Genomic DNA, 57,671 nt, shown 5'->3' on the forward strand with positions numbered 1-57,671 from the left:
CAAGGCTAACGCACGGTCAGTGCAAAAGTCAGTAGCTAATTGTCAGTAGTCATTCATTTTACTACTCACTACTCACTACTCACTACTCACTACTCCCCAAAAACCAGCTTCTCTTTCATCGTTGCTCTTTGCTGACCTGGTGGTTACAGCGGAGCGGCTGCACCCGATCCCATTCCGAACTCGGCCGTGAAACGCTCCAGCGCCAATGGTACTTCGTCTCAAGACGCGGGAGAGTAGGTCGCTGCCAGGTCTGCCAAGCGCAACATGAAATCAGAACACCTCACAAATTCAATACCAAACAAGCAAAGGCCGCTCATCGCGGCCTTTTGCTTTTGCAAAACAAAACACACGATTTTGCATATCAGCTCACGATTTTGCAAAGCATCGGACAAAAGAGCATAATAACCAGCAGGCCGTAAGGCACATCTTACCGTTCAGCCACAGCGCAAAGCGCAGGGGCGAACAAAAGCGGCAAAAGCTGCTTGGTAGCGCGGGGTGGACCAGCCTCCCCGTCCGACCGCAGAAGCCTTCTTCAGCTTCGAGGACGGACAAACGGAAATATCCGGGCTGTGGCGGCATACATGCCGTAATTGGTGGCGCGGGGTGGAGCAGCCCGGTAGCTCGTCAGGCTCATAACCTGAAGGTCACAGGTTCAAATCCTGTCCCCGCAACCAACCATTCCCTATATAAGCTTCTCAAAATACCAATCTTCCCGGCAGGCTCAGAGCCTGAAGCGTGAGTGGTCGGCGGCAAAGCCGCGAAAACAGTCCAGTGGATTGAAAGACCCGAACGGACGCGTTGAACTCCGAGCAAACGAAAGCCCGCAAAAGCGGGCTTTCCGGGCCGTACGTCGTTACTTAAATACTATTTTGATCAAGCGCGGAAAAAGAGATTACGCCGTAATATCCACAACGCCGCAATCGCCGCTCTCGCTGCCAAATACGAGGCGGTGCCCGGTTCTGTCCCAATCCATCGACGAAATTGCGCCCTTGCCGGGGCGGCGCAGCAGCACTTCTTTCTGATCCCCAAAGCGCCCGACAAGGATCATGCCGTCGGAATAGCCAATCGCGACTATATCCTCGACGGGGTGACAGGCGACGGCGGTCACGGCACTGTCGCCGCGCGTGCCAAGTTCCAGTGGCGCCTTGCCCATCGGGCCGTCCTTGCCCGAAAATGGCCAGACAACGGACGCCGGCGCACCTGATGTCGCCAGCCATTTGCCCTTCGGGCTCCACGACCAGCTTTTCACCTTGTTGGGATAGCCAGTCATGCGCATGTGCCTGTTATCTTCCAGACGCCAGCCATGCAGCGCGTTTTCCTGCATGGACGTGACAAGGAATCGGTTGTCAGGCGAGAAAATGACCGAGACGTGCGCGCCTTTCCATTCCAGCTCTGTCGGTGTTCCATTGGTGGCAGGCCAGTGCAGCGTTACGCCATTATAACGGGCAACTGCCAACCGCAGGCCTTTCGGCGCAAAGGCGAGGCCTTCCACGCTGCGCTCATGAACCAGTTCCCGCACCGAACCATCAGGCGCGCGCACCCAGGCGATCTTTCCCGAGGCATAGGCAATGGCACCGTTCGGTGCCACCGCCAAGGCAGTCATCCATTTGCGTGGTATCTTGCTGAGTTCGGTGACTTCGCCATTCAATCCCGTCGAACAGACGCGGCCATCTTCTCCACTTGTAAGTAATGACTTACCATCTGAAGAAAGCACCGCACAAAGAAGACCGTCATGAGCCTCTGTAATCTTATGGCCATTGTCGAGCCGATGCACCGTGCCATCGGCGAGTGCAAAGAATGGAACGTCCTGGACAAAACGGGCGTCAATGCAGTGACCGGTCAGATCAAGCGGGGCAATAGTCGGCATAGATGGCAAGCTCATGAACTGGATTGAAATGACGCCCGGAATGGCAAAAAGAAACAAACAGGAATGTGAAAGGCAATGCCTTTCGTTCGTGCGAGGCTGCTCTTACAGCGGTATCGGCATTCGAACGAAAGACATCATGCCATTTCAATTTCATTCAATATGTTTGTAGCCTAGGCGAGACAGCTTTCAAGTCCGGATTTCAGCGCATCGTGGTCGAGTTCGCGACCGATGAAGACAAGGCGGCTTTCGCGCTTTTCATTGTCTTTCCATGCGCGCTGATGATCACCTTCAATAATCATGTGGACGCCCTGAATAACATAGCGCTCATGATCATTCTTGAATGCGAGAATGCCTTTCAGTCGCAGGATGTTCGGCCCCTGATCCTGAGTGATTTTCTGGACCCAAGGAAAAAACTTGTCGGAATTGAGTTCGCCCACGCGCAGGGAAACCGAGATCACAGTTGTATCGTGAATCGGCGACGCGTGATCATGGTGGTGATGATGTCCATGGTGGTCATGGTCATGATCGTGATGATGGTGCCCGTGATCATGGTCATGATCACAATCGGGGCCGCAGGCATGATCAGGATGATCATGATCAAGGAAATGCGGGTCGTTTTCCAAGGCGCGTGTCAGATCGAAGGCGCCGCGATCGAGCACGCGGGTCAGATCGATACTGGCGCGCTCGGTCTTATGGATGACCGCATAGGGGTTGATGGCACGAACGGTTGCCTCGACGCCAGCCAGTTCTTCCGGCGTTACCAGATCTGTTTTGTTGAGCAGGACAACATCAGCAAAGGCAATCTGGTCCTCGGCTTCGCGGCTGTCCTTCAGACGCAATGGCAGATGCTTGGCATCGACAAGGGCGACCACAGCATCGAGCATGGTTTTGCTGCGCACGTCATCATCCATGAAGAAGGTCTGGGCGACGGGAACAGGATCAGCCAGACCCGTTGTCTCGACGATGATCGCATCAAAGCGGCCGGGGCGGCGCATGAGGCCCTCGACCACGCGGATCAGGTCTCCGCGCACGGTGCAGCAGATACAGCCATTGTTCATTTCATAGATTTCTTCGTCGGATTCGACGATCAGGTCGTTATCAATGCCGATCTCGCCAAATTCGTTGACGATGACCGCATAACGTTTGCCATGGTCTTCGCTCAGAATACGATTGAGCAGCGTCGTCTTGCCGGAACCGAGATAACCGGTGAGAACGGTGACGGGGATCTGAGGAATGCGCGCGGTGTCAGGCGCAGCATTGGTGGTCGTTGGAGCTTCACTCATCGTGTGCCTCTTTGAAAGGATGAACACAGGATATAGGTGATCATGACGGGTTTTGCCACATCCGATGTGTTCAATTGCGTGAATGGTTTGTTCAAGCGGATTGAGCCTGTCACGCAAAAACCGAACAGTCGAAGCGGTCGACATCCTCGAGCAGTTCGATCATGCCCTTTAAACTGTGTGCAATGAACTTTTCTCCAGCCTCTGCCGTGGCGCGGGAGGCATCGCCGGCAACACCAAGCCTGTTCAGATCTGACATTTTCCAGCCAAAGGCATGCGGACCATAGGCACGCAAATGTTTGTAGGTCTCGATATATAGTCGTTGGTTCGAATCAAAGTTTTGTGCCTTCGCCATTTCGACCCTTTCCGGGTAGAGCGCCAGCATCACCGAGGTTTCGATAAAACCGCCATGGATATCGAGCGCTTTATCCTGCGGAGAAATAAGCCCATCCGGCAAACCAAATCGCGTCCAGCTTGTTGCGACAGCAAGCATATTGAAACGAACCCGCAGTTCCGTGGCGACAATTGTCATCAGCGGAGAATTGCCGCCATGGGCGTTGAGAATGACCAACTTGGACAGGCCGCGATCTGCGACGCCCTTGCCGATATCGATCCAGCGGCGGACAGCCTCGTCAAAAGCCAGGGTTTTCGTTCCTGCAACATCCATGTGTTCGATGGAGTAACCAACAGGCTCAACCGGTAGAAAATCGACTGAAAGCGTTGCGGGAAGAGCCGGTTTCAGATGGTTGACGAACCCTTGTGCGATCAATGTGTCGGTTTCATAGGGCAAATGCGGGCCATGCTGCTCATGGGCACCAAGAGGAAGAAGAGCAATTGTTTTGGTTGGTGGCGTGGGCATGGGTCACTCACGGGTTACATGGACCCTGTTAGCATAACTGCCTTGATGGAACGAGGGTAGGCATCCCCACCCCGATTTTTATCCGCTTATTTGGGCTCTGGCGGCAATTCGTCGGCAAATTTCATCAGAATGTCATATAAGAATTGTAACGCGGGTTCATCGGGGGATCGGCTTGATGGTGCAGAGCTGAAAATTGAGGCGCCAAAGGTTATTTTCGTTCAAAGTTGAGACTGCACAGCGCCGACATCCTTCGTCTGATAATTACCATTTACCAAAAAGAGCTAGCCGCCTTATCATTAACGGGACAATTGGTTCACAGCGAGCAGGAATTTGAATGGTCAAGGAACGCAAGCCTCTCATTCTTCACCGTCTGCAATCAACCGCTCGGCTGACGCGCACGGCATTGGCCACCCGGCTTTTGGCCCATGGTTTTTATGCGGGACAGGACGCCGTCATGTTGCAACTCGCGCACGAGGATGGTCTTTCGCCAAGTGTATTGGCAAAACGCCTCGGTGTTCGCCCGCCAACAATCACCAAAACAATTTCCCGGCTTCAGACGCAGGGTTTTGTCAAAAAAGAGGGATCTGCGACTGACCAGCGTCAGGCGCATATTTTCCTGACGGACACAGGCAATGAGGCGATCAAAGCCATTGAGAAATCCATTCGCAAGACTGAAAAGGATGCGATGAAGGGTTTTGACAAGAAGGAACGCAAGGCTTTGATCAAAATGCTGCAGCGCCTTGAGATCAATTTGTCGGCTGCTGAACTGTTGCGTCAGACGGGATCGGATGACGATCACGATGATGAGGACGGTGACGACGAGTAATTTTCTGCGCGTCGCGTGCGATTGACCGTTACAAACGGTGCGAAATTGCTAACATGGTGGCCAGTCCTGCCTGTCTGATTGGTTAGCATCTTGTCTGTATCTACTCCTTCCTCTCAGGAAGCCGTTCCTGCTGCTGCGATTCTTTATATTTTTGCAGCGGGCATCCTCTTCTCGTGTCTCGATACAAGCGCCAAATATCTGGTTCTTCAGGGTATACCACCGGCCTTTGTGTCGTGGATGCGGTTTGTCGAGCACGCGGTGCTGGTTCTCATTTTCTTTCGCGGCTGGACCAATCCTGCGCTTTTCAGGGTCAGGAGTTACCGTTTTCAATTGCTGCGCGGACTGTGCCTGTTTGGCTCTACCTATTTCAACTTTTACGCGCTGCAGACCATGCAGCTTGGCGAAACGATCACAATCACATTCGCTGCGCCCATGGTTATCGCGGCACTGGCGGGGCCATTGCTGGGGGAGTGGGCAGGCTGGCGCCGCTGGGCTGCGATTATCGTGGCATTTATAGGCGTGCTGATTATTGCGCGTCCCGGCTTCGGAACGCTCAATCCCGGCTTGCCCTATTCGATACTGGCGATGCTGAGCTACTCGCTCTACGTGCTTTTGACCCGCCGCATGGCTGCCACCGAATCACCTGAGAGCCTGATCTTTTTCTCGGCGTTAGCACCTGCCATTCTTATTTCACCTGCCATAACGGAAGCTGTCCTGCCGCAGACATGGTTTCAGATTGTGCTTCTGCTGATGCTTGGTTTCTTTGGCGGGTTGGGCCATTATCTGATCATTCTGGCCTATCGGCGTGCAACGACAGCTGCTCTTGCTCCTTATCCGTTCCTGCAGATCATCTGGATGCTCGCGTTCGGCTATCTCGTCTTTGACCAGTTCCCCGATGTTTATACGCTTCTGGGGGCTGTCATCGTTATTGCGAGCGGTCTTTACGTCGTGCATAGGGAACACCGGTTGCGGATGCGCTCCTGATTGTCATGTGCCCGGATCGCTATCCAAAGCCAATTGGGGCTTTGCATCGCCTAAGCGGCGAAAGGGCTTTGATTTATCGGGTGGCAATGGCATAACGCCAGAGAACGACAATGTATTTGTCTGACCAGACGGCGAGGAGGCGGTTTTTGGCGCAAAAGATCAAACTATCGACAATTGCCGACGCGCTGAAAGTGTCTACTGCAACCGTATCGCTGGCTTTGCGCGATAGTCCCCTTGTGGCGGACCAGACGCGCGAGAAGATCAAGGAACATGCCCGTGCCATCGGTTATATCTATAACCGTCGGGCGGCCAGTCTGCGTACATCACGCTCGGGCATTGTCGGTGTGGTCGTTCATGACATCATGAACCCGTTTTTCGCGGAAATTTTACGGGCAATTGAGGGCGAGCTTGATCGCTCCGGTCAGACCTTCATTCTGTCGAACCATTATGATCAGCTGGATAAACAGCGCACTTTCATCGAGACCGTTCTGCAACTGGGCGGTGATGGGGTCATCATGTCGCCGGCCATCGGCACGCCCGCCGAAGATATTCGCATGGCCGAGGATAATGGTCTGCCGGTTGTTCTGATCGCCCGTACGGTCAAAGACGCGAATGTGCCAGTGTTTCGCGGCGATGATTCCTACGGCATCAGTCTTGCGACAAACCATCTGATTTCCCTCGGACATACACGGATTGCCATGGTCGGTGGTACGGACCAGACATCGACAGGCCGCGATCGCTATGAAGGTTATCTTCTGGCCATGCAAAAGGCAGGTCTTGAGGTCAAGCCGGAATGGCGCATTCCGGGACCGCGCACCAAACAGGCTGGTTTTGACGCTGCGCCGCAGTTTCTGGCGCTGAAAGATCATCCCACCGCTGCGGTCTGCTGGAATGATCTTGCTGCCATCGGCATGATGAATGGTATTGCCCGCGCGGGCATGGTTCCCGGCGTCGATATTTCCGTGACCGGCTATGATGATCTGGAAGAAGCGGCGATTGCCACTCCTGCTTTGACGACGGTGTGGAATGGTCAGCGCGAAGTCGGCCAGCGTGCAGCACGGGCGCTGCTTGATCAGCTCAACGGCGCTGACACCCATGCACGGCAGGAACTTATCAAGCCGGAGCTGCGTATCCGGCAGTCAACCTCAAAACCCAAAGAGCGGTAGCATCATCAGGCGCGAGAGGCATTCATCGCGCTCTAACGGTTGATTAACGCTGATTGCTTAAGGTCTTTCCGTGCGCGTACGCCCCGGGGAGTTCATTGTGAAACTGAGTTTAACTGCCGGGATCGGCCTCTTCTCCTTTTTTGCTGCTGCTGCGCTGTTTGCGGATTTCGCATCATTCACAGCGTCTCAAAATGTTGATCCGACAACGACTGCCTCGACAGGTCTGACGGAATTCGATGCGCCGGCATTTGTGATCAGCAGTCCGGGCGGTAGTGCCAGATGCAAGGCATTTCCGCAGGAAAACGGCCTACCGGGTCATGATGCCCTGCATGTGAATAAGGATTGCGTGGCGCTTTACCCGCCTCTCGCCAACGCAACGGAATGGCGCAACAATCCGGATGGCACGATTGCATTTGCCGACCAGTCCGGAAAAACCATCGTCGAATTTAGCCCCGGTGACGGGCGCGCCTATGTTAGTGTCGCGCCGCGGTCGGTGCTTTTGTCATTGTCCGCAGCGGGTGTCGACTTGCTCTAAACCGAATTATTCGGCGGCCTGAAGCCTTTCGCGGCTTGCCTTGTGCGCACGCGCGGCATCGCCAAAGGCAGCGAAAATCTTGCGCGAAGGGCTGTCGGTTTTCACCCAGTATTCCGGGTGCCATTGCACGCCAACGGCAAATCCGCGGGCGTTCTTGACCGATACGGCCTCAATGGTTCCATCCTCAGCCACGGCTTCGATATCGAGCTGGGCGGCGGGCTGGTCGATGGCCTGTCTGTGTACGGAATTGACCTGAACCGTGTCCGACTGCATCACATTGGCAAGGCATGAGCCGGGCTTGATGCGCACGGGATGGCGGATGGCGAAGCGCTCAGCCTGTTCGGCGGACTGAGGCGCGCGGTGATCCATACGGCCGTCGAGTTCCTGTATTTCCGTGGCGAGTGTTCCGCCAAGGGCGACGTTCAGTTCCTGAATGCCACGGCAAATGGCAAGCAGCGGCACGCCGCGCTCAATTGCCCGGCGGATCAAGGGCAATGAAGTTGCATCGCGGGCGGGATCATAGGGTTCATGCGCCTCGGTCGGTTCCACGCCGTAGAGAGAAGGATGCACATTGGATTTGGAGCCTGTAACCAGAACACCATCCACACCGTCAAGAATAGCGTCTATGTCGAGGCCTTCGCCAAAGGAAGGGACGATCAGGGGAATGACACCGGCTGCGTCATAGGCCGCTTTCAGATACTGATCGGGTGCTGCGTGCCACGTATAATTTTCAAAGGCGCGAACGTCTGAGGTGATGGCGACGAGAGGCTGCCGCATGGCGATGCTCCAAATAATAATTCTCTCTGGAATGTAGTGTAATTCGGGTGCGTTTCCAATGGCTGCCGACGGCGGGAGGCATTCCGTCGCAAAAGGTGTTTTTTCTGCGGGGATTCACTCTGTTTTAATCAGCGCTTCGTTTGTGTTTTCAGCGGCTGGACTTGAATAGTCGAGCGTGTATGGTGATCTCCAGACCGGGAGCAATGGACAGAAACTGTCCGGGGGGTCTGAAGCGATAAATTCTGGAGGAGAGTATATGGATCGTCGTTCATTCATCAAGAATGCCGGGTTTGCCGGTGCGGGGGTTGCTGCGGCAACCACGCTGGCAGCGCCAGCCATTGCGCAGTCAATGCCGAAGATCACATGGCGCTGTGCGTCATCATTTCCAAAGTCACTGGACACGATCTATGGCGGTGCTGAGGTTCTGTCGAAATATCTGAAAGAGGCAACGGACGGCAATTTTGTCATCCAGCCGTTTGCGGCGGGTGAAGTTGTTCCGGGCCTTCAGGCAGCGGACGCTGCCGCAGCGGGTACAGTCGAACTGTGCCACACCGTTGCCTATTATTACTGGGGCAAGGACCCCACCTGGGCTCTGGGTGCAGCCGTGCCATTTGCGCTTAATGCACGCGGTATGAATGCCTGGCAGTACCATGGCGGCGGCATTGACCTGATGAACGAGTTCTTCAACAAGCAGGGATTGCAGGCCTATCCGGGTGGCAATACCGGCGTGCAGATGGGTGGCTGGTTCCGCAAGGAAATCAAGACTGTTGATGACCTCAAGGGTCTCAAAATGCGCGTCGGCGGTTTTGCTGGCAAGGTGCTCGAAAAGCTTGGTGTCGTACCGCAGCAGATCGCGGGTGGTGATATCTATCCATCCCTTGAAAAAGGTACGATTGATGCCGCCGAATGGGTTGGCCCTTATGATGATGAAAAGCTCGGCTTCCAGAAGGTTGCGCCGTTCTATTATTATCCCGGCTGGTGGGAAGGTGGCCCGACGGTTAGCTTCATGGTCAACAAGCAGAAGTGGGATTCACTGCCGCCAAGCTATCAGTCCCTGTTCCGTACGGCCGCGCAGGCAACTGATGCGAACATGTTGCAGAAGTATGATTATGTGAACCCGCCCGCGATCAAGCGGCTGGTTGCCGGTGGCGCGCAACTGCGTCCGTTCAGTCCGGAAATCCTGAATGCGTGTTTCGAGGCCGCTAATGGCGTCTATGCGGAAATCGAAGCCAGCAATCCGGGATTCAAAAAGATATGGGATTCCATCAAGGCGTTCCGCAACGAGCATTTCCTTTATGCTCAGGTGGCGGAATACACCTTCGATACGTTCATGATGGTGCAGCAGCGTAACGGCAAGCTCTAAGCTCTCTGTTTCCAGATATAAAAAGCCCGGCATCATTGCCGGGCTTTTTCTTTGTCTCAACGTCTACATTACATTTTCGGCGGCTGGCTCAAATCCGGTGCTGCCGGTTGTGCGGGCTGTGCCGGTGCAGGTGCAGGTGGTGGCCCGCCGAGAGGTGGTGCGCTGAGGTCTGTGCCCAATCCCCCGCCGAGGCCGCCTCCCAATCCGCCTCCAAGCCCACCACCGAGGTCTGAGTTCGGAATCTGGATGGTTGCCGGATTAACTGTGCTGGCCGGGCCGGTATAATGCATGACCATTTGCGGGAACATAATCGTCAGAGCCACCATGATGATCTGAATGCCAACGAATGGCACAGCACCCCAATAGATCTGCCCCGTCGTGATGGGCTGGATTTTCTTGCCGGTGATCTTGTCCATATAAGGCACCTTGGCCGCCACAGACCTGAGATAGAACAGGGCAAAGCCGAAGGGCGGATGCATGAAACTCGTCTGCATGTTGATGCCAAGAAGCACGCCGAACCAGATCAGATCGATGCCGAGCTTTTCCGCGACGGGAGCAAGCAGCGGTACGATGATAAAGGCAAGCTCGAAGAAGTCGAGAAAGAAGGCCAGAAAGAACACCAGAATATTGACGACGATCAGGAACCCGACCTGTCCGCCGGGCAGTGAAGCCAGCAGATGTTCTACCCATATCTGTCCGTTGACGCCGTAGAAGGTGAGCGAGAAGACGCGTGCGCCCAGCAGGATGAAAAGAACAAAGGACGAGAGCCGTGTGGTGGACGTCAAAGCGTGCCTGATAACGCCGAGGTTGAGACGCCCCTTGGATGCTGCCATGAGCAAAGCACCCACCGCACCCATGGCACCGCCTTCCGTCGGTGTGGCAATGCCGAGGAAGATCGTGCCAAGCACGAGGAAGATCAGGGCAAGCGGCGGGATGAGAACAATGATCACCTGTTGGGCGAGACGCGACATCAGGTTGAGGCTGAACGACCGGTCAGCCAGTGCGAATGCATAGATCACGATGATGCCGATTGTCGCGCCCCAGATATCGGCGTTGGTGCCAGCGGTAGGTCTAAGCCAGACAATGGCGCCATAGGCGATCATACCGCCAATCGCCAGAGCGATGATCAGGGAGGTAACACCCGAACCCAGCGTGCGTGCTTCAACGGGCAGCGCAGGCATGGATTTCTTGTTGAAGATCGACAGGGTCAGCACATATAGCATGTAAAGACCGGTGAGGATGAGCCCGGGGATCAGTGCGCCGTGATACATGTCACCGACCGAGCGTCCGAGCTGATCAGCCAGAACAATCAGCACGAGGGACGGCGGAATAATCTGCGCCAGCGTGCCGGATGCCGCGATGACGCCTGACGCTACACGCCGGTCATAGCCATAACGCAGCATGATCGGCAGCGAGATGAGGCCCATGGAAATGACCGATGCCGCGACGACGCCCGTCGTGGCTGCAAGCAGCGCACCAACGAAAATGACAGCATAGGCAAGGCCGCCGCGGATCGGACCGAACAACTGGCCGATTGTATCCAGAAGGTCTTCGGCCATGCCGGAGCGTTCAAGAATGATGCCCATGAAGGTAAAGAACGGAATGGCGAGCAAAGTGTCATTCGACATCACCCCCCAGAACCGTTCGGGCAGGGCGTAAAGAAATGGCCAGTCGAGGGTAATCGTCCCGTTGGAATAGGGGGCAAGTTCGACGCCAATAAAGAAAAACAGCAATCCGTTTGCAGCAAGAGCAAACGCGACGGGATAGCCGATCAACATGAAAATGATCAGCGAGGCGAACATGATTGGCGCCATGTTCTGCGCAATAAACTCAATCATTACGCGCCTCCGCCATGGCAACTTCCTGTTCCGCAATCTCTTCGAGACTTAAAGGCGGATTGGGATCGGGAATATCGCCGCGTATCACCGCAATCTTCTTGATGATTTCAGAAACGCCCTGAATGGCCAGCAGCAAAAAGCCCACAAGCAGGATCAGTTTTCCCGGCCATTGGATCAGACCACCCGCACTTGGGGAGCCTTCGCCGCTGCGATAGGACAGGCTGACATAGGGAACGAAGTAGAAGCACATGAGGAGAACGAAAGGCATCAGGAAGAAAAGGTGCCCGAGAAGATCGATCCAATGCTGCACACGGCGGGAAAACGCGCCGTAAACAATGTCGATGCGAATATGTTCGTTCTGTTGCAGCGTATAGGCCGCGGCAAGCATGAAAGCACCGCCAAACAGAAACCATTGCAGTTCCAGCCAGGCATTCGACGATTGGTTGAATACTTTGCGGACAATGGCGTTGCCGGCGCTGACCACAACGGCCAGGAAAATCAGCCAGGCAACATTTCGGCCAACGAATTCATTGAGACGGTCGATCGCTCTCGACACGGCAAGCAAAGCCGACATGCAGTTCCTCCCCATAAGTCCGGCAACTGTTGCAGTTCCCCGGATAATCACCCAGACAGCTCTTCATCCCATAGGCTGCGCCGCTCTTGGAAATGGCGGCAATAGGCCTAACCCGGCTGTCTCTCCCGAATAGTCTGTCTGAACTGTTAGCAGCCCCATACCGGTGCATCAACCCAATTGATTGTCGTTGCGGAACTCAAGCGCTCGGGTGGTTGTCATCGTTGCACGGGCAGTCTAACAGTGGAGAAACAGTTTGATGTTGGTATTGAGTGTAATGACAAGTGCCTCTTCTATTTCCGTTGCAGGAAAGACTATTGCGGTAACGGGTGGATCTTCAGGTTTGGGGCTGAGGATGGTTCAGGTGCTTGCAGCGCATGGTGCCAATGTTGTTTCCATTTCGCGCACGCCCGCACCGGATAATGAACAAAGCCCCAATATTCTGAATATTATTGCCGATGTTACTATAGCCGCTGATATTGAGCGCGCTTTCGATGAGGCGGAACAGAAGCTCGGGACAGTCACGGTTGTCTTTAACAATGCCGGGGTTGCCACGATTGAGCGCGCACTCACCACAACGCGTGAGCAGTTGCGGCATATTTTCGAAGTGAATGTGGAGGGTGCATTCTTTATTGCACAGGAAGCGGCCAAACGCATGATTGCGGCTGGTGTCGGCGGATCGATCGTCAACCTGTCGAGCATTCTTGCCGATGCGCCGATCAAAGGATCGGCTGGTTATGCCATGTCAAAGGCTGCGATAAGCCAGATGACCCGTTCGTTGGCGCTGGAACTGGCGTCCCATGCCATTCGCGTCAATGCCATTGCTCCCGGATGGTTTCCCACGCGCCTCAATGAGGCCATCATGAGTGGCCCCGCGCATGGGTTTCTGAAAGGCAAAAATCCGATGCGCAGGCTGGGCGAACCAGAGGATATTGATGGTGCAGTGTTGTTGCTTGCATCCGACGCCAGCAGCTATATCACCGGCACTGTTATTACGATTGATGGCGGCCATAGTTTGCAGGGCTAGATTCTTTCGGCCTCATCATTGTTCGTGCGCACAGCGAGAACAAAGACCAGCAAAGAGAATACTGCCGCATCGCGCCAGAGAACGGAAAAATATCCGCCCCATAGGGATTCAACCACCCCGACTGCCGCTGCACCCAGCGCAGCATAGAGCGGTCTTGAAAGTCCGCCTGCCGCGGTGATGAACAGGATTTTCAAACCGAAGATCATCCCGGTGGTGAAGCTGATATTGCCGTAGTAAAGCGCAGCCAGAAACCCCGCGATGGCGCAGACGCCGCAAGCTGCGAGGATCGCCTTTGTTCTGACGCGACGCGGATCAATGCCGCACATGGATGTTGCAAAAGGCTCGTCGCTGACCGCGCGCCATATCCGTCCGGCGGACGTGCGCTGCATAACCAGTTCGCCCGTTGTGATGACGGCGAGTGCCACGACAATATTGACGAGTTGCATCTGTGTCAGGCTGATATCAACGCCGGAGCCAAGCACATGAACCGGTTCGGCAAGCATGGGTGGCAGCCAATAATCCCGTGTGTCTGCAGCAAGGCGCGACAGTTCCATCAGAAATATGCTGAGGCCCAGTGTGGCGACGAGCACCGTATTGCGGCTGCCGGTCTCGAGCGGTGTGTAGATCAGTTTCGCGATGGCGTAACCGCCGAGGCCGACATAGATCGCCGCAACAATCAGCCCGAAGCCGAGAGCCAATGGCAGGGTCATCCAGAGTACCGTCCAGCCAAATGCCGTTACCAGAATAAAGGTCTGGCCGGAAAAGGCGAACAGGGCACCAAGTGAAAGGTCTGTGCGATGGGTGATGCCGTGAATCAGCACATAGCCATAGGCGAGCAACGCATAGAGCGCGGCATTGTGGATGCCATTGATCAGCAATTGCAGAAAATAGGCCATCGGCTACTCGCATATTCCTGATCATACTAACTTGCAAAATCAATTTTACCAGTTAGAATTTTTATATGACCTTCGATTGGAATGCGCATCGTTTCAGTGGTGGCGTGCTGGCCCTTGATCTGGCCAACACGGTCATTTTCCGGGAAACCCCCGATCGCGCGCTGGACCGGTTTTCGGACCGGGCAGAGCTACAGCGATTTGCTCAGGCTGCGGCGCATTTCCGCAAACCGGAATGGGGGCAGGCGAGCTTCCGCGCGCCAGCGGCGCAGACGGAAGTGGAGCGGCTTGTCGATGTCAGGGAGGCCATCAACGCGCTGTTTCGAACGGCTGTGCGGGGCGGCGGACTGCGGCCGGAAAATATGGCAACGTTCCTGCAACTCGGTTCGGCGCTGGTTTGTGATGAACCCGGAACACAGGATCTGACCCTGCCAAATGCGTTGGGACGGAAACGGGAACTGTCGCTCGGTACGGCAGCTTTCCTGTCAGCCATGCGGCTTTTGGAACCGGCACGGCTTGAGCGGATCAAGATTTGCCCGAATTGCCATTGGCTCTATTTCGATGAGAGCCGCAACCGCAGCCGCCGTTGGTGCGACATGACCGTCTGCGGAAACCGGGCGAAGGCCCAGAGACATTATCGTCGTAATCGCACACAACCGGACAATGATCATGCATAAGATCGCAAGGCTGCTGCGTATGTTTCTTCTCTTGCCCGCCATGACAGGCGCTCTGGTGCTGGGTGCCTGTCGCGATTCCGGCGAGGGTGATTATCTGGCTGTTGCCGGAAAACTATTCGTCTTCAATTATCGAATTGCGCAGGCAACCTATCACCTGACGCTGACCAAGGTGCGGCGTGTACCTGATGAAGCGACACTTGAAACGACGTTTGAAAACCCGGCTGGTGGAGAGCCACTTACTGTCCGCCAAAAAGTCTGGCCGACGGTCGAAAAGATCGGCATCGACAGTCCGCCAGTCAAATGCGTAAAGGCTGGGCGGGAGTACAAGGTGACAATCCGTCTTGAGGATGCGGGCGGCAAATTACTGCAGACCATCGACCGGACGATGATATCGGACGCGGATCAATCTGACATGCCAGATAAACCGCTGGTGGTCGGGCCGTTCTACGATCCAAACCCCGACAAGGATAAGCCGAACCCCACAACCATTGCCTGTCCAACCTGAAAAATCCAAAACGAATTGGAGCCATAGGTTGTGAACGGTTTATGACACCGGCGTAATCCTTTTAGGAATTGGTAATTCTGTTTCCCATTTGATAAATATCAGTTTGACATGGGGTGCAAATAAATATTCTAAATGCATGCCTCATACATAATCTGAGTATCGTTGGCGTTTGTTCGAAAGTATTCGTTAACGTATCCAATTATGGGTACAGTTATTCACGGACACCTTGATGAAAATTGAACGCAACGAGAGTATTTTTCTCGAAATTCTGTTCCTGCGCACACTTTATGCGAACAAGAAAGCCGTATGGTGGACGTCTGTTGTTCAGATTCTCGCGACGCTGGTTATTTACATAAAAACAAATCAGCCAATTTACGTCGGTTTTGCGGTCGCCTTTTTCGTGATTGTTCTTCTTCGCACTGCAAATGCCAGTGCTTTTGAACAAAAAGATCTTTCGTCAGCTACAATGGCGGATTTGCGAAAATGGGAATGGCGATACCTTCTGGGTGCGGTCAGCACCTGCATTCTGCTCGGTTTGCTGTGCCTGACGAGTATTTATGTTTTTGCGGACACTTCGGCGGCTATTACCAGCGTGGCGATCGTCGTTGCTTCAATGGTTGCGCTGGTAACACGGAACTATGTATCGCCGACGGTTATCATTGGCATGTCCTTTGGTATTCTCGCGCCACTTTTTCTGACATTCATTCTGCTTGGCGGCATTTACAATTGGCTGCTCGCGCTGCTGATCCTGCCGTATTTCTGGAGCAACGTCCGGATTGCCTCGAAGCTGCGGCAATCATTATGGGATGCGCTTTTGGGTAAACAGCAGCTGAGCGTTGTCGTCAGCCATTTCGACGCGGCATTGAACGGTATGCCGCAGGGCCTGCTGATGTTTGATAGCAATCAGAATATCACCGTTGCCAATATGAAGGCGGCGAAGATGATGGGCTTCGATGACCCTGATCAGGTGCATGGTCATTCCCTGCAAAGCCTGCTGCGGCTTGCCCGCGTCAAAGCCTATTTCCCTGAGGAAACCCACGCTTCCCTATCCGCCAAGATGCAGGACCTGCTCACTGGCCGCAAGGAACGGGACATGTTTGTCACGCCCAACAAGCGGCATTTTGAGTTTATGGCAACGCCGGACCCGCAACACGGAACAGTGCTCATCCTGCAGGACGTTACCCGCCGCGCGGAAGCAGAGGCGCAGATCAGCCGTATGGCGCGTTATGACAGTCTCACGGGGCTACCCAACCGCAGCCAGTTTGCCGAGATTGCCAAGACCTATCTTGATGGTATCGGGACGGGAATGCAGATCGCCTTGATGGTCGTTGATGTGGATGGCCTGAAGCGGACCAATGATACGTTCGGCCATCGTATTGGCGATGAATTGTTGCGGGCCTTTGCCGATCGGCTTGCTTCGGTTGATGTGAAACATCCGGTCATCTCGCGTTTTGGCAGCGATGAGTTTGTGTTGCTGTTCTGCGCACCAACGCGCGACGCGATTTTGAAGAGCGTCGAGCGGATTATGGCCGCCATTTCGGGTCAGTACAATGTATCCGGCCAGGAGATCATGACCGGAGCCCATGCGGGCGTGGTGGTTGTCAGCAGGGGTGAATTCGATCTTGCTGTCATGCACATGAATGCTGACCTTGCCCTCGATGCCGCGCGGAAAGACAGCCAAAAGGCCTGGGCTGTTTTTGTTGACACGATGGATCAGTCCTTCCGCAGCAAACAGCGGCTGAAAAACGATCTGCGCAAGGCGATTGCCGAGCGGACCCTGTCGGTTGCCTATCAGCCGATTATCAATGTGCGCACCTTGCGCATGGTCGGGTGCGAAGCGCTTTCGCGCTGGAACCACCCGGATTTCGGCCCGATTTCTCCTGCGGAGTTCATTCCCATGGCTGAAGAAATGGGACTGATCTCGGACTTGACCCGGACGGTCATCGAACAGGCCATCAAGGATTGCAGCCTCTGGGGTTCCAGAATTGCCGTTTCGATCAACCTGTCATCCTATGACCTGCACAATATGGATATGGCCGATATTATCCGGTCAGCCTTGCTGCGATACAACGTGGAACCCGCGCTGATTGAGGTGGAAGTCACGGAAGGTGCAATCATCACCGACCGTGAGGCGACGGGCGGTGTGCTCGAAAGTCTGAAAGCCATGGGCCTGCAGGTTGCCATTGATGATTTCGGCACCGGCTATTCCAGTCTGAGCTATCTGAAAGATTTACCCGTCACCAAGGTCAAGATCGATCGTTCCTTCATCACTGATATTACCGAGGAAGGCCGTTCCCTGAAACTTCTGCGCGGTATCGTGCAGATGACCCATGAACTCGGCCTGTCCGTGACCATCGAGGGTCTGGAAACGCGGGAACAGTTTGCGCTGATCAATCGCTGGATTGGCGCTGAATATGTGCAGGGCTTCCTCTACGGAGCAGCCACGACGGCTGAAAATATTGCCAAGAACTTTGATATCGAAATGGTGCAATTGCCGGTTAAGCCCAATAATGGTGAGGTTGTCACCGTCCATTGATCTGAAATCTCCAAGGGCTTGACCTGCCGGTGATCTCGTCCAAAACTCCTGATGTCAACAAAGCCAGATTCTCGAGGGAGGAATTGCTGTCATGATTGCACAAATTGCCATTGCGCCGCTCGTTGCGCTGATTGCCGGAATCATCATCCTGATCGCGCCGCGTCTGCTCAATTACGTGGTTGCGCTCTATCTGATCATCATCGGAGTAACGGGGCTTTTCCCCCATTTGCTCAGTTGAGATGGTTCGCGGGATTAGCTTGATCGGTAAAATCAGCGCAGGTGCCATTTTTATCGACCGGGAGGCTTTTCAGCGACTATCTGCGCATTGCGCTGCTGCTGCGTTTTCGCTATTGCCAATAGGACTAAGACTTTATGAGGTTTGAAGATGGCTGAACATCACGATACGGCGCCGGCAGAACTTGGCGCACCCATGGACTACGCCGAGCACGAAAAAACCTACAATCTTTTTCTCGCTCTCTCGAAATGGGGTGTGGTTACCTGCATAGGGCTGGTGGCTGCGATGGCATTCGGCTTTTTCGCCGGCGGGTTCTTCTCCGCCACTATTCTGTTTATTATTATTTGTGTGGCTGCCTGGTTCATTCTCTAAAACACGCCCACAAGCGTTGTTCATGAGCCGGGCGGATAATTCTGTTGAAATCCGCTTGCATGAGCGGGCCCATCACCAGAATTGCCAATCGTCATAGCGGGGCAGGCGCGCGGGTCTTCGGGCCACTGACTGCATAGTGACAACATGCTTTGGGGGTGAGGGCTTGGCTCAGACACTGTTCATACCGAAAGAGACCGATGCTGTTGAATCGCGGGTTGGCGGTTCAGCGGAAACGGTCAAAAAGCTTATCGGTCTTGGTTTTTCAGTCATTGTGGAAAGTGGCGCGGGTGTTTCATCCCGCATTCCTGACCGCGAATTTGAAGCCGCGGGTGCCACGATTGGCAAAACCGCCGATATCAGGAACGCCGATGTCGTTCTGAAAGTCCGGCGCCCGTCCTCGGCTGAGCTCAAATCCTACAAAAAAGGCGCGGTTGTTATCGCCATGCTCGATCCTTACGGCAATGATGCTGCCGTCAAGGAACTGGCGGATGCCGGTGTCACAGCCTTCACCATGGAATTCATGCCGCGCATCACGCGTGCGCAGGTCATGGACGTGCTTTCCAGTCAGGCCAACCTCGCCGGTTATCAGGCGGTGGTTGACGCTGCGGAAGAGTATGACCGCGCCCTGCCGATGATGATGACGGCGGCTGGTACGGTTCCTGCCGCCAAAGTCTTCATCATGGGTGTTGGTGTTGCCGGTCTTCAGGCGATTGCAACAGCACGCCGTCTCGGTGCCGTCGTGACCGCAACGGACGTACGTCCTGCCGTAAAAGAGCAGGTTGCTTCGCTCGGCGCGAAATTCCTTGCCGTTGAGGACGAGGAATTCAAGGCGGCTGAAACCGCTGGCGGTTATGCCAAGGAAATGTCGAAAGAATATCAGGCGAAGCAGGCGGCGCTGGTTGCAGACCATATTGCCAAGCAGGATATCATCATCACCACGGCGCTCATTCCGGGACGTCCCGCTCCGCGGCTCGTTACACGCGAAATGTACGGGCGCATGCGTCCGGGCTCTGTGATCATTGATCTTGCGGTCGAGCGCGGCGGCAATGTCGAAGGCGCGGTTGCAGGCAAGATTGTTGATGTCGATGGCGTCAAGATCGTCGGCCATCTCAATGTTGCCGGACGTATCGCAGCCACCGCATCACAGCTTTATGCCAAGAACCTTTTTGCCTTCGTTGAGACGCTTGTTGATAAGGACGCCAAGGCAATCAAGGTCAATTTTGATGACGAGCTGGTCAAGGCAACTGTCCTGACCCATGGTGGCAAGGTGGTTCATCCGAATTTTGCCGGTGCAGCGCCGAGTGCAGCTGCTCCTGCGGCGAAACCGGCAGCCAAAAAGCCTGCCAAAGCCAAGGCTGCACCCGCTGAGACAGTTGGAGTAGCAGCTGAGCCGAAGAAGGCGCCGGTCAAGGCTGCGCCAAACAAGGCCGCTGCGCCTAAAGCTGCCGTGAAAAAAACCGCGCCGAAACCTGCTGCCACCAAGACGGCTGCATCAAAAACGGTCACCCCGAAAACGGCTGCCCCGAAAACGACTGAAGGAGAAGCGTGATGGCTGATACCGCACTCGAAAAAGCTCTTGAAAGTCTCAATCAGGCAACCGAGACAGTTCGCCAAGCCGCTGAAAACCTGCCTGATGCAGCCGGTGCTGTTGCCCATACGGTAACAGGTGGTGCCGTTGATCCCTTCGTCTTCCGTCTGGCGATCTTCGTTCTGGCAATCTTTGTCGGCTACTACGTCGTCTGGTCGGTGACACCAGCGCTGCACACGCCACTCATGGCCGTAACCAACGCCATTTCGTCGGTTATCGTCGTTGGTGCGCTGCTTGCGGTTGGTCTGTCTGCCAGTGGTTTTGCCACGGGGTTTGGCTTCATCGCCCTTGTACTCGCCAGCGTCAATATTTTTGGCGGCTTCCTTGTGACCCATCGCATGCTCGCCATGTACAAGAAAAAAGAAAAGTGAGACCTGAGCAATGAGCGTAAATCTCGCAGCTTTTCTTTATCTCGTCTCCGGCGTCCTGTTCATTCTGGCGCTGCGCGGCCTGTCACATCCAACCACAAGCCGTCAGGGTAATTTCTACGGCATGATCGGTATGGGTATATCGATCATCACGACGCTGACGCTTGCCGAGCCAAGCTTCAAAGGCCTTGGGCTGATTGTCATTGGCCTTGCCATTGGCGGCGGTGTCGGTGCCTATACGGCCAGACGCATTGCCATGACGGCGATGCCCCAGCTGGTTGCAGCCTTCCACTCGCTGGTTGGTCTTGCTGCTGTCATGGTGGCTGCCGCTGCCATCTACTCGCCCAATTCCTTCGGGATCGGCGAAGTCGGTTCGATCCACGGACAAGCGCTGGTTGAAATGTCGCTCGGTGTCGCCATCGGTGCGATTACCTTCACGGGCTCCATCATCGCCTTCCTGAAGCTTGATGGCCGCATGTCCGGCAAGCCTATCATGCTGCCGGGCCGCCATGTGCTCAACGCGGCTCTGGCGATTGCCATTGTCTTGCTGGTTGTGGCGCTGGTGATGAGCGAAAGCCATTTCGTGTTCTGGCTGATCGTTCTTCTGTCGCTGGCTCTTGGTGTCCTGATCATTGTTCCCATCGGCGGCGCGGATATGCCCGTTGTTGTGTCGATGCTCAATTCCTATTCGGGCTGGGCTGCTGCCGGTATCGGCTTTACCCTTGGCAATCTGGCGCTGATCATCACCGGTGCGCTGGTGGGCTCCTCCGGTGCGATCCTGTCCTACATCATGTGTAAAGGCATGAACCGGTCCTTCATCTCGGTTATTCTCGGTGGCTTCGGCGGCGAGACATCCGGTGCAGCAACCGGTGAAGTCGAACAGCGTCCGGTCAAGCAGGGTTCGGCGGATGACGCGGCCTTCATCATGAAGAATGCATCCAAGGTCATCATCGTGCCGGGTTACGGTATGGCGGTGGCGCAGGCGCAGCATGCCTTGCGTGAAATGGCTGACAAGCTGAAGGCCGAGGGCGTTGAGATCAAATACGCCATTCACCCGGTTGCCGGTCGTATGCCGGGGCATATGAACGTGCTTCTGGCGGAAGCCAATGTTCCCTATGACGAAGTGTTCGAGCTTGAGGACATCAACTCCGAATTTGCGCAGGCCGATGTGGCTTTCGTTATCGGCGCCAATGATGTCACCAACCCGGCTGCCAAGACCGATCCGAAATCGCCGATTTTCGGTATGCCGATCCTCGATGTGGACAAGGCTGGCACGGTTCTGTTCATCAAGCGCGGCATGGGCTCCGGCTATGCGGGCGTTGAGAACGAGTTGTTCTTCCGCGACAACACGATGATGCTGTTTGCCGATGCGAAGAAGATGGTCGAAAACATCGTCAAGGCGCTGGATCACTGATCCAACAATTGCCAGACCAAACGAAAAGCCCGCCAATTGGCGGGCTTTTTCATTTCAGGGTCTGTTCGATTGCCTGTTTGATTTTTGTCTCAAAGGCTGCAAGCCGGGCAGGGGCGAGTTTCTCGCAATTGTAGAGCGACAGCATGGAAAACCGCGCCTTGGGTGCGCAGGTGCCGATGATGGCTGTGCCAAGGATGCGGCGGACGGGTCGCCACATGATCAGCCGGTCAATCCACCAAGGGGAGCCGAGCGTCGTGATGGCGATGCAGGAGGTCATCTTGCTGAGGCGCGGGATCATCCGGCCAAAGTCCGGCGCGTGATCATAGGCTGTGCCCGGCACGAACACCCGGTCGATCCAGCCTTTGAGGATTGCAGGCAGGCCGAACCACCATGTTGGAAAGATGAGTATGAGAACATCAGCGGCCTGCAAGGCGTCTGCTTCTTCTTTGACATCGGAGGCGTCATATTGCGGCGCGTAGTAGCTCTGGCGCTCCTGCGGCGAAAGCCGTGGATCAAAACCCTGCTGGTAGAGATCGAACAGCTGCAATTCGTGTGCCGACTCGGCGATCTGCCGTGTCACCAACGCTGTCAGATGCGCCGAAAGGCTGCTTTCAAGTGGATGAGCGGAAACAACAACGAACCGCTTTGCCATGTCAGGATCAGGCCATATCTGGATCAGGAACGCGTGCGCGCCAGACCGTCAAGCGCGGGCTTGTACTTCGGATCAAGCTGCGCCGCCTTGGCATAGGATTTCGCCGCGCGGGCTTTGTCGCCGCGATGCTCGTAGATCAGAGCCTGATTGGCCCATCCCTCGGCAATGGTACCATCCAGCTTGATGGCATTGTTGAAATCGTCAAAGGCGTTGTCATCATCGCCAAGCGCCACATAGGAAATGCCACGGCCATTATAAGGCTCGGCTGCATCAGGTTGCAGCGAGATCGCCGTGGAGAAATCTTCGATTGCCTGCTTATGCTGATTGCGTGCCTGATAGATCAGGCCGCGATTGTGATAGGCGCGCGGATCGGTGGTGTTCAGCTGGATCGCCTGCTGGAAATCGCTGAAAGCCCGGTCCAGTTGTCCGGAGAGGCGATAGAGATTGCCACGGCCAATATAGGCAGCATCATATTGCGCATTGATCTGGATGGCCTTGCTGTAGTCAGCCAATGCCTGAGCACTGTTGCCCATATTGCGGTAAACAAGCGCGCGGTTCGCGTAGGCCTGATAGAAATTAGGGTTCAACTGCAATGCCGTGTTGAAGTCCTTGATCGCGTCGCTGTTGCGGCCGGCGCGGCCAAAAGCCGAGCCACGCACATTATAGGCTTCCGGATCACGCGGATTGTTGCGAATGACGCTGTCGAGTGAGCTGATGTTCTCGGAAGAGCCCTGCGCCTTGTCGATGCCGGTCATATCGGTGGTCGAGGTCTGGCACCCGGCAATAGCCAGTGTGAGAACCGAAGCGATCACCAGTCCGGTGGTGCGCAATGTCTTGAATGCCGATTGCGGGTCGCGATACGAAACCATTTCAAGTGAATGTGTCATATTCCTGATATCCCGTTCAATCGAAAACGCAAAAAGGGCGGTGTGGCGATTGCCACCCCACCCCGTTGTATTGTCAAGACGTTGATAAAGTACTGATCAACGAGCCGCAGAAGGACGGGCCGGTACCTTGCGCGCTGGCATTGGCAGAAGACCTTCGCGCTGTGCCTGCTTGCGGGCCAGCTTGCGGGCGCGGCTGATGGCTTCTGCCTTCTGGCGGGCGCGCTTGATCGAGGGCTTCTCGTAATGATCATGCATCTTCATTTCGCGGAACATGCCTTCGCGCTGCATCTTCTTCTTGAGGACGCGGAGAGCCTGATCAACATTATTTTCGCGTACGAGTACCTGCACGTTTTATCCTGTGTCTCTTAGAATTTCGTTGAGCCTGAATTCTGCGCCCTTACCTTGGTCAGTGGGACACAAATCCAAACTTCGCGACGGTCATCCATCGCAAACTGACGAGGCCATTATCAGAATGACGGCGGAATGTCCATGGTGAAGCTGCTTAAAATGGGGATATTCTTCCATTCAGGCTCGTCACGCCCCTGCGTAATTTTAGAATAACCGGCACGGAACGCCAATCTCCGTCGCAAAATGGCAAAAGACCTTTGAGCGGATACGATACTGATGCATAAAAGTGCGATCCTGCGCTTGAAAATCGATGTCGATTTCAGGACAGGGTATTGCTCTCGAAATTGTTGGAACACGTCGCTCTGCCGAGGTCATCTGAAATGGCCGGACGCTCTGCAAAGGATTGAATGATGCGGAAATATTCAGTGTTTGCTTTGGCCCGCGAGGCATTGCGCGCCCATAAAGGGTGGGATCAGCAATGGACATCGCCCGAACCCAAGTCGGAATATGACGTCATCATTGTTGGCGCTGGTGGACATGGTCTTGCCACGGCCTATTATCTGGCCAAGGAACACGGCATCACCAATGTTGCTGTTCTGGAAAAGGGCTGGCTTGGCGGCGGCAATACCGGCCGTAACACCACGATTATCCGCTCCAATTATCTTTATGACGAATCGGCAGGTATTTACGAACATGCCGTGAAATTGTGGGAGGGTCTCAGTCAGGACCTTAACTACAACGTCATGTATTCGGCGCGCGGCGTCATGATGCTGGCGCACAATATTCACGATGTTCAGGTGTTCAAACGTCATATCCATGCAAACCGGTTGAACGGCATTGACAATGAATGGCTGACGCCGGAACAGGTCAAGGAATTCTGCCCGCCGATCAATCTGTCTGCCGATGCGCGTTACCCGATCATTGGCGCGGCATTGCAGCGGCGCGGCGGCACGGCCCGCCATGATGCGGTTGCATGGGGTTATGCCCGCGCGGCGGCTGATCGCGGTGTGCATATCATTCAGAACTGCGAAGTGACCGGTATTCGCCGCGCCGCCAATGGTGCGGTTGTGGGTGTCGATACCAATCGTGGCCCGATCAATGCCAAGAAGGTCGGCGTCGTTGCTGCCGGGCATACCTCTGTCATCATGAATATGGCGGGTGTGCGCATGCCGCTGGAAAGTTATCCATTGCAGGCGCTGGTATCCGAGCCGGTCAAGCCGCTTATTCCCTGCGTGATCATGTCAAACACCGTTCACGCCTATATTTCGCAGTCTGATAAGGGCGAAATGGTCATCGGTGCTGGTACGGACCAGTACACGTCGTATTCCCAGACCGGCGGCCTGCACATCATCAACCACACGCTGGATGCGATCTGCGAAATGTTCCCGGTGTTGACGCGCCTGAAAATGCTGCGGTCATGGGGTGGTATTGTTGACGTGACGCCTGACCGTTCGCCAATTTTGGCCAAGACACCAGTGCCGGGTCTTTATGTGAACTGCGGCTGGGGAACTGGCGGGTTCAAGGCAACGCCGGGCTCCGGCAATGTGTTTGCCCATACGATTGCCCGCGATGAGCCGCACCGGATCAATGCGCCGTTCACGATCGAGCGCTTCACCACTGGCCGCCTGATCGACGAAGCCGCCGCCGCTGCCGTAGCGCACTGACATTCAAGAAACGAGACGACGACAATGCTTCTCATCAAATGCCCCTATTGCGAAGAAGAACGCCCGGAACTGGAATTCCGCAATGCGGGTGAAGCGCATCTCGTGCGCTCCCCGGCGATTTCGGAACAGTCGGACGATGATTTTGCCGGTTTCCTTTATTTCCGCCAGAACCCGAAGGGCCTGCAGTTTGAACGCTGGCGGCACATTCACGGCTGCGGTCGCTTCTTCAATGCGGTGCGCGATTCGGTGTCGGATAAGTTCCTGACTGTCTACAAGGCAGGTGAGCCCCGCCCGGATGTTGAAACACTGCTCAATCCTGATGCCGCTTTGGCGCCTGCCGCCGCTGAACCCGCAAAGAAACGCGCCCCCCGCGCCAAGAAAGGGGAGCTATAAGCCATGAGCACCACATCCCATTCCGGAAGCAACCGTATCGCTGGCATTGGCCGTTTGACCCCGGCCAAGACCATTCGCTTCACCTTTGACGGACAGGCGCTGACTGGCCTTGAGGGTGACACGCTGGCATCGGCGCTGCTCGCCAATGGCATTCATCTGGTTGGCCGTTCGTTCAAATATCACCGTCCACGCGGCATCCTCTCCGCAGGCAGTGAAGAGCCGAATGCCCTTGTCGATATTGAGCGCGACAAGTCGCGCCAGCAACCGAATGTACGGGCGACCGTGCAGGAGATCTATGACGGGTTGAAGGTCAAGTCGCAGAACCGCTGGCCGTCGCTGACTTTTGACATTGGCGCGATCAACGATGTGTTCTCGCCGATGCTGCCCGCCGGCTTCTACTACAAGACTTTCATGTGGCCGAAGTTCGCGTGGAAGTCAATTTACGAGCCGAAGATTCGTGCTGCTGCCGGTCTTGGCGTTGTGCCCGGTGAAGCCGATACGGATCGCTATTCCAACCGCTTTGCCCATTGTGATGTGCTGGTGGTCGGCGGCGGTGCTGCTGGACTTGCTGCGGCACTCGCCGCTGCACAGACAGGTGCCAAGGTCATTATCTGCGACGAGCAGGCGGAAGCCGGTGGCGCGCTGCGCTATGAGATCGACGTTACCATTGATGGCAAGCCGGGCTATGACTGGGCCACGGAAACGCTGTCAACTCTGCGCGCCATGGAGAATGTCACCGTTCTCACCCGCACCACGGCCTTTGGTTATTACGCCCAGAATTTCGTCGGTCTGGTCGAGCGCATCAGCGATCATCTCAGCAATCCGGGTTCCGATTTGCCGCGTGAACGCCTGTGGCAGGTTCGTGCCAAGAAGGTTGTTCTGGCAACCGGCGCTATCGAGCGGCACATGGTGTTCGCCAACAATGATCGCCCCGGTATTCTGCTGGCGTCTGCGGCACGTATCTATCTCAACCAGTATGGTGTTGCTGTTGGCCGTAAGGTCGGTGTCTATACCGCCAATGATTCCGCCTATGCGGCGGCTATTGATCTCAAGCGGGCTGGCGTTGACGTTCCCGTTATTGTTGATACGCGTGACAATCCTTCTTCATCGATTATCGAAGAAGCCCGTTCGCTCGGCATTGATGTGCTTACCGGCCATGCGGTGTTTAGCGCTGGTGGCAAGCGCCGTGTTTCCTCCATCAGCATCCGTCCGAACAAGGGCGGTGCCGAGCGCAAGGTCGTGGTGGATGCACTGATCATGTCCGCTGGCTGGACGCCCTCGGTGCATCTGTTCTCGCAGTCGCGCGGCAAGGTGGCATGGGATGCCGCCAATGAGCGGTTCCTGCCCGGCACCTATGCACAGGATTGTGTGTCGGTTGGTGCCTGCAATGGCAGTGACGGATTGCAGGAAGCGCTGGACGAGGCAATCGCAGCTGGCAGTAAGCTCGCAGCGGAAACCGGCTTCAAGGGCAAGGCGAAGGCCGTCAAAGCGACCGGTGGCACGGACTGGATCATTGGCATGATCGGCTCTGCTCCGGGTGCCGGCGCGGATACGACGGTCAAGGCCTTTGTCGATTTCCAGAATGACGTGACCGCCAAGGACGTGCGCCTTGCCGTGCGCGAAGGCATGCACTCCATTGAGCACGTCAAACGTTTCACCACCAATGGCATGGCAACCGATCAGGGTAAAACCTCCAACCTGCACGGGTTGGCGATTGCCGCCGAAGCGCTCAATCGTCCGATCCCGGCGGTGGGCCTGACGACGTTCCGTGCGCCGTTTACGCCTGTCACCTTCGGTGCGATCGTCAATCATGCGCGCCATGACCTGTTCGATCCGACCCGCCGCACACCGATGCATGCATGGCATGCGGCTGAGGGTGCGGCCTTTGAGGATGTCGGGCAGTGGAAGCGTGCCTGGTATTATCCGCAGGCGGGCGAGGACATGCATGCGGCTGTTAATCGCGAATGCGTTGCGGTGCGTAATCAAGCCGGTATTTTCGATGCCTCGACGCTCGGCAAGATCGAAGTGGTTGGCCCTGACGCGGCGAAATTCCTTGAGCTGCTCTATACCAACCCATGGGAAAAGCTGGGTGTCGGCCGCCTGCGTTATGGCATTATGCTGCGCGAAGATGGCTTCATCTATGATGATGGTGTCGTTGGCCGCCTTGCCGAAGACCGATTCCATGTAACCACAACGACGGGCGGTGCGCCGCGTGTCATGCATCACATGGAAGATTATCTGCAGACCGAATTCCCGCATTTGAATGTCTGGCTGACCTCGACTACGGAGCAATGGGCTGTCATCGCCGTGCAGGGTCCAAAAGCGCGTGAAATCATCGCGCCGCTGGTGGAAGGCATCGATCTTTCCAATGAAGCCATGCCGCATATGAGCGTGCGCGAAGGCAAGATTTGCGGGGTGCCGACACGGCTGTTCCGCATGTCCTTCACCGGTGAAGCGGGCTTTGAAATCAACGTCCCTGCCGATTATGGTCAAGCTGTCTGGGAGGCCATTTACGAGCGCGGCAAGCCGCTTGGTCTGACACCGTACGGCACCGAAGCCATGCATATCCTGCGCGCCGAAAAAGGCTATATCATCGTCGGTCAGGACACGGATGGCACGGTGACACCACAGGATGCGGGCCTGACCTGGGCCATAGGCAAGAACAAGAAAGACTATGTCGGCATTCGTGGCCTTTTGCGCCGCGATCTGGTGGCTGATGGCCGCAAGCAGCTGGTGGGTTTGAAGACCAAGGATGCCCATGTGGTGCTGGAAGAGGGCGCGCAGATTGTTGCCAACCCCAACCAGCCGGTGCCGATGACAATGATCGGTCATGTGACATCGTCCTATTGGTCGGAAAATTGCGGACGGTCCATAGCGATGGGTCTGGTGATTGACGGAACAAAACGGCTCGGCGAAACGCTCTATGTGCCGATGCCCAATGGTGTGATTGAAGTGGAAGTGACCGGTACGGTGTTCTTCGACGAAAAGGGAGAACGGTTGAATGGTTGACCTTGCACAAACAGCAGCGCGTGCGCATCCGCTACAGACCGGTTATGCGGGCGTTAGCTCCGTATCGGTTGTTCTGGCTGATAATGCCACCCGTGTCTCGCTACGGGCCCGGCCCGATGCGGTGGCGGCCTTGTCCAAGGCGATTGGTTTGCCCTTGCCGGTGAAGTCAAAGACAACGTCGACACAGGGAAGTCGCACAGCGATGTGGATCGGCCCGGATGAATGGCTCATCATCGATGCTGATGGTAGCGCGCTGGTTGCCGACCTCGCCAAGGTGAAGGTGCTGCATTCGGCTGTGGATGTATCGCATCGCAATGTCGGGATCATTGTATCAGGCAAGGGTGCGGATGCTGTGGTCAATGGTGGCTGCCCGCAGGATTTGTCATTGAAAGCATTTCCCGTTGGCGCTGCCTCCCGCACGGTTCTCGGCAAGATCGAGATCGTCCTGTTGCGCACCGAGGAAAACACGTTCCACGTTGAGTGCTGGCGCTCATTCTCCGGCTATGCCTACAGTTTCCTGCAGGAATCAGCCCGGGATGTTGCTGTCTGAGAGGGGGACCGCAAGCCGTTGATTTTCAGTATGGTGCTGCGTGGTTCGTGGTTCGACAAGCTCACCATGAGGCCCTTCGACAGGCTCAGGATGAGGGGAGTTTTATTCTGCCCCGTACCCTGCAACTTTTTGATCTGCAATCTTTGCGATTGGCTTTGCATCCACACTCTCCCTCATGGTGAGCTTGTCGAACCACGAACCACGCACAGTTACAATCGCAATGAAAGCGCAATTTTTGCCGAATGCGCCCTATTTGACCGCTCCACATAATAATAGTGTACAGATTGCTCCCGGTGAGGCTGTCGATCACAATTGCGCCGTCCTTTGCCATAAAGAGGATGCCGGTGGCTGCCGATTCGCGCGGTCGCGTCGCGAGAGTGTTCGATGGCTGTCAAAAAGCGCCTTGTTATCAACTTCACAGGCTATGAAGGTCTGCACCCTGATGCGGTGCGCGGGCGCTATCTGAACTCTGCCGCTGATTTCAACAGTCTCTGGCATGCCAAAACCAAAGCCAGTCCCATGCTGCCGGAAGGGCCGAACATTGCTTCCATGCGGGTGGAAACATCTGGTGCGAACTGGGATGTCGAAACTGAATTCTGCCAATATGGCACGGCTGACGTGTTCGATGCCTATTCGGCGCGCAATGTTGTTGCGCGCTTTGCTACCGGGCTGATGGCGTTTCTCGATATTCTGCTCACAGGCACCTTCTGGCGGTATTTAAGAACCAGTTGGCGCTTCTGCATCTTCTTCATGTGGCCCTTTGTGCTCACCTGCTTCATTTCACTGGTAGCACTCCTCGTCGGTCTTGGACCATTGTTTGGTGGTTTCAGCTCCTATCATATGATCTGGACTGTTCCCCTCGCGCTCATCATGGCGCGGTTGCTGATCCGCTGGCCGGGCGAAAAGGTGTTCCTGTCCTATCTGCTTGATGACTGGGCGGCTGCTTCAGACCGGATTTATAGCCGCAACCCGGCATTGCTGGCGCGGCGTAAGGCCTATGCCGAGCATCTTACGCGGAAATTACAGGAAACCGATGCGGATGAGGTCGTGATCATCGGGCATAGTCTGGGTACGGTTCCAGCCGTGGAGGCGATCGCAGATGTCTGGCGCAGTGCGCCGCAACTCATCAAGCAGCAGCCGATTTCACTGCTTTCCATCGGCTCGTGCCTGCTGATGATTGCCTTTCACCCGCGTGCCACGCAATTGCGCGAGGATATCAGGGTCGTGTTGCAGGAAACGCCGGTTTTCTGGGCCGAATATCAGACGATTGCCGATATCGTCCATTTTTACAAATCCAACCCGGCGAAAGCGCTGGGGATTATCCCGCGCAATGAACCGATGATCCGGCGCATTCGCTTCAAGCATATTCACAGTGCCAAGCGTTATGCGCGGGCAAGGAAAAACTTCTTCAAGATGCATCTGCTGTTTTTGAAGGGGGCCCAGATCCGCAATCCTTACGATATGGGCATGTTCGTGCAGGGGCCGTTTGCTTTTCAGGCACTTGTCGAGAACGACAGCGCAGCACCGCTCGACGACGCAGGCCGCCTTGTCGAGGCAGCCTGAGCCAGATCAGTCGTCCATTTCAGGGGGATGTTCAAGAACAGCAATCGTCAGCCAGTTGGCGACCAGCGCCGGTTTGATCGAGCCTTCGATTTCAAGCGTTACTTCATAGTTGTTGAGCACGCGGCCGGAAGGACGGATATCCGCATCCACAAGCTTGAAGCGGGCACGCACCTGTTTGCCTGATTTGACCGGTGCCATGAAACGCACTTTGTCAAAACCGTAATTGATGCCCATGGTCGCGCCTTCGATCATCGGCAGAGCCTCATAGGCGAGCGTCGACAGAAGCGAGATTGTCAGAAAGCCGTGGGCAATGGTGCCGCCGAAAGGCGTTTCCGCCGCACGCTCCGGGTCCGTATGGATGAACTGGTGATCATCCGTCGCGTCGGCGAACTTATTGATCATATCCTGACTGACCACGCGCCATTCCGAGCAGCCCATTTCTGTACCGATACTGGCCTTCAACTGCTTGAGCGTGATCGGTTCTTTCATGGTTTCTGGGCTTTCCGAAAGTTTTGGGTCAGATCATGGATTTTGCTGTCGATAGACGTTTATGAGCCAAATGTCATCCCTTGCACCGCTAAACTGGAAAGCGGCTGCTGCTCAAGGCGGTTCGAAGCATCAAATTTATGAGGTGGAGGTTCGGATGGTGGGCGTGACAGGGATTGAACCTGTGACCCCTACGATGTCAACGTAGTGCTCTCCCGCTGAGCTACACGCCCATCCGACAGGGGCGCATACACCATATTGGTTTCAGTCCGTCAATAGCTGTTGGAAGAAGTTATCAGGCTTTCTTCAGCGGAGCGGGCGGATAGGGCCTTTGATCAGGCCGCTACCAGCATTTTTTCGATTTCATTGACCAGATCGCGCAGGTGGAAAGGCTTGGACAGCACTTTCGCATCCTTCGGGGCTTTCGAATCGGAGTTCAGCGCCACGGCGGCAAAGCCGGTGATGAACATGATCTTTAGATCCGGGTCGATTTCTGATGCGCGGCGTGCGAGTTCAATGCCGTCCATCTCAGGCATGACGATATCGGTGAGGAGCAGTGAAAACGGCTCTTCGCGCAATCTGTCATAGGCGCTGGCGCCATTGTCGAAAGGCGTGACGTGGTATCCTGCCTTCTCCAGCGCCTTCACGAGGAAGCGCCGCATGTCATTGTCATCTTCTGCTAGAAGGATTCTCTTCATCAGTCCGTCCGAATTTCTATCGCCTGATCATCCCCAGACAGGCGTCCCATCACAGTTAACAAGACGCTTTTTTGGTAAAGATCGCGTGAATGATTTGCGGAAAATACGGTGGAACCCCGGAAAAGTCGAGGAAGATCGCTGTTATGGCGACGAAGAATTCCGAAAGATCATTGGCGTTAGAAAAGTTCCGGTACTTTGACGGTTGAAGAATTCCCTCCGGAGCGAAGTTGCTCTAAAGTGCCTGTATATTCAAGCAAACCTTCGAAGTGAATAATGACCCTCGAGCGCGATTTCCCCGACAAGCTGCCCTATGAACTGCGCCGGCCGGCTGAACAGCGCATTCCCTTCGTTTTCAATTCGCCCCATAGCGGCCAGTTTTATCCGCCAGCCTTCCTGCGGCAATCACAGCTTGATGCGCAAACGATTCGCCGTTCGGAAGACTGTTTTGTCGATCAGCTGTTTGCCGCCAGCGTCATGCTGGGTGCGCCTTTGCTGGCTGCGCAATTCCCGCGCGCCTATCTCGATGTCAATCGCGAGCCCTATGAGCTTGATGCGAAAATGTTCTCCGATCCGCTGCCGCCCTACGCCAACGCAAGTTCTGCGCGGGTGGCCGGTGGGCTTGGCACCATTCCGCGGCTTGTCGGCGAAGGGCAGGAGATTTACGCGCAGAAATTGCCCGTCGAGGAAGCCCTTGGGCGTATCAACACAATCTACAAGCCATACCATGCGCTGCTTGCCGAGGTGCTGCTGGAAACACGCAGCCGCTTTGGCTACGGGGTGCTGGTTGATTGCCACTCGATGCCAACAGGCATTCGCTTCCCCGATAGCGGTTTACGGCCGGATTTCATCATTGGCGATCGTTTTGGCACCAGCTGCTCGCCGGAGCTGACCAATGCTGCAATCGATCTCTTGCGCGAAATGGGCTATGCGGTTGCCCATAACAAGCCTTATGCCGGGGGCTATATAACCGAACATTACGGGCGTCCGCTGAAGCGCTTCCATGCGTTGCAGATCGAGGTCAATCGCGGGCTCTATCTCAACGAGCACAATTATGAGCGCAAATCGGGATTTGACCAGCTGCAGCGGGATATCAGCCAGTTTCTGGCTGATCTGGTGTCGCTGCCGGATTTCCATTTCCTCGATGTTCCGCTTGCTGCGGAATAGCGCCGGGACGTCTCAACTGGCCTGAAAACAAAAAAAGACCGCGCAGGTGCGCGGTCCAAGTCTAGGGAGGAAACGCCCAAGGAGGGCATAGACAGGTCGCCCCGTCTATTAACCAATCTATGCTGCATCGCACAAAGGGTCAAGTAATTTGTGCGATTTTTTAAGCATGATATTTATGTGCCTAAAAAAAATGCAATAATTTAGCCGACAATGCAGTTAAATGAGAAAATTCTGATCGTGAGGAACCATTTTGGCCATTGAACTTTCGTTTTTACGGCAAATCGCGCAAGTTGCAGCCGAGCAGACACTGCCGCGTTTCCGCACCATTTCGTCCATCGACAACAAATATCAGGTCGGATTTGACCCGGTTACCGAGGCGGACAAGGAAGCTGAACGGGCGATTCGCGCATTGATAAACGCGGCCTATCCTGATCATGGCATCATGGGCGAGGAATTCGGTTCGGAAAATCTGGACGCCTCGCATGTCTGGGTCATCGATCCGATCGATGGCACACGGGCGTTTATCTCTGGTCTGCCGGTGTGGGGTACGCTTGCGGGCTTGACCGTCGATGGTGATGCGGTGGCCGGTGTCATGGCGCAGCCCTTTACCGGCGAGCTCTTCATGTGCGACGGCACAGCCTCCTATTATGAGGGGCCGGGCGGTCCTCGCCAGCTGAAAACCCGGCAAAATCCTGATATCGCGCAGGCGACGCTGTTCACCACGACACCCGCACTGTTCAAGGACAAGAAGCGCGAGGCCTATGACCGGGTTGAGCGCAGCGTGCGCATGCCGCGTTATGGTGCAGATTGCTATGGCTATGCCATGATTGCTGCCGGTTTCGTCGATCTGGTGGTGGAAACAGCCTTGCATCCCTACGATATTGTCGCGCTGGTGCCGATCATTGAAAAAGCCGGTGGGGTCATCACCAATTGGGACGGTGGCCCGGCAGAAAAGGCTGGCGATATCGTGGCGGCAGGTTCGAAAGAACTGCACGCGCAGGCGCTGGAACTGCTCAATCGTTGATAGCGGTCTAGGTCGCCTGTTCGTTTTCGGTTTCGGCTACATCACCGCCGGTTCCCGGAATGAAGGCATCGAAAGCCGCGAAAAACTGTTCGCGGTAAAAATCCTTTTCCTGAAGGATTTCATGTTTCGAGCCGTCAATGGTGATCAGCGTGGCGTTGCGCAATTGCAGGGCGAATCGTTCAATCGCCGGTGTGGATACGACCTGATCTGCACCGGCGGCCACAACCAGCGTCGGGATACGAATGGCCTCGATATAATCGGGCTGTGTCACCCGGCGGATCGCCTTGGCAACGGAGGCGATCCATCCGGCTGTTGGACCGCCAATGGCGAGTTCCGGCGCTACTTTGAGAATCTCGGTGTTGCGCAGGTAGCGGGCGGCATCGGATGTCACTTCATTGATGGCAAATGGCTTTATCGTGGGTTTGCCACCACGGATATAGACCCGGCCAAGACCGGTTGTCCGCAAGGTATTGGCGATGGCGCTCAACAGAATTTTGCCGAGGCGTCCGCCCCGCACGTCGAGAAGCGGTGTCATAAGCACCATGCGGCGGATGCGGTTTGCCAAGGCAGGGGCTGCGAGAAGCGCAATCAGTGCGCCGGTGGAATGGGCGAGAACATAGAACGGGCCACGGCAATCGGGCAAAAGCACGTTTTCGAACAGCAACTCCAGATCGGCGGCATAATGGTCGAAGCTTCTGACATGGCCGCGCGCCGGATCGCGCAACATCCGGCTTGATCCGCCTTGACCGCGCCAATCGAACGTGGCGACGGCAAAGCCGCGCTTGGTGATATCGCCGATGGTCTCGAAATATTTTTCAATACACTCGTTGCGGCCCTGCAGGATAAGCACTGTGCCTTGAACGGGGTGTGTTATGGCTGGGAAAATCGCGTAGCGCAGTTCCTTGCCGCCCTTGAGCGGCAATGTATCGACGCGTGCATCCTGCGGTGTCGGATTGGCGGGTGTTTCGACAAGCGGATGGGTCATTGGATACCGGTCAGTCCTCATCCCGCGCATGTGGGGTTCGCGCTGTGCATTTGCATCATTTGATAAAATGCACGGACATAAAGGTCAAACCGCGTTTGCGCAAAAAAATGACCGGAAACTCTTGGGAGGGTTTCCGGTCAGTACACTCCGGACGGAAGGGACGTTACATCCGGAACGATGGATGTGTTTATAGAAGGGGGCGTGTGAACGTATCCCGAAGAGCGCGTTCATATTGCGTTCATCGCCGCGACAGGGGCTTTATCTCTCTGAAAGCTGGAAATTGGTCTGATAAAAGGGGGTTGAAATGGCTTTGGCCCTTTACCAACTATCTATTGTGATCGCCATAACGGGATCACTGGTTCAGCGGGACTTGCCAATAAGGGAGTTTCTTCAGGAACCAGAATTACGCAACCTTGTCGCTCTAAAGGAGGGCTTACTATGCGTCACGTTGATTTTTCCCCACTCTATCGTTCGACCGTCGGTTTCGACCGGCTTTTCACTATTCTTGATTCGCTGGCCCAGCCAGATGGTGCTCAGACCTATCCGCCCTATAATATCGAGCGGACTGGCGAGAATGCCTATCGCATTACCATGGCTGTTGCCGGTTTCTCGGAAGATGAAATCCAGATCGAAGCCCATCGCAACCAGCTTAAAGTGACTGGCGAGAAGGGCACGGAAACCGCCGATGAGAATGCTGAAACGCTGTATCGTGGCATTGCTTCGCGCGCTTTCGAACGCCGCTTCCACCTTGCCGATTTCGTCGAAGTCAGTGGTGCCAGCCTGAAAAACGGCTTGCTGCACATTGATCTGAAGCGCGAAATCCCCGAGGAAATGAAGCCGCGCAAGATCGCTGTCACTGCCCTGTCTGAAAAGACAGCCAAGCAGATTGAAGCCAAAACTGCGAACTAAGCTTTAACGGCTAGAGTGGAAAAAGCGGCGCGATTGCGCCGCTTTTTTTATGGGGATGGTCATGATGCTGGAGATTGGTGCATGAATATTGGTGTGGTGCGTGGTTCGACATAACAACCATGAGGGAGAGTGGGGATGCAACGATAATCGCAAAGATTGCAGCGTAAAGGTTGCAGAACTTGGCTCCCTTTCATCATCCCTCTCCCTCATGGTTGTTATGTCGAACCACGCACCACGAACCCACACTCATGCAAATAAAAGGCACCATCTCTGCCGCTTGTTTATGCGATGAGATCGCCAAAGCGGCTGATATCTTCAGGCGTCGTGGCAAAGCTGGTGACGAAACGGGTGATTGTCTCGTCCTGTGCCAACAGGCCTTTTTCCGCATGGGGTGTGAACCAGTCGTAGAAAGCGGCACCCGATGATTGCAGCTTTGCCGATGTCTGCTTTTTCATGATCGCGAACACTTCATTGGCGCGGGGCTGCCAGGCAAGGCGCAGCTCCTTCGATGCGCTGATGCGTTTGGCAAGTTCCGCCGCCATGGAATTGGCGTGAGCAGCGGTTTCCAGCCAGAGCCCGTCAGCAAAATAGGCCTCAAACTGCGCGGCGATGAAGCGCGATTTCGAAAAGTTCTGGGCGGATCGCATACGGATATAGGGCATATCCTTTGCCTGTTCGGGATTCATGAAAACGAGCGCTTCGGCACACCAGCAGCCATTCTTGGTGCCCCCGAACGACAGGATATCGACACCCTGTTTCCAGGTCATCTCGGCAGGCGAGCATCCCAGCGATACAAGCGCATTGGCAAAGCGCGCGCCATCCATATGCAAAGGCAGACCGTTATCCTTGCAGACTGCGGAGATGGCCGCGATCTCATTCAATTCATAGATCGTCCCGCTTTCGGTCGATTGGGTGATTGAGACGCTCATGGGTTGGCCAGCGTGGACATGGCCGGGTGGAAAGCCGTTCATCGCCTCTTTGAGATTGGCAATATCAATACGGCCGGTTGCGCCATCCAAGGGCAGCACGCGCGCTCCGCCCGTGAAAAAGCTTGGCGCGCCTGCTTCGTCGGCAATCATGTGCGCTTCGCGATGGGCAAAGGTGATGCCGCCCGGTCTGGCGATGGCAGCTTGGCCAAGCGAATTGGCGGCAGTGCCGGTGCCGACAAAGAAAACCGCGACTTCCCGTTCAAAAATTGTGTTGAATGTCTCGTGGACAGACCGGTCGAGATCGCCGGTGCCATAGGCCGAAGCAAAACCGCCCGCGTGACGTGTCAGATTTTCGGCAATTTTCGGATGGGCACCGGCCCAATTATCGGATGCAAAATGCATGAAATGACCTCGGGGTATGGAATTGATATATCCACGCTTACGCTTTTCCTCCGTGACTGGAAAGGTGAGCGCGGTGCCTTTCTTGCCGGTGATTTTTAACTGGTCCGGCGGAACATTCTGTTTTCTCTCGCATATTTAGCGGAAAACGCCTGTTTCGAAATGAACGGCATAATTTTGCGACATTTAGCGCAAGGATATTTCGTCTCATGCGGTTATTTTTTGCTTTTCCATCTTGTTTGTTTGGAATTATTCTGGCATACGAGGATATGACAGCAATGCTGTCCTAATTTGCATGATCCCAAGGCGAGGATGGCAAGCAGGGTGCTTCCGTCCTCAAAACAGTGACTGCAGTTTGCAAACGGAAGATATGCCGCACCAGAGGGGACAGGAATATATGCTATTCCGTCCTGCGAGAAATTGACCGCCCCAAGGGGCTCATTTGGAGGAATGAACGATGTCGGATTTGACGCCATCTGTAACGACTGAACTTGCTCAGGCCGTACAGACTCGTGCGGTCAAAACCAATAAATCGTCAGGAATTCCCACCCGACAAGGCTTGTACGATCCGCGCAATGAACATGATGCCTGCGGCGTTGGCTTTGTTGCGCATATGAAGGGCGTGAAATCCCACAAGATCATTGAAGACGGGCTGTTCATGCTCGAAAACCTGACGCATCGCGGTGCTGTCGGCGCTGATCCGCTGATGGGCGATGGTGCGGGTATGCTTGTGCAGATTCCCGATGCGTTTTTCCGCGCGGAATGGGCCGAGAAGGGCGTTGAACTGCCTGCAGTCAATCATTATGCGGTCGGCTATCTCTTCATGCCGCAGGATGCCGAAGAGCGCGCGCATATTGAAACTGTCATCACCGAAGTCATTGCTTCGGAAGGTCAGACACTCATCGGCTTCCGCGATGTTCCTGTCGATAATTCATCGCTGTCAAAGGCCCCGCACATCGCTGCGACCGAGCCGTTTCATCGTCAGGTGTTTATCGGGCGCAACCCGAACATCGAGTCCAATGAGGATTTCGAAGGCCGACTGTTTATTCTGCGCAAGGTGATCTCGAACCGCATCTATCAGGAGAACGGTGGCAAGGAGAGCGACTTCTACGTCGTGTCCATGTCGGCGCGCACCATTGTCTACAAGGGCATGTTCCTCGCCTATCAGGTTGGTGCCTATTACAAGGATCTGAAGGACCCGCGCTTCGTCAGTGCCGTCGCGCTGGTGCATCAGCGGTTCTCGACGAACACGTTCCCGTCCTGGAAGCTGGCACATCCATACCGCATGGTTGCCCACAATGGTGAAATCAACACCCTGCGCGGCAACGTCAACTGGATGGCGGCGCGTCAGGCTTCGGTCGATTCGGAATTCTTCGGTAACGACATCTCCAAGCTCTGGCCGATTTCCTATGAAGGCCAGTCCGATACGGCCTGCTTCGACAATGCGCTGGAATTCCTGTTCCAGGGTGGTTATTCGCTCGCCCATTCGATGATGATGCTCATCCCCGAGGCATGGTCCGGCAACAAGCTGATGTCGGATGATCGCAAGGCGTTCTACGAATATCACGCGGCGCTGATGGAGCCATGGGATGGCCCTGCTGCGGTTGCCTTCACCGATGGCCGCCAGATTGGCGCGACGCTTGATCGTAACGGTCTGCGTCCGGCCCGCTATATCGTCACCGATGATGATTTCGTCATCATGGCGTCGGAAGCTGGTGTCTTGCCGGTGCCGGAGGAGAAGATCGTCAAGAAGTGGCGGCTCCAGCCGGGCCGTATGCTGTTGATCGACATGGAAAAGGGCGAGATCGTTTCTGATGACACGATCAAGTCCGAGATCGCCAACCGCCATCCCTACAAGACGTGGTTGAAGAACACGCAGCTTATTCTTGAAGAGTTGAGCCCGGTTGAACCGCGCGCACTGCGCAAGGATGTCAGCCTGCTCGATCGTCAGCAGTCCTTTGGCTATACGCAGGAAGACACCAAAATCCTGATGTCGCCAATGGCGACAACGGGTCAGGAAGCCATTGGCTCGATGGGTACGGATACGCCGATTTCGGCCATGTCCGACAAGTCGAAGATGCTTTACACCTATTTCAAGCAGAATTTTGCGCAAGTCACCAACCCGCCGATTGATCCAATCCGCGAAGAACTGGTGATGAGCCTTGTCTCGTTCATCGGGCCGCGCCCGAACATTTTCGATCTGGTTGGCTCCTCGCGCCGCAAGCGTCTGGAAGTGCGCCAGCCGATCCTGACCAATGGCGATCTGGAAAAAATCCGCTCCATTGGTCATACGGAAGATCGCTTCGATACGAAGACGCTGGATATCGCTTACAATGTTGTGGAAGGTGCCGCTGGTCTTGCCGGTGCGCTGGAGCGTCTGTGTGAGCGGGCGGAAGCGGCTGTTCATGGCGGCTATAACATCATCATTCTGTCTGACCGTCAGGTCGGGCCGGATCGCATACCAATTCCGGCGCTTCTGGCAACGGCAGCTGTCCACCATCACCTGATCCGCAAGGGCCAGCGCACATCGGTTGGCCTCGTCGTGGAATCCGGCGAACCGCGCGAAGTGCATCATTTCTGCTGCCTTGCCGGTTACGGTGCGGAAGCGATCAACCCCTATCTTGCCTTCGACACGCTGCTTGACATGCACAAGCGCGGCGAGTTTCCGCCTGAAGTGGACTCCAAGGAAGTTGTCTCGCGCTATATCAAGTCGATTGGCAAGGGCATTCTCAAGGTCATGTCCAAGATGGGCATTTCCACATACCAGTCCTATTGCGGCGCACAGATTTTCGATGCTGTTGGCCTGAAGTCTGAGTTTGTTGATCGTTTCTTCTTCGGAACAGCAACAACGATTGAAGGTGTGGGTCTGGAAGAAGTCGCCGAGGAAACGGTTCGCCGTCACCGCGATGCTTTCGGCAATGATCCTGTCCTCATCAACACATTGGAAGTGGGCGGTGAATATGCCTACCGCATGCGCGGCGAGGCACATCTCTGGTCGCCGGATGCGGTTGCGAAGTTGCAGCATGCGGTGCGCACGGAATCTGCCACGACCTTCACCGAATATTCCGATCTGGTGAACAGCGAGTCGGCACGGGCGCAGACCATTCGCGGTCTCTTCAAGATCAAGATGGCTGGCGATACCGGGCGCAAGCCCGTCTCCATCGATGATGTTGAACCGGCCAAGGACATCGTCAAGCGGTTCTCGACCGGTGCCATGTCATTCGGCTCGATCAGCCGTGAGGCACATACAACATTGGCCGTTGCCATGAACCGGATCGGCGGCAAGTCGAACACGGGCGAGGGCGGCGAGGAGCCGGATCGCTTCTATCCGCTGCCCGATGGTAAGCCAAATCCAGAACGCTCTGCGATCAAGCAGGTGGCGTCAGGGCGTTTTGGTGTGACGACGGAATATCTCGTCAACTCCGATATGATGCAGATCAAGGTCGCGCAGGGTGCAAAACCCGGCGAAGGCGGTCAGTTGCCCGGCCACAAGGTTGACGCGACAGTTGCCAAGACGCGTCACTCGACACCCGGTGTCGGTCTGATTTCGCCGCCGCCGCACCATGATATCTATTCCATCGAGGACTTGGCGCAGCTCATTTACGATCTGAAGAACGTCAATCCGGAAGCCGATGTTTCGGTCAAGCTGGTGTCGGAAGTGGGCGTCGGCACGGTTGCAGCCGGTGTTGCCAAGGCGCGTGCCGATCACATCACCATTTCAGGTTATGACGGCGGAACGGGTGCATCGCCACTGACATCGCTCAAGCATGCCGGTTCTCCGTGGGAGATGGGCCTTGCCGAGACACAGCAGACGCTGGTGCTCAACGGCCTGCGTTCGCGCATTGCGCTGCAGGTCGATGGTGGTCTGCGTACGGGCCGCGATGTGATCATCGGTGCTTTGCTTGGTGCTGACGAATTCGGCTTTTCCACTGCGCCGCTGATTTCCGCCGGTTGCATCATGATGCGCAAGTGCCATCTCAACACCTGTCCAGTGGGCGTGGCAACGCAGGACCCGGTCCTGCGCAAGCGTTTCAAGGGCACGCCTGAGCATGTCATCAACTTCTTCTTCTTTATGGCGGAAGAGGTGCGGCAATTCCTTGCCCAGATGGGCTATACCAAGGTGGAAGATATTGTCGGCAAGGCCGAACTTCTCGAAAAGCGCGAGATGATCGATCATTGGAAAGCCAAGGGGCTCGATTTCACCCGCATCTTCCATAAGCCGGAAGCGGCTGAGGAAAAGACGCGCTGGACCGAACGCCAGAACCATCCGATTGTCGATATTCTGGATCGCAAGCTGATCGAGCAGGCCAAGTCGGCGCTGGATAGCAAGATCCCGGTGAAGATCGAAATGCCGATCAAGAATGTGGATCGGTCTGCTGGTGCCATGCTTTCGGGCGAGGTTGCCAAGCGCTACCGGCATAAGGGACTGCCCGAGGACACGATCTCGGTTAAGTTCAACGGTACAGCCGGCCAGTCCTTCGCGGCATTCTTGGCGCGCGGTATTTCGTTTGAGCTTATCGGCGATGGCAATGATTATGTCGGCAAGGGCCTGTGTGGCGGACGCATCGTCATTCGCCCGCCGGATGATACGAAAATCGTGCCTGAAAACTCCATCATCGTCGGCAACACAGTGCTTTACGGTGCCATTGAAGGCGAAGCCTACTTCCGCGGTGTTGCGGGCGAGCGCTTTGCGGTGCGCAACTCCGGCGCCATTGCGGTGGTTGAAGGTACCGGCGATCATGGCTGCGAATACATGACCGGCGGTGTCGTCGTGGTTATCGGCCAGACGGGACGTAACTTCGCTGCTGGTATGTCTGGCGGTGTTGCCTATGTGCTTGATGAGGCCGGTGATTTTGCCCAGCGCTGCAACATGGCGATGGTTGAGCTGGAACCGGTGCCGGAAGAGGATGATATTCTCGAAAAACTGCACCATCACGGCGGCGATCTGGCCCATAAGGGCCGCGTCGATGTCTCTGGTAATATGACCCGACATGACGAGGAACGTCTCGTGCAGCTCATTTCGAACCACATGCATTACACGGGCTCGGGCCGGGCCAAGGAAATTCTCGACAATTGGGAAACCTTCCGGCCAAAATTCGTGAAAGTCATGCCGGTCGAATATCGCCGCGCGCTCGAAGATATGGAGCGCATGCGGATGGGTGTCGCAGCGGAATAAAATCAACGCACACCATGCTTCGAGCGTCATCAAAATGATGCTCGGCATGGGGTCCAAAGCTGCCCGGACCCAAGATTGGGAATGGGTGGTCCTCCAAGGGTGAGGGGAGCAGTTTTATGGGTAAGGTTACAGGTTTTCTAGAGATCGACCGGCAGGTCGGAAAGTATCAGCCAGCGTCTGACCGCATTCGCCATTTCCGCGAATTCACCATTCCCATGACCGATGGTGAAGTGAAGAAGCAGGCCGCGCGTTGTATGGATTGCGGCATTCCATTCTGCCATGGGCCGACGGGCTGTCCGGTTCATAACCAGATTCCTGACTGGAATGATCTCGTCTACAACGACAATTGGGATGAGGCGATCCGCAACCTGCATTCCACCAACAATTTCCCTGAATTCACTGGCCGCATTTGTCCTGCGCCTTGCGAGGAAGCCTGCACGCTCAATCTGGAAGACGTGCCAGTATCCATCAAGACGGTAGAACAGGCGATTTCCGACAAGGCCTATGAAAAGGGCTTGATCATTCCGCAGCCTGCGGCTTCCAAAACAGGCAAGAACGTTGCGATCATTGGGTCGGGTCCGGCAGGAATGGCCGCTGCGCAGCAGCTTGCCCGCGCTGGCCACGAAGTGCATGTCTATGAGCGTGAGAGCCGTGCCGGTGGCCTGCTGCGCTATGGTATTCCTGATTTCAAGATGGAAAAGCACTTCATCGATCGCCGCGTGGCGCAGATGGAAGGCGAGGGCGTTACCTTCTTCTATGGCGTCAATGTCGGTATCGACAAGCCGGTGCAGGAACTGCTCGATAGCTATGATGCGGTGCTTTATTGCGGCGGCGCGGAAACACCGCGCCCGGCGGGTATTCCGGGTGCCGAACTTGAAGGCGTGCATGACGCCATGAATTATCTCGTGCAGCAGAACCGCAGGGTTGGCCGCGAGAACATCGAATCGGTGGCGTGGCCGAGTGATCCAATCGTTGCTTCAGGCCGCCATGTGGTTGTGGTTGGCGGCGGCGATACGGCTTCGGATTGTGTTGGCACAGCGTTCCGTCAGGGCGCGGTAAAAGTCACGCAGCTTGATATCCGCCCGCAGCCGCCGGAGAAGGAAGACAAGCTGAGCGTCTGGCCCTATTGGGCGACGAAAATGCGCACATCCTCCTCGCAGGCAGAAGGTGCGGATCGTGAATTCCAGGTCGCGACACTTGAATTCATTGGCGAAAACGGCACGCTGACCCACGTCAAATGCTGTGAAGTCGATGAAGCGCGCAAGCCTATCGCCGGTACGGAGTTCTACATCAAGGCGGATCTGGCATTCATTGCCATCGGTTTCTCCGGTCCGTTCGAAACAAGCGTGGTCAAGGAACTCGGTGATGCGCTGGAAATGCGTGCGGATCGTCGCGGCAATCGTTCGCTTAGCGCCAATGACAAGGATTACCGCACCAGCGTCGACAAGCTTTTCACGGCAGGCGATATCCGCCGTGGCCAGTCGCTGGTTGTCTGGGCCATTCGTGAAGGCAGGCAGGCAGCGCAGTCCATCGATGAAGCGCTGATGGGTTCATCGGTTCTACCGCGATAGGCAGGATATTGACCCTTCCCTGAACGGGGGAGGGTCCGTCCATTGCTATTTCGTCGCCGCGTCTGGCTTTTTGGGCCAGGAATAATCATTGATGCGGCCCGGCTGGGCTTCCGGTGCCGATCCGTCGATCAGCAATTTGTCCTGCGCGGATTTATCGGCTGCTGTGCCTTTTGGAGCCGCGCCCAAAAGATCAGTTCCGCCATCCAGTTCCGGGTCACTGAGGCTAATTGGTGCAATGCGATCAATCTTCACGGGTGCCTGCGGTGTTTCAGGCAGTGCCTGTACTGGCGAACCGGGTTTGATCGCAGCAATGGCGGGTGAGGTCGCATTGCCAAGCATCTGCCGCAATGGTTTTTCCGCATAGAAGGCGAGCTTGCGCTTGCCTGCGGTGGTCAGCCCAACGCCGTCATTGTTGCGCAGGCGCGCGGTCTGGCCGGATACATCAAAACCCGACAGGGTAAAGCTGCCGCTCTGGTCGACAAACCCTTCCCAGACATCGACGAATTTACCTTCGGCCTTTTCGGTCGCGCTGCGATAAAGCTCGTTGAACGCAAGCAGGTCATTCGTCATGTTCTTGAATTTGAATGAGGGTTGCCCAACCCAGACGATGGGGTGGCCCGACTTCTTGACAGCTTCCAGAAATGCCTTGATCCGCGCCTGATATTGCTTGGCCCATTCCTCGCTTTGCAATGCTGGTCCATTGAGGAATTGCTGGCGGTCATTGGCGCCAATCATCACAACGACGACGGCTGGCTTTTCCGCATCAATCAGGCTGCCAATTGTGGCAGGCCAATCGCGGTGATCGCCGCGCACGAAGCCCGAGGAGCCATCGCTCTTGTCGACAACGCGAACGCCGGGCGAATCCATGAATGCCGCGTCAAGGCCTTCGGCAAGGCCACTGGCCATGAAGTCACCCACAACAAGAATGGTTTTGGCATCGGTGAGCTTTGAGGGAATGACGGGTTCGGCCGTTGGAGCCGTGTTTTCGCTCGCCGGTGCTGCCGGTTGTGGCTTGGGCCGTTCGGCCCGCTTGGTTGTGCGATTCTTTGGCTGGCGTATGGGCTTGTTGTTTTCGTCGAAAATCATCCGGTCAGTGTTTTCGCGATAGACCTCCCGGCGCTGACCAAACAGCATATCGAGCAGGGTGCGCTGCTGTGCGGCGGCAATATCGGTGAATACAAGTCCGCCTGCCGCACCGAGGGATATGGACACAACAAGGCAACGAATCAGAGCCGGTCGCTTCATTGTGTCCATTACAGTTCCAAACCTTATCGCTTGCGGATAACGGTCAACACTTCCTTGCTGGGATGACCATCCGGATCAAGGCCCATGCGCTTCTGGAATGCCTGAATGGCATTTCGTGAGCTGGAGCCGATTTTTCCGTCCACTTCGCCATCATAATAGCCCAGCGCGCGCAAATGTGTCTGCAATTCTTCGCGCTCCTTCATCGATATTGGTGTGAAGGGGCGATTCCAGTCCTGACGCAGGGCCGGTGCGCCGCCGATCTGATCGGCGAGAAGACCGACAGCAAGCGCGTATTTATCAGCATTGTTGTAGTTCTTGAGGACCGAGAAATTCTTGGTCATCAGGAAGGCGGGACCTTCACGGCCATCAAGAACCTTGAGCTGTGCCTTTTCGCCGCCGCGCGGGAAGGGTTTGCCATTGGCCCTGACAACACCGAGGCTCTGCCATTCCGCCATCGTGCGCGAACCGGCAGGGAATTTGCGTCCGGCTGGCAGTGTCACCTCATAACCCCAGGTCCGGCCGGATTCCCAACCATTCTTGGCCAGAAGGTTGGCGGCTGTCGCCAGCGCATCGGGAATGGAGGTCCAGATATCACGTTTGCCGTTGCCATCCATATCCACGGCATAGGCCAGATAGCTGGTAGGAATGAACTGCGTATGGCCAAGCGCACCCGCCCACGAACCGGTCAGATGGCTGCGGTCAATATCGCCAGTCTGCAGGATTTTCATGGCAGCAATCAGCTGCGTGCGGGCATATTTTGCCCGGCGCTGATCGGCATAGGCAAGGGTTGCAAGCGAGCGAACTGCATCGCGCATGATGTCAGGGCGCTGCATGGCTTCGCCGTAGTTGGTCTCCATGGACCAGATTGCCAGGAGAACGTTGCGGTCAACGCCGTAATTTTTCTCAATGGAGCTAAGCCAGCGGCTGTATTTGCGCGCCATGTCGCGGCCGGTGGTGATGGAGTGTTCATTGACGCGATTGTCAACATAGTCCCAGACAGGAGCAACAAATTCCGGCTGGTATGAAGCCTTCTGCAGGACCTCAGGATCAATTTCCGTTATACCGGCAAAGGCACGCTGGAACGTTGATGCGGAAATACCGCTCTGCATGGCAGTCGTGCGGAAGCCTGCAATCCAACCCTGAAATTTTGCATCGGCGGAGGCGCTCGTCGCCGTTACTGCAAAACCCAGGCTCGCGGTTGCGGCCAAAATCATGATGCGCTTTGCGAAAGCCGACGGACTCTCAAACATGTTGTCTCCTTGAACTGTGTTGCCACCTATTCCGGTCAAACGATAAATTACGCACATCAAAGTTAGGAATTAGTTTACCATGCGTGGCGGGCAGGCGCCATTTCGTTCATGTGAATGGGCTTTTCTTCAGACAAAGTGCCTAATATTTGGCCATTCATGCGCGAACATTACCAAGCGAAAAGAATGTTTATTGCGCCGCACAAACTATTTTCATTCTTTGCGGTTCAAATGTCCATTACCAATGTTAACTGAATGTAGTGCAGAGATGGGGAGCATATTGTGACCACAGCGAAAAAAATCCGCAAAGCCGTTCTTCCAGTCGCCGGTTTTGGTACCCGCGTTCTTCCGGCAACCAAATCCATTCCCAAAGAAATGCTGACGGTCGTTGACAAGCCGGTCATTCAGTATGTGGTGGATGAAGCCCGCGAGGCCGGGATTGAGCATTTCATTTTCGTGACCGGCCGCAACAAGGCGGTTATCGAAGATTATTTCGATGCGCAGTACGAGCTTTACGCGACGCTTGCCGAGCGGGGAAAGACTGCCCTGCTTGACGAATTGCAGGGTATTCAGCCGGGACCGGGAACAACAAGCTTTACCCGCCAGCAGGTGCCGATGGGACTTGGCCATGCGGTATGGTGCGCGCGCGATATCGTCGGCGACGAGCCTTTCGCGCTGCTTCTGCCAGATATGATCATGCAGCCGGAGAAGAAGGGCTGCCTCGCCGATATGGTGGAACTCTACAATCAGGCTGGCGGCAATATTGTTGCCGTGCAGGAATGCGATCCCGAAGAAGCTCACAAATATGGTATTGTCGGCAAGGGCAAAGATGTCGGCAATGGCTTTGAGCTGACCGAGATGGTCGAAAAGCCAGCCAAGGGTACCGCACCGTCCAATCTCTATATTAATGGCCGCTATATCCTGCAGCCGGAGATTTTTGATATTCTGGAACATCAGGAACGCGGTGCGGGCAATGAAATTCAGCTGACTGACGGTATGTTGAAACTGGCCAAGCAGCAGGATTTCTTCGGTTATCACTTCCGTGGGCGCACCTATGATACGGGCTCCAAGGAAGGTTTTGTCGAAGCCAATGTGGCGTTTGCGCTGTGGCGCAATGATATTCGTAATGGTGTTATCGACAATATCGGCAACATGCTGAAGACGATTCAACCGCGCAAGGATTGAGGTGTTGGGGGGAGTTTAGACGCGATGGTTTTGCCAAGTCTCACCCCCCTCTGTCCTGTCGGACTACCGGGGCGAGACCCGTGGCTCGCCCCGGTAGTCCGACAGGACAGAGGGGGGTGTGAATACCTCATCCCTACCGCTGCTCCGCAGCGACCCTCTGCGTCACTCTGCTTTAACAAAAACGAATCTATCGCTGCAGCGTCAGTCCCATGTAAACACTGCTTTCCGTGGTCTGGCGGGTATCGACCTCACTGCGCGTTATGCGGTGGCGGGCGCTCACATCAAGCCCGAGGAAACGGTTGAACCAGTAGGTTGCACCGACCTCCGCCCCAAAACCCTTGTCGAGACCGCTGCCATCCTTGTTGTCGCGCAGGGATGCGGTGAGTTCCGCATTGACGCTCAGATTGGAACGGATCTGGCGTTTGATGCCGAGCCTTCCCTCATAAAAGATAGAGCCGCTATCATTGGGCGCTGTCGCGCCCTCGACGCGGGTCAGCAGGCCAAGATTTACGTCCGTCCCGCGCTGCGGCGACCATTTGATTGCCCCGTCGACGCTGACACCATCGACATCCGATAGCCTGTTGTCGTCGATACCCTGCCGTAGATAGCCAAGGGCCAGTTCGCCGGAAAGTTTTTCACCAAAATCCGCCTCGATACCGCCGCGCAGGGCGGTACGCAAACCGGAGCGGCGGTACCCGTTGGAGTCCTCGGTCTGATCATACATCAGCTTGCCGATTTCAACTTCGGCGAAGGGCTTGATAGCCGGTGACATTTCAAAGCCGCCACGCAGGGCGATGCTGGCAAAGGTGTTGTCGCGGTCCTTCTGGCTGATCGTCGTTCCGTCAGGAAATTCCGCCTTTCCATAGGTTGTATGGTCGACTTTGCCCTTTACCTCGCCGAAGAACCGGCCAAATTCATGCCGCACGCCCAATGTGGCATCGAGTTCCTGCACGGCGGGCCGGTTCGATGCGCCGATAACCGCTGTTGGTGCGCTGGCATCTTCCTGCCGGTAGCGGTAGCCGCCTTCGCCCGTTACGGTTGTCCGTTCGCCAAGATCAAGCTTGAAGCCGCCGCGCAGCCCAATATTCGGTGCCGAATAGTCTTCGCCGGAAATCGTCTTGTCGTAGGTGCCGTCAAAGTCGAGAAAGGCAGAATGGCGCGACCAATCGGTGGTAGCGCGCATGCGCAGCCGGGTTTCCGACAGAACAGCGCTTTTGCCATCGGAACTTTCGTCAGCATTTGTCGTGGCGCGAATACCCTGCGAGATGGAGGGCCGGAGTGTGACAGTGCCCACCCTGATGCCAAGAGGCGCAAAGGGTTCAGGGTCCGGCTTCACGAAGCGGCGCTCAATTGCGGCTTCAGGTAAATTATCCTTGTCGGCGCGCTGCGCTTTGGGGTTGCCAGTGGTCTCGTCTTCCAGCGCGCCGGTTGTCAGCGCATCGGGTGTCTGACCGGGCCGCAATGGTCGCTGGCCCGGACGTGTCCGCTGTGTTGCCGCTGTCGTGCGATCGGCGGGAAGCGGAATCTGCGCAGGCACCGTGGCTGGCGGAGGGTTGAGACCGCCGCTGTTATCCACAGGTCCGGATGGCGGCGAGCCGTCGTTCACCGGTACGCCTGTCAGTCCAAGATTGCCCGCATCATCATCGGGCAGTGCTCCGGGGCTGACAGGCTGATAGGGAGTTGACGGAATACCATCATTGCTGCCGGGGGCGGGCGCCGGCGTCGATGGATTGGCCGCGGGCCGTATGGCAGGACGGGGCGGGGTATTCTGTTGAGTTTGCAGGACATTTTCATCCACAGGCCCGCGCAGAGGCGTCGCCTGCTGGGCAAAAGCTGCTCCGCCTGCGGCAAACGCAACGCTGCTCATCAACCCTGTCCACAGACAGAAGTTGATCACAGACTTGAAGCTGCCGCTGCGGGGCGGTGCTTCGATGCGTGGTTGCCGATGATGCATGAATGAGCATTGCCAATGAGTTCGAACCTTTCCGGATGGTAAACTGTCATGGTTAATGACTGGTTTCCGGGTGCAGAATGCCCTGATGTTTGAGAGCCCGCTCACAACAAAAAATGGACAGCGCGTCAGCAAAGCGCTAACGGTTCTGGCCATGCAGGCAATAAACGACACCAAACTCGACAAATCCGCAGCGATCGATTCAGCAAAGCGGACAATTTCAACCGAGAGAGACGGGCTGAGCGCATTGCGCGAAGCGCTGGATGGAAGTCTGGCTGATGCTTTCGCTCGAGCTGTTGAGAGCATTGCAGCGGTCCGTGGCAGAATTATCGTAACAGGCGTTGGTAAGAGCGGCCACATCGGTGCCAAGATCGCCGCCACGTTTGCTTCGACAGGCACTCCTGCATTTTTCGTGCATCCAGCCGAGGCCAATCATGGCGATCTCGGCATGATTGGCAGTGACGATGCTATTCTCGCAATCTCCTGGTCGGGTGATACGGCAGAACTTAAAGGTATCGTCAGCTATTCCAGACGATTCCGTATTCCGCTTATCGCCTTGACGGCGGGTGAAAACTCGGCGCTGGCAACGGCCGCAGACGTGGTGCTGTTGCTGCCAAAAATTACCGAAGCATGCCCGCATGGGCTTGCGCCGACTACATCGCCACTCGTGCAACTGGCCGTAGGGGATGCGATTGCCATCGCTCTTCTTGAGGCGCGCGGTTTCACGGCTATCGATTTCAAGACATTCCATCCGGGCGGATCGCTGGGCGCGAGCCTGACCCATGTGCGCGAGATCATGCATCGCGGTGATAAAATTCCGCTGGTTCCGCTGGGAACCTCCATACCCGATGCCATGAAGGTACTGTCGGATAAGCGCTTTGGCTGTATTGCCGTGCAGAATGATGATGGCTCGCTGGCCGGAATCATCACCGATGGCGATCTGTCGCGCAATCTTCATCGCAATCTGGTGGGCATGAAGGTTGAGGAAGTGATGACGCGCAATCCGAAAACCGTGCCGACAAGCATGCTCGCAAGTGCGGCTCTTGCGCTGCTCAATGAATATAATATCGGCGCGCTGATTGTCACCGAGGACAATTTCCCCGTCGGTATCGTGCATTTCCACGATCTGCTGCGGATCGGTGCCGCCTAAGGGCTGCAGGGGTTATTGCGCGTGGTTCGTGGGTTCGTGGTTGTTATGTCGAACCACGAACCACCATCGCGCAATCAACTCAAACCGCTTCCACCGTCAGCGTTCCCTGATCGGTTCCGGTAATTCTCACCTGGCTGCCAGCGGCAAGGTCAGGGCCTTTGACACGCCAGAGGCTGTCGCCAATCCGTGCGCGTCCGCGCCCGTTGACCGTTGCTTCCTCAAGCACCACGATCTGGCCGATCAGCTGTTCATTGCGCCGGTTGAGCAGCGGTTCATCCGTGGGCACATCGGTTGCACCCATAAACCGCCGCCCGATGAACACCGAAATCACCGACAGAATCAGAAACAGGATGATCTGGATCTGCCAGCCAATGGCGAATAGCGGTCCAAGCACGAGGATCGTCAGGAAGCCGACGATAATGGCGGCGATACCGAACCATAGAAGGAAGATACCCGGCGCTGCCACTTCAAAAATAAGCAGGGCAAAACCGAGCACCACCCAGTTCCAGGGACCGAGTTCGTAGAAGAGATGTTCCAACATCAGTGCAACTCCTCCGCTGGTTGGTTATGACGACTGGCCGGAACCACCTGTGGTGCCCGGAACGGTGCGTCCGCGCGTCGGCTGTGCCGGGCTTGCTGCCCGCTCAGTGGTCTGCGCTGCATCGCCAAAGACTTCCTTGGCAATGGCACCAATGCCGCCCAGCGTTCCGACCAGTGACGATGCTTCCATCGGCATCAGAATGAGTTTCTGGTTGTTGCTGGTTGCGAATTTACCGAAAGCCTCGGTGTATTTCTGGGCGACGAAGTAGTTGATTGCCTGCACGTTACCATTGCTGATCGCCGCCGAAACAAGCTCGGTCGCTTTGGCTTCCGCCTGTGCCAGACGTTCACGGCCTTCGGCCTCGCGATAGGCGGCTTCACGCTTGCCCTCCGCTTCAAGAATTTGTGCCTGTTTCAGGCCCTCGGCGCGCAGGATTTGCGCCGCGCGGTTGCCTTCTGCTTCCAGAACCAATGCACGCTTTTCACGTTCCGCCTTCATCTGGCGGGCCATGGAATCGAGCAAATCCTTGGGTGGGTTAATGTCCTTGATCTCGACACGGGTCATCTTGATGCCCCAGGAATGGGCAGCCTCGTCCACCACACGCAGGAGGCGGTCATTGATTGCATCGCGGTTGGACAGGAGTTCATCGAGGTCCATCGAGCCCATGACCGTACGGATATTGGTCATGGTGAGGTTCAAAATGGCGTTCTGCAATCCGCTGACCTGATAGGCGGCCTGCGGTGCATTGAGAATCTGATAGAAGGCGATACCGTCGACAGCGATATTGGCATTGTCCTTGGTGATGACTTCCTGTGTCTGAACATCCAGCACCTGTTCCATCATGTTCAGCTTGGCGCCGATACGATCAAAGAATGGAACAATAAGGCTAAGGCCGGGCGCGAGAGTACGGGTATACCTGCCAAAACGCTCGATCGTATAATTATAACCTTGGGGTACGGTTTTTACGCCAGCAAAAAGGACGACCAGCACCAGAACAACCAGTACCGGAATGGTAAAATCAAAACCGTTGAACGGCATTATACTCTCCCTTGCGTGACATCAGGACCAATGTCATCTCGTATCATTGCCCTTTGCAGGGGCAATGCCAAGATAGACTAAAGTCTTAATCTCAGAAAGGCTTGAGCATCAATTATACAGGGGTTCCACCCGTTCAGATCCAGCCCTGCAATTCGCGCCGGACCAGCTCTTCAATCACCTTCATGCCCTCGTCGGAATCGTTGAGGCAGGGGATATGCGTGAAGTTGACGCCGCCACTGTCACGGAAGGTTTTCCCGGCTTCAACGGCAATTTCCTCCAGCGTTTCCAGACAGTCGGCCACAAAGCCGGGATTGAAAACGGCAATGGATTTCACGCCTTCCCGGCCAAGTTTTTCAACTGTCTTGTCCGTATAGGGCTGCATCCACTCTTCAGGCCCGAAGCGGGACTGGAAACAGGTGATCAGCTTCTTCTCGTCCCAACCCAGCCGCTCGCGCAACAGCCGCGTCGTCTTCCAGCAATGGCAGGGATAGGGATCGCCGCGCTTGAAATAGCTTTGCGGGATGCCATGATAGGAGGCAATGACCACTTCAGGCTCGAAATCGAGCGTGGCGAAATGCTTCTCGATCGAGACCGCAAGCGCGTCAATGTAAACAGCCTCATCCTGATAGGATGGCACGGTGCGTGTCGCCGGCATGAAGCGCATCTTGATCAGCGCCTCGAAGAATTTGTCGTTCACGGTTGCCGTCGTCGTTGCCGAATATTGCGGATAGAGCGGGAACATGACGATGCGCTTGCAGCCTTGGCTGTCAAGCCGCCGCAGAGCCTCTTCAATCGAGGGTTGTCCATAGCGCATGCCCCAGTCGACGATCACATCAGGGTGCGATGACAGGGCCGCCGCCAGCTTTTCGCTCTGCGCGCGGGTATAGGTACGCAGCGGCGATTCATTGCGCTCGCGGTTCCAGATCTTGTCGTAAAGGGCACCAGATTTTTTCGGGCGGGTATTCAGAACAATGCCGTAAAGCACCGGCAGCCAGATGGCGCGCGGCCATTCGATGACGCGTTTGTCGGATAGGAATTCCCTGAGGTAACGGCGCATGGAGGTGACATCGGTGCCATCCGGCGTACCCAGATTGACAAGAAGAACGCCGATTTTTGACGTTTCGATGCGCGGATGGTCGCCGGGCTGCTCTTTTGCCACACCAACCTCACCAGACATCGTCATCTCTTTCAACTCCTGCTTTGCGGTTGGAACCTAGTGGTGAAGGCCGGGATTGCAAGGGCGCGAAAAGACGCAGCGATAGGGGGTAAATTGCGTTCCAGAGCACAAATCAGGCCAGATATGAAAGAACCCGGCACAACATTCAAGTTGTACCGGGTTCAAAATGCGTGCCTAGGACCGTTTGTCCTAGCCGAAGCTATTTCGGCGGGATTTTCATTTCACTGCCGATGGGCAGCTTCATGGCGATCATTTTCGGATTGGCGTCTGCCAGTTTTTTCCAGTCGAAACCGTTGCCATAAACCTGCTTGGCAATGTTCCAGAAATTGTCGCCGCGCTTGATCGTATAGGTGGATGGTGTCGCTGCGGCTGTCTTTTTCAGGGTGAGCAACGCGATTTTAGCGGCAGGCTTGGCCGGTTCCGCAGTGGGCTTGGCTGGCGGAGCCGGATCATTTGCTGTGGGTACTGCTTGCGTGGCAGCGGCAAGAACCGTTATCCGGCCATCCGTATAGGGCTTGTACGGCGTGTTTTTGGCCAGATAGTCGGAAACCACCGCTTCAAGGCCGGGGCCGAAATCATAGGCATTAACGGCATTGGTGGCGAAAATCTTGTAGCCGTCACCACCCGCCCGCATATAGTTGTTGGAGACAACACCATAGGTTGCCGCTGCATCAATAGGCTTCCAGTTATCGCCATCGCGCACTTCAACCGCCGATATGCGCTGGCCAACTGGCTTTGATACGTCGAAAGCGTATTTAAGGCCGGAAACCTGCGCGAAACGGCCCGCACCCTGATCAATCTGGCTGACGCCATTTTCAAGCGCGACCACCACATCAGCACCCTTCAGCTGGAAGGTCGACAATGTGTTCTGGAAGGGCAGGACCGTCAGCACTTCGCCCATTGTCACATCACCCGCATCAATCGAGGCGCGCAGACCGCCGCCATTGATAATGGCAATGGTCATGCCCTGATCCTTAACCCGGTCGACCATGGCATCGGCAACAAGGTTGCCCATGGAACATTCGACAGCGCGGCAGACTTCACGCGCGGCTTCAATGACGCCGCTGGATTCAGCCACTTTCAGGGCTTTGAGGGCCTCGATCGGCTTGGCGAGTTCCTTCACCCGCGCAAGATAGGCGGGGTCTGGCACAACGGAAGAATCGAGCAGGATCGGCGCGCCTTCGCTTTTAATGACATTGCCGTCATCATCGAAGGTCACTTTCAATTCACCGAGATATTTGGAATAGGATTTGGCCTGAACGATGGGCACATCACGGCCGGATGGTCCCTTGACCAATGTGGGATAGGGACCAAGAGCCTGCGGATCGGTGTTCGACAGCAGCGTATGGCTGTGGCCGCCAACGATCACATCGATACCATCCACGGCGGCGGCGATCTCCTTGTCCTTGACATAGCCATCATGGTTGAGGGCGATGATCTTGTTGACGCCTTCGGCTTTCAGCGCCTCGACTTCTTTTTTCAGGGTTTCGATTTCGTCGGCAAACTTAACAGTGGGTCCAGGTGTCGAGATGTCAGCGGTGTCGGTTGTGATAACCGACACAATGCCGATTTTTTGCCCGCCGATTTCCTTGATCACATAGGGTTTGTATTTGCCTGATATTGGCGAGCCTTCAGCCGCCTGCGTATTGGCCGAAATGACAGGGAATTTCACCTTGCCAAGGAATTTTGCCAGTGTATCCACGCCGTCATCAAATTCATGATTGCCGAGAGCCATGACGTCATAACCAATGCCGTTCATGAACTCGGCTGTGTCGTCACCCTTATAGGTTGTATAAAACAGCGATCCCTGAAACTCATCACCGGCATTGAGCAGGATCACATTGCCGCCATCCCTGGACAGGGCTGCCCGGCGCTCATCAACCTTGGTTTTTACCCGGGCAATGCCACCAAAACACTCGTTCTTGCTTTCCTCTTCAGCCGAGCAGGTTGAATCATATTTATTGATTGATTCCTGCCGCGAGTGGAAATCATTGATGTGAAGAATATTGAGTGTGTAGTCGGCTAGTGCTGCTCCAGCCGTCATGGTGAGGGCGGAGGTGGTGAGTAAAATTCGGGCGAGGATTTTAGACATGAAGTGTTCCCCTGTTGCGATCGCCTGATGTTGTCATCGGTCGTTGACACCTGTCTGACAGATGCGCCGATGCTTTCATTAGTTGGCGTGGCATGCAAGGGAATGGCGGCAGTTTTCGCCGCTAAACTATAGGAAGATGGTCAGCCCGGGCGGTTAGGGCTGACCAGGTGTTGTCAGCCTGTCTGGCCGCCGCGGCGCGTCAGCGAGAATTGCTGGCCCGATGATGACGTGCAGTTGAGCTGGCCCTGATTGACGAGCGCGCAATTAACCTTGGACTGTGTGCCGCGGGCAAGTGAGCGCAGGTTGATCTCAACCAGATTGGCAGAGGCAAAGCGGTAACTGCCTTCAGCCAGTTTTTCCTTGGTGTCATTGGCGCGGGTTTCAAAAACGCCGCCATTGAAGTTGGAGAAGGCAACGCCCGAAGTATCAAACCATTGGCCCTGCACGGCATCGACAGGGCGGGAAGCCTCCACCGGTCCGTTGTCCCTGATAGGGCCTGTCTGGCAAGCGCTGAGTGCCAGAGCCATGGTCGCTGCGCTGAAGGCCAGTGAAATACGTTTCATCCGATCAATCTCCTGATGAGGTTGCCTTCTTCAATGCCGCGAAAATCGAGCAAAAACAAGATATAAGTTTAATGAATTGGCGCGGAGTGCCTGATCATATCAGGGCGATAACGGTGGTTCCCGCTATGATACTGCCCATTGCGATATTGAGAAGGCGCTCGGAGCGGGGCTTCATATTGGCTTTCTGAATGATCACGCCCAACCATAGCCAGAGAATGTCGACCACCACCATCACGATGATACAGACCAGCCATTTGACGGTCACGTCGGCGGAATTATTGGCGTTGATGATAGGGTAGGACGCCATCAGGGATATGAAGGCGATGTAGGCCTTGGGGTTGGTGATACCAAGAAGAAAGCCGCCCAAAGCGGTTCCGGCAAACCCCGTATCCTGCTTGCCCGCATCCATGCCAACCGGGGCGGTAATGATGCTGTAGGCAAGATAAAGCAGATAGAGCGTTGCCAGAATTGTCATGGCGGTCATTGCCATGGGTATGGCCTGAATGATGGAAAACAGTCCGGCAGCGCTGATCCCGGCAGCAAGGGCAAGCCCGATCTGCAACCCCCCGTAAAACCCAAGCCCTCCGGCAAAGCCCTTTTCGCGGCCAACAGCAATAAGAGCGGCAATACCGGGACCGGGTGAGCCTAACAGGACAATCGCCGCGAGAGAAAATAACCCGACATTGAGAATGTTCACGAGAGTCACCCATAAAGATATAATGATTTGTTTATATGAGGATATGTACAAATTGTTATATTGTCAATTATGGGTGGATTGAGGGTTATTGCTTTGCGGTTGAGTGGTTATGAGATGACATCACCGCCCGCTTTCACCGTGAGTGGGGTCTGTTGCAGCGATTGTTGTGTATGCGTGGTTCGTGGTTCGCCCTTCGACAAGCTCGGGAAGCTCACCATGAGGGAGATGCGTGGGTTGCACAACCATTGGCGCGCCCTTCGACAAGCTCAGGATGAGGGAGATGGGTGGATTGCAATGCTAGTCGCTAACGAGTGTAGAACATGACAGCCCGCAATAGTTGCAGAACTTGGCAGCCTTCAACCTACCCCTCTCCGTCATCCTCAGTCCTCGGGTTAAACCCGAGGACTGAGGATGACGGAGAGGGGTAGGTGATGACGAAGAGGTCGGGAGCTATATTCTGCAATCTTTGCGCTGTAACACCTGTGATCTGAAATGTCGGCGATTATCTTTGCAACCCTCCATCTCCCTCATCCTGAGCTTGTCGAAGGGCGCGACAAAGGTTCTGCAATCACCTATTTTCAAAAAAATCACACCAACTTATCCAACGCCATCCCACCTCGTTTATTCTGATGGTGTCCTTTCCGGCGGGAATGCTCCGGAAAACTTCTGAAGTCAGGAAAGGATCGGTGATTTCATC

Annotated in this window: 49 protein-coding genes, 2 tRNA genes and 1 rRNA gene; 28 read left to right on the forward strand and 24 right to left on the reverse strand. The window is 55.5% G+C overall.

Features of this window, described 5'->3' with window-relative positions; all coding sequences use genetic code 11:
• Nucleotides 1–135 precede the first annotated feature (135 nt).
• Nucleotides 136–250 (forward strand): 5S ribosomal RNA (rrf, locus tag FHW17_RS05980).
• Nucleotides 251–597: 347 nt separating this feature from the next.
• Nucleotides 598–674 (forward strand) — tRNA-Met (locus tag FHW17_RS05985).
• 218 nt (nucleotides 675–892) lie between these two features.
• Here the strand turns inward: FHW17_RS05985 and FHW17_RS05990 are convergent.
• From FHW17_RS05990 to FHW17_RS06000, 3 genes are all read right to left on the reverse strand, one after another.
• On the reverse strand, nucleotides 893–1,867 hold the full coding sequence (locus FHW17_RS05990) for a WD40 repeat domain-containing protein (RefSeq protein WP_182509424.1): 975 nt from the start codon (nucleotides 1,865–1,867) through the stop codon (nucleotides 893–895).
• Nucleotides 1,868–2,037: 170 nt separating this feature from the next.
• Nucleotides 2,038–3,150, reverse strand: a complete 1,113-nt coding sequence (locus tag FHW17_RS05995; protein WP_112528923.1) for a GTP-binding protein — start codon at nucleotides 3,148–3,150, stop codon at nucleotides 2,038–2,040.
• 109 nt (nucleotides 3,151–3,259) lie between these two features.
• Nucleotides 3,260–4,006, reverse strand: a complete 747-nt coding sequence (locus FHW17_RS06000; RefSeq protein ID WP_182509425.1) for a creatininase family protein — start codon at nucleotides 4,004–4,006, stop codon at nucleotides 3,260–3,262.
• A 334-nt stretch (nucleotides 4,007–4,340) separates the two neighbouring features.
• Between FHW17_RS06000 and FHW17_RS06005 the strand changes: the two genes are divergently transcribed.
• The 4 genes from FHW17_RS06005 (at nucleotide 4,341) to FHW17_RS06020 (ending at nucleotide 7,517) form a co-directional block, all read left to right on the forward strand.
• Nucleotides 4,341–4,832: a MarR family transcriptional regulator gene (locus tag FHW17_RS06005; RefSeq protein ID WP_112528919.1), complete on the forward strand. Its 492-nt coding sequence runs from the start codon at nucleotides 4,341–4,343 to the stop codon at nucleotides 4,830–4,832.
• Nucleotides 4,833–4,922: 90 nt separating this feature from the next.
• Nucleotides 4,923–5,816 (forward strand): DMT family transporter, encoded by an 894-nt coding sequence (locus FHW17_RS06010; RefSeq protein WP_210275821.1) that lies wholly within the window; start codon nucleotides 4,923–4,925, stop codon nucleotides 5,814–5,816.
• A 146-nt stretch (nucleotides 5,817–5,962) separates the two neighbouring features.
• Nucleotides 5,963–6,982, forward strand: a complete 1,020-nt coding sequence (locus FHW17_RS06015) for a LacI family DNA-binding transcriptional regulator (RefSeq protein WP_112528917.1) — start codon at nucleotides 5,963–5,965, stop codon at nucleotides 6,980–6,982.
• A gap of 97 nt (nucleotides 6,983–7,079) precedes the next feature.
• Nucleotides 7,080–7,517, forward strand: a complete 438-nt coding sequence (locus FHW17_RS06020; RefSeq protein ID WP_113097695.1) for a hypothetical protein — start codon at nucleotides 7,080–7,082, stop codon at nucleotides 7,515–7,517.
• 6 nt (nucleotides 7,518–7,523) lie between these two features.
• Here the strand turns inward: FHW17_RS06020 and FHW17_RS06025 are convergent, their stop codons facing one another.
• A complete protein-coding gene (locus FHW17_RS06025; RefSeq protein ID WP_112528913.1) occupies nucleotides 7,524–8,294 on the reverse strand; it encodes a gamma-glutamyl-gamma-aminobutyrate hydrolase family protein in 771 nt (256 codons plus the stop codon).
• A 256-nt stretch (nucleotides 8,295–8,550) separates the two neighbouring features.
• Here FHW17_RS06025 and FHW17_RS06030 point away from each other — a divergent pair, with 256 nt between their 5' ends.
• A complete protein-coding gene (locus tag FHW17_RS06030) occupies nucleotides 8,551–9,657 on the forward strand; it encodes a TRAP transporter substrate-binding protein (protein ID WP_112528911.1) in 1,107 nt (368 codons plus the stop codon).
• A gap of 68 nt (nucleotides 9,658–9,725) precedes the next feature.
• Here the strand turns inward: FHW17_RS06030 and FHW17_RS06035 are convergent, their stop codons facing one another.
• Together FHW17_RS06035 and FHW17_RS06040 are read right to left on the reverse strand one after the other, a co-directional pair.
• Nucleotides 9,726–11,495, reverse strand: a complete 1,770-nt coding sequence (locus FHW17_RS06035; protein WP_182509426.1) for a TRAP transporter large permease subunit — start codon at nucleotides 11,493–11,495, stop codon at nucleotides 9,726–9,728.
• The gene (locus FHW17_RS06040; RefSeq protein WP_112528907.1) at nucleotides 11,488–12,069 is read right to left on the reverse strand and encodes a TRAP transporter small permease subunit; all 582 of its coding nucleotides are present in this window, start codon (nucleotides 12,067–12,069) and stop codon (nucleotides 11,488–11,490) included. Before FHW17_RS06040 ends, FHW17_RS06035 begins: the two co-directional genes overlap by 8 nt.
• A gap of 274 nt (nucleotides 12,070–12,343) precedes the next feature.
• Here FHW17_RS06040 and FHW17_RS06045 point away from each other — a divergent pair, with 274 nt between their 5' ends.
• Nucleotides 12,344–13,093 carry an SDR family oxidoreductase gene (locus FHW17_RS06045; protein ID WP_182509654.1) on the forward strand — a complete coding sequence of 250 codons (750 nt, stop codon included), beginning with the start codon at nucleotides 12,344–12,346 and terminating at the stop codon, nucleotides 13,091–13,093.
• Here the strand turns inward: FHW17_RS06045 and FHW17_RS06050 are convergent.
• On the reverse strand, nucleotides 13,090–13,989 hold the full coding sequence (locus FHW17_RS06050) for a branched-chain amino acid ABC transporter permease (RefSeq protein ID WP_113097699.1): 900 nt from the start codon (nucleotides 13,987–13,989) through the stop codon (nucleotides 13,090–13,092). The genes FHW17_RS06045 and FHW17_RS06050 overlap by 4 nt on opposite strands.
• Nucleotides 13,990–14,054: 65 nt before the next feature.
• Between FHW17_RS06050 and FHW17_RS06055 the strand changes: the two genes are divergently transcribed.
• The 8 genes from FHW17_RS06055 to FHW17_RS06090 all read left to right on the forward strand — a co-directional run bounded on the left by FHW17_RS06055 (nucleotide 14,055) and on the right by FHW17_RS06090 (nucleotide 21,681).
• Complete coding sequence (locus tag FHW17_RS06055) at nucleotides 14,055–14,663, forward strand: CGNR zinc finger domain-containing protein (RefSeq protein WP_112528900.1); 609 nt, start codon at nucleotides 14,055–14,057, stop codon at nucleotides 14,661–14,663.
• Nucleotides 14,656–15,168 carry a hypothetical protein gene (locus tag FHW17_RS06060; RefSeq protein ID WP_246706748.1) on the forward strand — a complete coding sequence of 171 codons (513 nt, stop codon included), beginning with the start codon at nucleotides 14,656–14,658 and terminating at the stop codon, nucleotides 15,166–15,168. The genes FHW17_RS06055 and FHW17_RS06060 overlap by 8 nt, the downstream gene beginning before the upstream one ends.
• Before the next feature lie 229 nt (nucleotides 15,169–15,397).
• Nucleotides 15,398–17,704, forward strand: coding sequence for an EAL domain-containing protein (locus FHW17_RS06065; protein ID WP_112528898.1), 2,307 nt, complete (start codon nucleotides 15,398–15,400; stop codon nucleotides 17,702–17,704).
• A gap of 91 nt (nucleotides 17,705–17,795) precedes the next feature.
• A complete protein-coding gene (locus FHW17_RS06070) occupies nucleotides 17,796–17,942 on the forward strand; it encodes a DUF3096 domain-containing protein (protein WP_091878304.1) in 147 nt (48 codons plus the stop codon).
• Nucleotides 17,943–18,089: 147 nt separating this feature from the next.
• The gene (locus FHW17_RS06075) at nucleotides 18,090–18,311 is read left to right on the forward strand and encodes an aa3-type cytochrome c oxidase subunit IV (RefSeq protein ID WP_112528896.1); all 222 of its coding nucleotides are present in this window, start codon (nucleotides 18,090–18,092) and stop codon (nucleotides 18,309–18,311) included.
• Nucleotides 18,312–18,474: 163 nt separating this feature from the next.
• Complete coding sequence (locus FHW17_RS06080; RefSeq protein WP_112528894.1) at nucleotides 18,475–19,860, forward strand: Re/Si-specific NAD(P)(+) transhydrogenase subunit alpha; 1,386 nt, start codon at nucleotides 18,475–18,477, stop codon at nucleotides 19,858–19,860.
• The gene (locus tag FHW17_RS06085) at nucleotides 19,860–20,270 is read left to right on the forward strand and encodes an NAD(P) transhydrogenase subunit alpha (RefSeq protein WP_091878297.1); all 411 of its coding nucleotides are present in this window, start codon (nucleotides 19,860–19,862) and stop codon (nucleotides 20,268–20,270) included. Before FHW17_RS06080 ends, FHW17_RS06085 begins: the two co-directional genes overlap by 1 nt.
• Before the next feature lie 10 nt (nucleotides 20,271–20,280).
• A complete protein-coding gene (locus FHW17_RS06090; protein WP_112528892.1) occupies nucleotides 20,281–21,681 on the forward strand; it encodes an NAD(P)(+) transhydrogenase (Re/Si-specific) subunit beta in 1,401 nt (466 codons plus the stop codon).
• A gap of 49 nt (nucleotides 21,682–21,730) precedes the next feature.
• Here the strand turns inward: FHW17_RS06090 and FHW17_RS06095 are convergent, their stop codons facing one another.
• The 3 genes from FHW17_RS06095 to rpsU all read right to left on the reverse strand — a co-directional run bounded on the left by FHW17_RS06095 (nucleotide 21,731) and on the right by rpsU (nucleotide 23,568).
• A complete protein-coding gene (locus FHW17_RS06095) occupies nucleotides 21,731–22,333 on the reverse strand; it encodes an NAD(P)H-dependent oxidoreductase (protein ID WP_112528890.1) in 603 nt (200 codons plus the stop codon).
• Between the two features lie 23 nt (nucleotides 22,334–22,356).
• Nucleotides 22,357–23,202, reverse strand: a complete 846-nt coding sequence (locus FHW17_RS06100) for a tetratricopeptide repeat protein (RefSeq protein ID WP_227988245.1) — start codon at nucleotides 23,200–23,202, stop codon at nucleotides 22,357–22,359.
• 114 nt (nucleotides 23,203–23,316) lie between these two features.
• A complete protein-coding gene (gene rpsU, locus FHW17_RS06105) occupies nucleotides 23,317–23,568 on the reverse strand; it encodes a 30S ribosomal protein S21 (protein ID WP_091878290.1) in 252 nt (83 codons plus the stop codon).
• Between the two features lie 410 nt (nucleotides 23,569–23,978).
• Between rpsU and FHW17_RS06110 the strand changes: the two genes are divergently transcribed.
• The 5 genes from FHW17_RS06110 (at nucleotide 23,979) to FHW17_RS06130 (ending at nucleotide 30,747) form a co-directional block, all read left to right on the forward strand.
• A complete protein-coding gene (locus FHW17_RS06110) occupies nucleotides 23,979–25,232 on the forward strand; it encodes a sarcosine oxidase subunit beta (protein WP_105733032.1) in 1,254 nt (417 codons plus the stop codon).
• 24 nt (nucleotides 25,233–25,256) lie between these two features.
• Nucleotides 25,257–25,625 carry a sarcosine oxidase subunit delta gene (locus tag FHW17_RS06115; protein WP_113097705.1) on the forward strand — a complete coding sequence of 123 codons (369 nt, stop codon included), beginning with the start codon at nucleotides 25,257–25,259 and terminating at the stop codon, nucleotides 25,623–25,625.
• Nucleotides 25,626–25,628: 3 nt separating this feature from the next.
• Nucleotides 25,629–28,634 (forward strand): sarcosine oxidase subunit alpha, encoded by a 3,006-nt coding sequence (locus tag FHW17_RS06120; RefSeq protein WP_113097706.1) that lies wholly within the window; start codon nucleotides 25,629–25,631, stop codon nucleotides 28,632–28,634.
• On the forward strand, nucleotides 28,627–29,184 hold the full coding sequence (locus FHW17_RS06125; RefSeq protein ID WP_112528882.1) for a sarcosine oxidase subunit gamma: 558 nt from the start codon (nucleotides 28,627–28,629) through the stop codon (nucleotides 29,182–29,184). The genes FHW17_RS06120 and FHW17_RS06125 overlap by 8 nt, the downstream gene beginning before the upstream one ends.
• Nucleotides 29,185–29,568: 384 nt before the next feature.
• Complete coding sequence (locus FHW17_RS06130) at nucleotides 29,569–30,747, forward strand: alpha/beta hydrolase (RefSeq protein WP_182509427.1); 1,179 nt, start codon at nucleotides 29,569–29,571, stop codon at nucleotides 30,745–30,747.
• A gap of 6 nt (nucleotides 30,748–30,753) precedes the next feature.
• Here the strand turns inward: FHW17_RS06130 and FHW17_RS06135 are convergent, their stop codons facing one another.
• From FHW17_RS06135 to FHW17_RS06145, 3 genes are all read right to left on the reverse strand, one after another.
• The gene (locus tag FHW17_RS06135; protein ID WP_112528875.1) at nucleotides 30,754–31,236 is read right to left on the reverse strand and encodes a MaoC family dehydratase; all 483 of its coding nucleotides are present in this window, start codon (nucleotides 31,234–31,236) and stop codon (nucleotides 30,754–30,756) included.
• A gap of 155 nt (nucleotides 31,237–31,391) precedes the next feature.
• Nucleotides 31,392–31,466 (reverse strand) — tRNA-Val (locus FHW17_RS06140).
• Nucleotides 31,467–31,568: 102 nt separating this feature from the next.
• Nucleotides 31,569–31,931 (reverse strand): response regulator, encoded by a 363-nt coding sequence (locus FHW17_RS06145; protein WP_091878276.1) that lies wholly within the window; start codon nucleotides 31,929–31,931, stop codon nucleotides 31,569–31,571.
• A gap of 273 nt (nucleotides 31,932–32,204) precedes the next feature.
• Between FHW17_RS06145 and FHW17_RS06150 the strand changes: the two genes are divergently transcribed.
• Both FHW17_RS06150 and hisN read left to right on the forward strand, forming a co-directional pair.
• A complete protein-coding gene (locus FHW17_RS06150; protein WP_112528873.1) occupies nucleotides 32,205–33,095 on the forward strand; it encodes an N-formylglutamate amidohydrolase in 891 nt (296 codons plus the stop codon).
• A 250-nt stretch (nucleotides 33,096–33,345) separates the two neighbouring features.
• The gene (gene hisN / locus FHW17_RS06155; RefSeq protein ID WP_112528871.1) at nucleotides 33,346–34,119 is read left to right on the forward strand and encodes a histidinol-phosphatase; all 774 of its coding nucleotides are present in this window, start codon (nucleotides 33,346–33,348) and stop codon (nucleotides 34,117–34,119) included.
• A gap of 7 nt (nucleotides 34,120–34,126) precedes the next feature.
• Here hisN and FHW17_RS06160 read toward each other — a convergent pair whose 3' ends face one another.
• On the reverse strand, nucleotides 34,127–35,104 hold the full coding sequence (locus FHW17_RS06160) for an alpha/beta hydrolase (RefSeq protein WP_112528869.1): 978 nt from the start codon (nucleotides 35,102–35,104) through the stop codon (nucleotides 34,127–34,129).
• Nucleotides 35,105–35,542: 438 nt separating this feature from the next.
• Between FHW17_RS06160 and FHW17_RS06165 the strand changes: the two genes are divergently transcribed.
• A complete protein-coding gene (locus FHW17_RS06165; protein WP_091878269.1) occupies nucleotides 35,543–36,013 on the forward strand; it encodes an Hsp20 family protein in 471 nt (156 codons plus the stop codon).
• 281 nt (nucleotides 36,014–36,294) lie between these two features.
• On the opposite strand, the gene FHW17_RS06170 is transcribed toward FHW17_RS06165, so the two are convergent.
• A complete protein-coding gene (locus FHW17_RS06170; RefSeq protein WP_112528867.1) occupies nucleotides 36,295–37,344 on the reverse strand; it encodes a low specificity L-threonine aldolase in 1,050 nt (349 codons plus the stop codon).
• 454 nt (nucleotides 37,345–37,798) lie between these two features.
• On the opposite strand from FHW17_RS06170, the gene gltB reads away from it, so the two are divergent.
• On the forward strand, nucleotides 37,799–42,517 hold the full coding sequence (gltB, locus tag FHW17_RS06175; protein WP_112528865.1) for a glutamate synthase large subunit: 4,719 nt from the start codon (nucleotides 37,799–37,801) through the stop codon (nucleotides 42,515–42,517).
• A gap of 116 nt (nucleotides 42,518–42,633) precedes the next feature.
• Nucleotides 42,634–44,088 (forward strand): glutamate synthase subunit beta, encoded by a 1,455-nt coding sequence (locus tag FHW17_RS06180; RefSeq protein WP_112528864.1) that lies wholly within the window; start codon nucleotides 42,634–42,636, stop codon nucleotides 44,086–44,088.
• A 45-nt stretch (nucleotides 44,089–44,133) separates the two neighbouring features.
• Here the strand turns inward: FHW17_RS06180 and FHW17_RS06185 are convergent, their stop codons facing one another.
• Both FHW17_RS06185 and FHW17_RS06190 read right to left on the reverse strand, forming a co-directional pair.
• Entirely contained in the window at nucleotides 44,134–45,342 is a 1,209-nt protein-coding gene (locus FHW17_RS06185) for a DUF459 domain-containing protein (RefSeq protein ID WP_182509428.1), read from the reverse strand.
• Nucleotides 45,343–45,356: 14 nt separating this feature from the next.
• Nucleotides 45,357–46,583 (reverse strand): lytic murein transglycosylase, encoded by a 1,227-nt coding sequence (locus tag FHW17_RS06190; RefSeq protein ID WP_182509429.1) that lies wholly within the window; start codon nucleotides 46,581–46,583, stop codon nucleotides 45,357–45,359.
• Nucleotides 46,584–46,862: 279 nt separating this feature from the next.
• Between FHW17_RS06190 and galU the strand changes: the two genes are divergently transcribed.
• On the forward strand, nucleotides 46,863–47,765 hold the full coding sequence (gene galU, locus FHW17_RS06195) for a UTP--glucose-1-phosphate uridylyltransferase GalU (protein ID WP_091878258.1): 903 nt from the start codon (nucleotides 46,863–46,865) through the stop codon (nucleotides 47,763–47,765).
• Nucleotides 47,766–47,952: 187 nt separating this feature from the next.
• Here the strand turns inward: galU and FHW17_RS06200 are convergent, their stop codons facing one another.
• Nucleotides 47,953–49,632, reverse strand: coding sequence for an outer membrane beta-barrel protein (locus tag FHW17_RS06200; protein WP_182509430.1), 1,680 nt, complete (start codon nucleotides 49,630–49,632; stop codon nucleotides 47,953–47,955).
• Nucleotides 49,633–49,870: 238 nt separating this feature from the next.
• Here FHW17_RS06200 and FHW17_RS06205 point away from each other — a divergent pair, with 238 nt between their 5' ends.
• On the forward strand, nucleotides 49,871–50,866 hold the full coding sequence (locus FHW17_RS06205; RefSeq protein ID WP_182509655.1) for a KpsF/GutQ family sugar-phosphate isomerase: 996 nt from the start codon (nucleotides 49,871–49,873) through the stop codon (nucleotides 50,864–50,866).
• Between the two features lie 79 nt (nucleotides 50,867–50,945).
• On the opposite strand, the gene FHW17_RS06210 is transcribed toward FHW17_RS06205, so the two are convergent.
• The 6 genes from FHW17_RS06210 to FHW17_RS06235 form a co-directional block, all read right to left on the reverse strand.
• Nucleotides 50,946–51,407 (reverse strand): NfeD family protein, encoded by a 462-nt coding sequence (locus FHW17_RS06210; protein WP_112528853.1) that lies wholly within the window; start codon nucleotides 51,405–51,407, stop codon nucleotides 50,946–50,948.
• A 24-nt stretch (nucleotides 51,408–51,431) separates the two neighbouring features.
• Nucleotides 51,432–52,445, reverse strand: a complete 1,014-nt coding sequence (locus tag FHW17_RS06215; protein WP_112528851.1) for an SPFH domain-containing protein — start codon at nucleotides 52,443–52,445, stop codon at nucleotides 51,432–51,434.
• Nucleotides 52,446–52,578: 133 nt separating this feature from the next.
• A complete protein-coding gene (hemH, locus tag FHW17_RS06220; protein WP_182509431.1) occupies nucleotides 52,579–53,628 on the reverse strand; it encodes a ferrochelatase in 1,050 nt (349 codons plus the stop codon).
• 193 nt (nucleotides 53,629–53,821) lie between these two features.
• Nucleotides 53,822–55,714: a 5'-nucleotidase C-terminal domain-containing protein gene (locus FHW17_RS06225; RefSeq protein ID WP_182509432.1), complete on the reverse strand. Its 1,893-nt coding sequence runs from the start codon at nucleotides 55,712–55,714 to the stop codon at nucleotides 53,822–53,824.
• 173 nt (nucleotides 55,715–55,887) lie between these two features.
• Entirely contained in the window at nucleotides 55,888–56,277 is a 390-nt protein-coding gene (locus FHW17_RS06230; protein ID WP_112528845.1) for a hypothetical protein, read from the reverse strand.
• Between the two features lie 94 nt (nucleotides 56,278–56,371).
• Nucleotides 56,372–56,974, reverse strand: coding sequence for a LysE family transporter (locus FHW17_RS06235; protein WP_113097724.1), 603 nt, complete (start codon nucleotides 56,972–56,974; stop codon nucleotides 56,372–56,374).
• Between the last annotated feature and the right edge of the window lie 697 nt (nucleotides 56,975–57,671).

Origin of the sequence: Phyllobacterium sp. P30BS-XVII (assembly GCF_014138335.1) — a bacterium.
GTDB classification, from domain to species: domain Bacteria; phylum Pseudomonadota; class Alphaproteobacteria; order Rhizobiales; family Rhizobiaceae; genus Phyllobacterium; species Phyllobacterium meliloti.

What these genes read in the sequence shown, in the direction of transcription:
- FHW17_RS05990 (WP_182509424.1), bottom strand. Translation starts at nt 1,867, where the DNA reads ATGCCGACTATTGCCCCGCTTGATCTGACCGGTCACTGCATTGACGCC.
- FHW17_RS05995 (WP_112528923.1), bottom strand. Translation starts at nt 3,150, where the DNA reads ATGAGTGAAGCTCCAACGACCACCAATGCTGCGCCTGACACCGCGCGC.
- FHW17_RS06000 (WP_182509425.1), bottom strand. Translation starts at nt 4,006, where the DNA reads ATGCCCACGCCACCAACCAAAACAATTGCTCTTCTTCCTCTTGGTGCC.
- FHW17_RS06005 (WP_112528919.1), top strand. Translation starts at nt 4,341, where the DNA reads ATGGTCAAGGAACGCAAGCCTCTCATTCTTCACCGTCTGCAATCAACC.
- FHW17_RS06025 (WP_112528913.1), bottom strand. Translation starts at nt 8,294, where the DNA reads ATGCGGCAGCCTCTCGTCGCCATCACCTCAGACGTTCGCGCCTTTGAA.
- FHW17_RS06030 (WP_112528911.1), top strand. Translation starts at nt 8,551, where the DNA reads ATGGATCGTCGTTCATTCATCAAGAATGCCGGGTTTGCCGGTGCGGGG.
- FHW17_RS06035 (WP_182509426.1), bottom strand. Translation starts at nt 11,495, where the DNA reads ATGATTGAGTTTATTGCGCAGAACATGGCGCCAATCATGTTCGCCTCG.
- FHW17_RS06040 (WP_112528907.1), bottom strand. Translation starts at nt 12,069, where the DNA reads ATGTCGGCTTTGCTTGCCGTGTCGAGAGCGATCGACCGTCTCAATGAA.
- FHW17_RS06045 (WP_182509654.1), top strand. Translation starts at nt 12,344, where the DNA reads ATGACAAGTGCCTCTTCTATTTCCGTTGCAGGAAAGACTATTGCGGTA.
- FHW17_RS06050 (WP_113097699.1), bottom strand. Translation starts at nt 13,989, where the DNA reads ATGGCCTATTTTCTGCAATTGCTGATCAATGGCATCCACAATGCCGCG.
- FHW17_RS06055 (WP_112528900.1), top strand. Translation starts at nt 14,055, where the DNA reads ATGACCTTCGATTGGAATGCGCATCGTTTCAGTGGTGGCGTGCTGGCC.
- FHW17_RS06060 (WP_246706748.1), top strand. Translation starts at nt 14,656, where the DNA reads ATGCATAAGATCGCAAGGCTGCTGCGTATGTTTCTTCTCTTGCCCGCC.
- FHW17_RS06065 (WP_112528898.1), top strand. Translation starts at nt 15,398, where the DNA reads ATGAAAATTGAACGCAACGAGAGTATTTTTCTCGAAATTCTGTTCCTG.
- FHW17_RS06070 (WP_091878304.1), top strand. Translation starts at nt 17,796, where the DNA reads ATGATTGCACAAATTGCCATTGCGCCGCTCGTTGCGCTGATTGCCGGA.
- FHW17_RS06075 (WP_112528896.1), top strand. Translation starts at nt 18,090, where the DNA reads ATGGCTGAACATCACGATACGGCGCCGGCAGAACTTGGCGCACCCATG.
- FHW17_RS06085 (WP_091878297.1), top strand. Translation starts at nt 19,860, where the DNA reads ATGGCTGATACCGCACTCGAAAAAGCTCTTGAAAGTCTCAATCAGGCA.
- FHW17_RS06090 (WP_112528892.1), top strand. Translation starts at nt 20,281, where the DNA reads ATGAGCGTAAATCTCGCAGCTTTTCTTTATCTCGTCTCCGGCGTCCTG.
- FHW17_RS06095 (WP_112528890.1), bottom strand. Translation starts at nt 22,333, where the DNA reads ATGGCAAAGCGGTTCGTTGTTGTTTCCGCTCATCCACTTGAAAGCAGC.
- FHW17_RS06100 (WP_227988245.1), bottom strand. Translation starts at nt 23,202, where the DNA reads ATGGTTTCGTATCGCGACCCGCAATCGGCATTCAAGACATTGCGCACC.
- FHW17_RS06110 (WP_105733032.1), top strand. Translation starts at nt 23,979, where the DNA reads ATGCGGAAATATTCAGTGTTTGCTTTGGCCCGCGAGGCATTGCGCGCC.
- FHW17_RS06115 (WP_113097705.1), top strand. Translation starts at nt 25,257, where the DNA reads ATGCTTCTCATCAAATGCCCCTATTGCGAAGAAGAACGCCCGGAACTG.
- FHW17_RS06120 (WP_113097706.1), top strand. Translation starts at nt 25,629, where the DNA reads ATGAGCACCACATCCCATTCCGGAAGCAACCGTATCGCTGGCATTGGC.
- FHW17_RS06125 (WP_112528882.1), top strand. Translation starts at nt 28,627, where the DNA reads ATGGTTGACCTTGCACAAACAGCAGCGCGTGCGCATCCGCTACAGACC.
- FHW17_RS06130 (WP_182509427.1), top strand. Translation starts at nt 29,569, where the DNA reads ATGGCTGTCAAAAAGCGCCTTGTTATCAACTTCACAGGCTATGAAGGT.
- FHW17_RS06135 (WP_112528875.1), bottom strand. Translation starts at nt 31,236, where the DNA reads ATGAAAGAACCGATCACGCTCAAGCAGTTGAAGGCCAGTATCGGTACA.
- FHW17_RS06145 (WP_091878276.1), bottom strand. Translation starts at nt 31,931, where the DNA reads ATGAAGAGAATCCTTCTAGCAGAAGATGACAATGACATGCGGCGCTTC.
- FHW17_RS06150 (WP_112528873.1), top strand. Translation starts at nt 32,205, where the DNA reads ATGACCCTCGAGCGCGATTTCCCCGACAAGCTGCCCTATGAACTGCGC.
- FHW17_RS06160 (WP_112528869.1), bottom strand. Translation starts at nt 35,104, where the DNA reads ATGACCCATCCGCTTGTCGAAACACCCGCCAATCCGACACCGCAGGAT.
- FHW17_RS06165 (WP_091878269.1), top strand. Translation starts at nt 35,543, where the DNA reads ATGCGTCACGTTGATTTTTCCCCACTCTATCGTTCGACCGTCGGTTTC.
- FHW17_RS06170 (WP_112528867.1), bottom strand. Translation starts at nt 37,344, where the DNA reads ATGCATTTTGCATCCGATAATTGGGCCGGTGCCCATCCGAAAATTGCC.
- gltB (WP_112528865.1), top strand. Translation starts at nt 37,799, where the DNA reads ATGTCGGATTTGACGCCATCTGTAACGACTGAACTTGCTCAGGCCGTA.
- FHW17_RS06180 (WP_112528864.1), top strand. Translation starts at nt 42,634, where the DNA reads ATGGGTAAGGTTACAGGTTTTCTAGAGATCGACCGGCAGGTCGGAAAG.
- FHW17_RS06185 (WP_182509428.1), bottom strand. Translation starts at nt 45,342, where the DNA reads ATGGACACAATGAAGCGACCGGCTCTGATTCGTTGCCTTGTTGTGTCC.
- FHW17_RS06190 (WP_182509429.1), bottom strand. Translation starts at nt 46,583, where the DNA reads ATGTTTGAGAGTCCGTCGGCTTTCGCAAAGCGCATCATGATTTTGGCC.
- FHW17_RS06200 (WP_182509430.1), bottom strand. Translation starts at nt 49,632, where the DNA reads ATGAGCAGCGTTGCGTTTGCCGCAGGCGGAGCAGCTTTTGCCCAGCAG.
- FHW17_RS06205 (WP_182509655.1), top strand. Translation starts at nt 49,871, where the DNA reads ATGCAGGCAATAAACGACACCAAACTCGACAAATCCGCAGCGATCGAT.
- FHW17_RS06210 (WP_112528853.1), bottom strand. Translation starts at nt 51,407, where the DNA reads ATGTTGGAACATCTCTTCTACGAACTCGGTCCCTGGAACTGGGTGGTG.
- FHW17_RS06215 (WP_112528851.1), bottom strand. Translation starts at nt 52,445, where the DNA reads ATGCCGTTCAACGGTTTTGATTTTACCATTCCGGTACTGGTTGTTCTG.
- hemH (WP_182509431.1), bottom strand. Translation starts at nt 53,628, where the DNA reads ATGACGATGTCTGGTGAGGTTGGTGTGGCAAAAGAGCAGCCCGGCGAC.
- FHW17_RS06225 (WP_182509432.1), bottom strand. Translation starts at nt 55,714, where the DNA reads ATGTCTAAAATCCTCGCCCGAATTTTACTCACCACCTCCGCCCTCACC.
- FHW17_RS06230 (WP_112528845.1), bottom strand. Translation starts at nt 56,277, where the DNA reads ATGAAACGTATTTCACTGGCCTTCAGCGCAGCGACCATGGCTCTGGCA.